59 protein-coding genes (2 of these 59 cut by a window edge) are annotated in these 56,659 nt (G+C 68.1%); 22 read left to right on the plus strand and 37 right to left on the minus strand.

The window, feature by feature from the left end; translation table 11 throughout:
• Positions 1-2,866, plus strand: the 3' portion of a protein-coding gene (locus GO592_RS19675) for a multifunctional oxoglutarate decarboxylase/oxoglutarate dehydrogenase thiamine pyrophosphate-binding subunit/dihydrolipoyllysine-residue succinyltransferase subunit (RefSeq protein ID WP_080606086.1). 911 nt of this gene lie to the left of the window's left edge; only the last 2,866 of its 3,777 coding nucleotides appear in the window; its start codon lies beyond the left edge, outside the window; its stop codon occupies positions 2,864-2,866.
• A 39-nt stretch (positions 2,867-2,905) separates the two neighbouring features.
• Positions 2,906-3,622 carry an AAA family ATPase gene (locus GO592_RS19680; RefSeq protein ID WP_039950361.1) on the plus strand — a complete coding sequence of 239 codons (717 nt, stop codon included), beginning with the start codon at positions 2,906-2,908 and terminating at the stop codon, positions 3,620-3,622.
• Here GO592_RS19680 and GO592_RS44550 read toward each other — a convergent pair.
• From GO592_RS44550 to GO592_RS19695, 5 genes are all read right to left on the minus strand, one after another.
• Positions 3,619-3,810, minus strand: coding sequence for a hypothetical protein (locus GO592_RS44550; protein WP_237720341.1), 192 nt, complete (start codon positions 3,808-3,810; stop codon positions 3,619-3,621). The two genes, GO592_RS19680 and GO592_RS44550, sit on opposite strands and share 4 nt — an antisense overlap.
• An 81-nt stretch (positions 3,811-3,891) precedes the next feature.
• Positions 3,892-4,161 (minus strand): hypothetical protein, encoded by a 270-nt coding sequence (locus tag GO592_RS44555; protein WP_237720340.1) that lies wholly within the window; start codon positions 4,159-4,161, stop codon positions 3,892-3,894.
• Positions 4,158-4,316 carry a hypothetical protein gene (locus GO592_RS44560; RefSeq protein WP_237720339.1) on the minus strand — a complete coding sequence of 53 codons (159 nt, stop codon included), beginning with the start codon at positions 4,314-4,316 and terminating at the stop codon, positions 4,158-4,160. Before GO592_RS44560 ends, GO592_RS44555 begins: the two co-directional genes overlap by 4 nt.
• Positions 4,317-4,351: 35 nt before the next feature.
• Positions 4,352-4,561 (minus strand): hypothetical protein, encoded by a 210-nt coding sequence (locus GO592_RS19690; RefSeq protein ID WP_039950360.1) that lies wholly within the window; start codon positions 4,559-4,561, stop codon positions 4,352-4,354.
• 94 nt (positions 4,562-4,655) lie between these two features.
• Positions 4,656-5,303 carry a TetR/AcrR family transcriptional regulator gene (locus GO592_RS19695; protein ID WP_005239342.1) on the minus strand — a complete coding sequence of 216 codons (648 nt, stop codon included), beginning with the start codon at positions 5,301-5,303 and terminating at the stop codon, positions 4,656-4,658.
• 70 nt (positions 5,304-5,373) lie between these two features.
• Between GO592_RS19695 and GO592_RS19700 the strand changes: the two genes are divergently transcribed.
• From GO592_RS19700 to GO592_RS19710, 3 genes are read left to right on the plus strand one after another with little or no spacing between them, the layout of a single operon-like run.
• On the plus strand, positions 5,374-6,975 hold the full coding sequence (locus GO592_RS19700) for a flavin-containing monooxygenase (RefSeq protein WP_005253734.1): 1,602 nt from the start codon (positions 5,374-5,376) through the stop codon (positions 6,973-6,975).
• Positions 6,972-7,802, plus strand: a complete 831-nt coding sequence (locus GO592_RS19705; protein WP_007295720.1) for an SDR family NAD(P)-dependent oxidoreductase — start codon at positions 6,972-6,974, stop codon at positions 7,800-7,802. Before GO592_RS19700 ends, GO592_RS19705 begins: the two co-directional genes overlap by 4 nt.
• A 7-nt stretch (positions 7,803-7,809) precedes the next feature.
• Positions 7,810-8,730 carry an alpha/beta hydrolase gene (locus GO592_RS19710; protein ID WP_007295719.1) on the plus strand — a complete coding sequence of 307 codons (921 nt, stop codon included), beginning with the start codon at positions 7,810-7,812 and terminating at the stop codon, positions 8,728-8,730.
• Here the strand turns inward: GO592_RS19710 and GO592_RS19715 are convergent.
• Entirely contained in the window at positions 8,689-9,630 is a 942-nt protein-coding gene (locus GO592_RS19715; RefSeq protein WP_007295718.1) for an ABC transporter substrate-binding protein, read from the minus strand. The genes GO592_RS19710 and GO592_RS19715 overlap by 42 nt on opposite strands.
• A 143-nt stretch (positions 9,631-9,773) precedes the next feature.
• On the opposite strand from GO592_RS19715, the gene GO592_RS19720 reads away from it, so the two are divergent.
• The 4 genes from GO592_RS19720 to GO592_RS19735 are packed head-to-tail and all read left to right on the plus strand — an operon-like array spanning position 9,774 to position 13,318.
• Positions 9,774-10,745, plus strand: a complete 972-nt coding sequence (locus GO592_RS19720) for an ABC transporter substrate-binding protein (RefSeq protein ID WP_007295717.1) — start codon at positions 9,774-9,776, stop codon at positions 10,743-10,745.
• Between the two features lie 11 nt (positions 10,746-10,756).
• Positions 10,757-11,914 carry an ABC transporter ATP-binding protein gene (locus GO592_RS19725; protein WP_007295716.1) on the plus strand — a complete coding sequence of 386 codons (1,158 nt, stop codon included), beginning with the start codon at positions 10,757-10,759 and terminating at the stop codon, positions 11,912-11,914.
• A 4-nt stretch (positions 11,915-11,918) separates the two neighbouring features.
• Positions 11,919-12,617, plus strand: a complete 699-nt coding sequence (locus tag GO592_RS19730; RefSeq protein ID WP_005239327.1) for an ABC transporter permease — start codon at positions 11,919-11,921, stop codon at positions 12,615-12,617.
• Entirely contained in the window at positions 12,614-13,318 is a 705-nt protein-coding gene (locus GO592_RS19735; protein ID WP_007295715.1) for an ABC transporter permease, read from the plus strand. Before GO592_RS19730 ends, GO592_RS19735 begins: the two co-directional genes overlap by 4 nt.
• Positions 13,319-13,399: 81 nt before the next feature.
• On the opposite strand, the gene GO592_RS19740 is transcribed toward GO592_RS19735, so the two are convergent.
• The 3 genes from GO592_RS19740 to GO592_RS19750 form a co-directional block, all read right to left on the minus strand.
• Complete coding sequence (locus GO592_RS19740) at positions 13,400-14,593, minus strand: NAD(P)-dependent malic enzyme (RefSeq protein ID WP_202714944.1); 1,194 nt, start codon at positions 14,591-14,593, stop codon at positions 13,400-13,402.
• A gap of 376 nt (positions 14,594-14,969) precedes the next feature.
• Complete coding sequence (locus GO592_RS19745; RefSeq protein ID WP_007298726.1) at positions 14,970-15,329, minus strand: hypothetical protein; 360 nt, start codon at positions 15,327-15,329, stop codon at positions 14,970-14,972.
• The gene (locus GO592_RS19750) at positions 15,326-16,180 is read right to left on the minus strand and encodes a PHP domain-containing protein (protein ID WP_007298727.1); all 855 of its coding nucleotides are present in this window, start codon (positions 16,178-16,180) and stop codon (positions 15,326-15,328) included. Before GO592_RS19750 ends, GO592_RS19745 begins: the two co-directional genes overlap by 4 nt.
• 146 nt (positions 16,181-16,326) lie before the next feature.
• On the opposite strand from GO592_RS19750, the gene corA reads away from it, so the two are divergent.
• A complete protein-coding gene (corA, locus tag GO592_RS19755; protein WP_007298728.1) occupies positions 16,327-17,418 on the plus strand; it encodes a magnesium/cobalt transporter CorA in 1,092 nt (363 codons plus the stop codon).
• On the opposite strand, the gene GO592_RS19760 is transcribed toward corA, so the two are convergent.
• Positions 17,415-18,002: a suppressor of fused domain protein gene (locus GO592_RS19760; protein ID WP_172650346.1), complete on the minus strand. Its 588-nt coding sequence runs from the start codon at positions 18,000-18,002 to the stop codon at positions 17,415-17,417. The genes corA and GO592_RS19760 overlap by 4 nt on opposite strands.
• Before the next feature lie 65 nt (positions 18,003-18,067).
• Between GO592_RS19760 and GO592_RS19765 the strand changes: the two genes are divergently transcribed.
• Entirely contained in the window at positions 18,068-18,763 is a 696-nt protein-coding gene (locus tag GO592_RS19765) for a metallophosphoesterase family protein (RefSeq protein WP_005264659.1), read from the plus strand.
• Entirely contained in the window at positions 18,753-19,619 is an 867-nt protein-coding gene (locus GO592_RS19770) for a hypothetical protein (protein ID WP_005264657.1), read from the plus strand. The genes GO592_RS19765 and GO592_RS19770 overlap by 11 nt, the downstream gene beginning before the upstream one ends.
• Here GO592_RS19770 and GO592_RS19775 read toward each other — a convergent pair.
• Complete coding sequence (locus GO592_RS19775; protein WP_039951974.1) at positions 19,609-20,700, minus strand: winged helix DNA-binding domain-containing protein; 1,092 nt, start codon at positions 20,698-20,700, stop codon at positions 19,609-19,611. The genes GO592_RS19770 and GO592_RS19775 overlap by 11 nt on opposite strands.
• Before the next feature lie 90 nt (positions 20,701-20,790).
• Here GO592_RS19775 and GO592_RS19780 point away from each other — a divergent pair, with 90 nt between their 5' ends.
• Positions 20,791-22,326, plus strand: coding sequence for an MFS transporter (locus GO592_RS19780; RefSeq protein ID WP_007298730.1), 1,536 nt, complete (start codon positions 20,791-20,793; stop codon positions 22,324-22,326).
• Here the strand turns inward: GO592_RS19780 and GO592_RS19785 are convergent.
• The 6 genes from GO592_RS19785 to GO592_RS19810 all read right to left on the minus strand — a co-directional run bounded on the left by GO592_RS19785 (position 22,296) and on the right by GO592_RS19810 (position 28,388).
• On the minus strand, positions 22,296-23,465 hold the full coding sequence (locus GO592_RS19785) for an ABC transporter ATP-binding protein (RefSeq protein WP_007298731.1): 1,170 nt from the start codon (positions 23,463-23,465) through the stop codon (positions 22,296-22,298). The genes GO592_RS19780 and GO592_RS19785 overlap by 31 nt on opposite strands.
• 4 nt (positions 23,466-23,469) lie before the next feature.
• Positions 23,470-24,306: a carbohydrate ABC transporter permease gene (locus GO592_RS19790; RefSeq protein ID WP_005239292.1), complete on the minus strand. Its 837-nt coding sequence runs from the start codon at positions 24,304-24,306 to the stop codon at positions 23,470-23,472.
• 2 nt (positions 24,307-24,308) lie between these two features.
• The gene (locus tag GO592_RS19795) at positions 24,309-25,256 is read right to left on the minus strand and encodes a carbohydrate ABC transporter permease (protein WP_005573473.1); all 948 of its coding nucleotides are present in this window, start codon (positions 25,254-25,256) and stop codon (positions 24,309-24,311) included.
• Complete coding sequence (locus tag GO592_RS19800) at positions 25,253-26,617, minus strand: ABC transporter substrate-binding protein (RefSeq protein WP_172650345.1); 1,365 nt, start codon at positions 26,615-26,617, stop codon at positions 25,253-25,255. The genes GO592_RS19795 and GO592_RS19800 overlap by 4 nt, the downstream gene beginning before the upstream one ends.
• Positions 26,618-26,866: 249 nt before the next feature.
• Entirely contained in the window at positions 26,867-27,358 is a 492-nt protein-coding gene (locus GO592_RS19805) for a general stress protein (RefSeq protein WP_005239275.1), read from the minus strand.
• Between the two features lie 67 nt (positions 27,359-27,425).
• A complete protein-coding gene (locus GO592_RS19810) occupies positions 27,426-28,388 on the minus strand; it encodes an HpcH/HpaI aldolase/citrate lyase family protein (protein WP_005573471.1) in 963 nt (320 codons plus the stop codon).
• Positions 28,389-28,459: 71 nt separating this feature from the next.
• Here GO592_RS19810 and GO592_RS19815 point away from each other — a divergent pair, with 71 nt between their 5' ends.
• From GO592_RS19815 to GO592_RS19835, 5 genes are all read left to right on the plus strand, one after another.
• On the plus strand, positions 28,460-29,731 hold the full coding sequence (locus GO592_RS19815) for a magnesium transporter MgtE N-terminal domain-containing protein (protein ID WP_005264648.1): 1,272 nt from the start codon (positions 28,460-28,462) through the stop codon (positions 29,729-29,731).
• Entirely contained in the window at positions 29,728-30,249 is a 522-nt protein-coding gene (locus GO592_RS19820; RefSeq protein ID WP_005264640.1) for a DUF1003 domain-containing protein, read from the plus strand. The genes GO592_RS19815 and GO592_RS19820 overlap by 4 nt, the downstream gene beginning before the upstream one ends.
• Before the next feature lie 116 nt (positions 30,250-30,365).
• Positions 30,366-31,532: a lytic transglycosylase domain-containing protein gene (locus GO592_RS19825; RefSeq protein WP_039951964.1), complete on the plus strand. Its 1,167-nt coding sequence runs from the start codon at positions 30,366-30,368 to the stop codon at positions 31,530-31,532.
• A 293-nt stretch (positions 31,533-31,825) separates the two neighbouring features.
• Positions 31,826-32,704, plus strand: a complete 879-nt coding sequence (locus GO592_RS19830; protein ID WP_007298734.1) for a lytic transglycosylase domain-containing protein — start codon at positions 31,826-31,828, stop codon at positions 32,702-32,704.
• 23 nt (positions 32,705-32,727) lie between these two features.
• Entirely contained in the window at positions 32,728-33,864 is a 1,137-nt protein-coding gene (locus GO592_RS19835; RefSeq protein WP_007298735.1) for an Mrp/NBP35 family ATP-binding protein, read from the plus strand.
• Positions 33,865-33,930: 66 nt separating this feature from the next.
• On the opposite strand, the gene tatB is transcribed toward GO592_RS19835, so the two are convergent.
• The 4 genes from tatB to sigE all read right to left on the minus strand — a co-directional run bounded on the left by tatB (position 33,931) and on the right by sigE (position 37,055).
• Positions 33,931-34,356 (minus strand): Sec-independent protein translocase protein TatB, encoded by a 426-nt coding sequence (gene tatB, locus GO592_RS19840; RefSeq protein ID WP_005264637.1) that lies wholly within the window; start codon positions 34,354-34,356, stop codon positions 33,931-33,933.
• A gap of 69 nt (positions 34,357-34,425) precedes the next feature.
• Entirely contained in the window at positions 34,426-35,949 is a 1,524-nt protein-coding gene (locus GO592_RS19845; protein WP_007298736.1) for a trypsin-like peptidase domain-containing protein, read from the minus strand.
• Positions 35,950-36,043: 94 nt separating this feature from the next.
• A complete protein-coding gene (locus tag GO592_RS19850; RefSeq protein ID WP_005264635.1) occupies positions 36,044-36,406 on the minus strand; it encodes a DNA-directed RNA polymerase sigma-70 factor in 363 nt (120 codons plus the stop codon).
• A 16-nt stretch (positions 36,407-36,422) separates the two neighbouring features.
• Entirely contained in the window at positions 36,423-37,055 is a 633-nt protein-coding gene (sigE, locus tag GO592_RS19855) for an RNA polymerase sigma factor SigE (RefSeq protein WP_007298737.1), read from the minus strand.
• A gap of 283 nt (positions 37,056-37,338) precedes the next feature.
• On the opposite strand from sigE, the gene GO592_RS19860 reads away from it, so the two are divergent.
• Complete coding sequence (locus GO592_RS19860; protein ID WP_005239255.1) at positions 37,339-37,977, plus strand: O-methyltransferase; 639 nt, start codon at positions 37,339-37,341, stop codon at positions 37,975-37,977.
• A gap of 24 nt (positions 37,978-38,001) precedes the next feature.
• Here GO592_RS19860 and glgC read toward each other — a convergent pair whose 3' ends face one another.
• On the minus strand, positions 38,002-39,216 hold the full coding sequence (gene glgC / locus GO592_RS19865; RefSeq protein ID WP_005239253.1) for a glucose-1-phosphate adenylyltransferase: 1,215 nt from the start codon (positions 39,214-39,216) through the stop codon (positions 38,002-38,004).
• A gap of 121 nt (positions 39,217-39,337) precedes the next feature.
• Here glgC and glgA point away from each other — a divergent pair, with 121 nt between their 5' ends.
• On the plus strand, positions 39,338-40,507 hold the full coding sequence (gene glgA / locus GO592_RS19870) for a glycogen synthase (protein WP_005264634.1): 1,170 nt from the start codon (positions 39,338-39,340) through the stop codon (positions 40,505-40,507).
• A gap of 9 nt (positions 40,508-40,516) precedes the next feature.
• Here the strand turns inward: glgA and GO592_RS19875 are convergent, their stop codons facing one another.
• The 11 genes from GO592_RS19875 to GO592_RS19925 all read right to left on the minus strand — a co-directional run bounded on the left by GO592_RS19875 (position 40,517) and on the right by GO592_RS19925 (position 49,979).
• A complete protein-coding gene (locus tag GO592_RS19875; protein WP_007298738.1) occupies positions 40,517-41,359 on the minus strand; it encodes a putative RNA methyltransferase in 843 nt (280 codons plus the stop codon).
• Positions 41,360-41,449: 90 nt separating this feature from the next.
• Positions 41,450-41,617, minus strand: a complete 168-nt coding sequence (locus tag GO592_RS19880; RefSeq protein WP_003936084.1) for a DUF3117 domain-containing protein — start codon at positions 41,615-41,617, stop codon at positions 41,450-41,452.
• A 150-nt stretch (positions 41,618-41,767) separates the two neighbouring features.
• Positions 41,768-42,343 (minus strand): DNA-3-methyladenine glycosylase I, encoded by a 576-nt coding sequence (locus GO592_RS19885; protein WP_005573402.1) that lies wholly within the window; start codon positions 42,341-42,343, stop codon positions 41,768-41,770.
• Entirely contained in the window at positions 42,340-42,651 is a 312-nt protein-coding gene (locus tag GO592_RS19890; protein WP_005239244.1) for a DivIVA domain-containing protein, read from the minus strand. The genes GO592_RS19885 and GO592_RS19890 overlap by 4 nt, the downstream gene beginning before the upstream one ends.
• 52 nt (positions 42,652-42,703) lie before the next feature.
• On the minus strand, positions 42,704-43,663 hold the full coding sequence (locus GO592_RS19895; protein WP_011598038.1) for a glucosyl-3-phosphoglycerate synthase: 960 nt from the start codon (positions 43,661-43,663) through the stop codon (positions 42,704-42,706).
• Positions 43,660-44,559, minus strand: a complete 900-nt coding sequence (gene folP, locus GO592_RS19900) for a dihydropteroate synthase (RefSeq protein ID WP_005264628.1) — start codon at positions 44,557-44,559, stop codon at positions 43,660-43,662. Before folP ends, GO592_RS19895 begins: the two co-directional genes overlap by 4 nt.
• A gap of 94 nt (positions 44,560-44,653) precedes the next feature.
• On the minus strand, positions 44,654-46,429 hold the full coding sequence (locus GO592_RS19905) for a long-chain-acyl-CoA synthetase (RefSeq protein WP_039951968.1): 1,776 nt from the start codon (positions 46,427-46,429) through the stop codon (positions 44,654-44,656).
• Positions 46,430-46,513: 84 nt separating this feature from the next.
• On the minus strand, positions 46,514-47,071 hold the full coding sequence (locus GO592_RS19910; RefSeq protein ID WP_007298741.1) for a TIGR00730 family Rossman fold protein: 558 nt from the start codon (positions 47,069-47,071) through the stop codon (positions 46,514-46,516).
• Positions 47,071-47,868, minus strand: coding sequence for a TIGR00730 family Rossman fold protein (locus GO592_RS19915; RefSeq protein ID WP_007298742.1), 798 nt, complete (start codon positions 47,866-47,868; stop codon positions 47,071-47,073). The genes GO592_RS19910 and GO592_RS19915 overlap by 1 nt, the downstream gene beginning before the upstream one ends.
• Before the next feature lie 42 nt (positions 47,869-47,910).
• Positions 47,911-48,984: a succinyl-diaminopimelate desuccinylase gene (gene dapE / locus GO592_RS19920; RefSeq protein ID WP_007298743.1), complete on the minus strand. Its 1,074-nt coding sequence runs from the start codon at positions 48,982-48,984 to the stop codon at positions 47,911-47,913.
• A gap of 41 nt (positions 48,985-49,025) precedes the next feature.
• Positions 49,026-49,979, minus strand: coding sequence for an SMP-30/gluconolactonase/LRE family protein (locus GO592_RS19925; protein ID WP_039951980.1), 954 nt, complete (start codon positions 49,977-49,979; stop codon positions 49,026-49,028).
• A gap of 139 nt (positions 49,980-50,118) precedes the next feature.
• Here GO592_RS19925 and dapD point away from each other — a divergent pair, with 139 nt between their 5' ends.
• Both dapD and GO592_RS19935 read left to right on the plus strand, forming a co-directional pair.
• On the plus strand, positions 50,119-51,072 hold the full coding sequence (gene dapD, locus GO592_RS19930) for a 2,3,4,5-tetrahydropyridine-2,6-dicarboxylate N-succinyltransferase (RefSeq protein ID WP_037206621.1): 954 nt from the start codon (positions 50,119-50,121) through the stop codon (positions 51,070-51,072).
• A 4-nt stretch (positions 51,073-51,076) separates the two neighbouring features.
• Positions 51,077-52,468: an amino acid permease gene (locus GO592_RS19935; RefSeq protein WP_007298745.1), complete on the plus strand. Its 1,392-nt coding sequence runs from the start codon at positions 51,077-51,079 to the stop codon at positions 52,466-52,468.
• An 18-nt stretch (positions 52,469-52,486) separates the two neighbouring features.
• Here GO592_RS19935 and GO592_RS19940 read toward each other — a convergent pair whose 3' ends face one another.
• The 4 genes from GO592_RS19940 to GO592_RS19955 all read right to left on the minus strand — a co-directional run.
• Positions 52,487-52,900: a DUF1622 domain-containing protein gene (locus GO592_RS19940; RefSeq protein ID WP_005263040.1), complete on the minus strand. Its 414-nt coding sequence runs from the start codon at positions 52,898-52,900 to the stop codon at positions 52,487-52,489.
• Between the two features lie 70 nt (positions 52,901-52,970).
• Positions 52,971-54,617: a substrate-binding and VWA domain-containing protein gene (locus GO592_RS19945; protein ID WP_007298746.1), complete on the minus strand. Its 1,647-nt coding sequence runs from the start codon at positions 54,615-54,617 to the stop codon at positions 52,971-52,973.
• 151 nt (positions 54,618-54,768) lie between these two features.
• Positions 54,769-56,007: a PucR family transcriptional regulator gene (locus GO592_RS19950; protein WP_005263037.1), complete on the minus strand. Its 1,239-nt coding sequence runs from the start codon at positions 56,005-56,007 to the stop codon at positions 54,769-54,771.
• Between the two features lie 259 nt (positions 56,008-56,266).
• Positions 56,267-56,659 carry the end of an NADP-dependent oxidoreductase gene (locus tag GO592_RS19955; protein ID WP_039951972.1) on the minus strand. The gene runs 648 nt beyond the window's last position, so only the last 393 of its 1,041 coding nucleotides appear in the window; the start codon falls outside the window, past its right edge; it ends in the stop codon at positions 56,267-56,269.

Here is a 56,659-nt window from a genome sequence, read left to right on the forward strand (position 1 = left end):
GCACTCCGTGCCGCGACTGATGAACGGCCAGGGCGCCATCATCGGTGCCGGCGCGATGGAGTACCCCGCCGAGTTCCAAGGCGCGAGCGACGAGCGCCTCGCCGAGATCGGCGTCGGCAAGCTCATGACGCTCACCTCGACGTACGACCACCGCATCATCCAGGGTGCCGAGTCCGGCGACTTCCTCCGGACCATCCACAACCTGCTGATCAGCGACGAGTTCTACGACGAGATCTTCCACGCGCTGCACATCCCGTACGAGCCGGTCCGCTGGCGCAAGGACGTGCCCGAAGGCGCCGTCGACAAGAACACCCGTGTTCTCGAACTGATCGCCGCGTACCGCAACCGCGGTCACCTGATGGCCGACACGGATCCGCTGCAGTTCGTCAAGGACAAGTTCCGCAGCCACCCGGACCTGGACGTCCGCACGCACGACCTGACCCTGTGGGACCTCGACCGCGAGTTCAAGGTCGGTGGCTTCCACGGCCAGGAGAAGATGAAGCTGCGCGACGTGCTCAGCGTGCTGCGCGACGCGTACTGCCGCCACGTCGGCGTGGAGTACACGCACATCCTGGAGCCGGAGCAGCAGCAGTGGCTGCAGGACCGGGTCGAGGCGCACCACGTCAAGCCCACGGTCGCTCAGCAGAAGTACATCCTGAGCAAGCTCAACGCCGCCGAGGCGTTCGAGACGTTCCTGCAGACCAAGTACGTCGGCCAGAAGCGGTTCTCCCTGGAGGGCGCCGAGTCCGTCATCCCGATGATGGACGCCGTCATCGACCAGGCCGCCGAGCACCAGCTCGACGAGGTCGTCATCGGCATGCCGCACCGCGGTCGCCTCAACGTTCTCGCGAACATCGTCGGCAAGCCGTACTCGAAGATCTTCACCGAGTTCGAGGGCAACATGAACCCGGCGGCCGCGCACGGCTCCGGCGACGTGAAGTACCACCTCGGCGCCGAGGGCACGTATATCCAGATGTTCGGCGACAACGACATCACCGTGTCGCTGACGGCCAACCCGTCGCACCTCGAGGCGGTCGACCCGGTCCTCGAGGGCCTGGTCCGCGCGAAGCAGGACATCCTCGACAAGGGTGAGGACGGCTTCACCGTCCTGCCACTCATGCTGCACGGCGACGCCGCGTTCGCCGGTCAGGGTGTCGTGGCCGAGACGTTGAACCTGGCACTGCTGCGCGGGTACCGCACCGGCGGCACCGTGCACATCGTGGTCAACAACCAGGTCGGTTTCACCACCGCCCCGGAGTACTCGCGTTCGTCCGAGTACTGCACCGATGTCGCGAAGATGATCGGCGCGCCGATCTTCCACGTGAACGGCGACGACCCCGAGGCCTGCGTCTGGGTCGCCCAGCTCGCTGTCGACTTCCGGGAGAAGTTCCAGAAGGACGTCGTCATCGACATGATCTGCTACCGCCGTCGCGGTCACAACGAGGGCGACGACCCGTCGATGACGCAGCCGGCGATGTACGACGTGATCGACACCAAGCGCAGCGTGCGTAAGAGCTACACCGAATCCCTGATCGGCCGCGGCGACATCTCGCTGAAGGAAGCCGAAGACGCACTCCGCGACTACCAGGGCCAGCTGGAACGGGTGTTCAACGAGGTTCGCGAACTCGAGAAGTACACGCCGGAGCCCAGTGAGTCGGTCGAGCTCGACCAAGTGCTGCCCACGAAGTTGAAGACGTCCGTCGACGAGTCGGTGCTCGAGCGGATCGGCGACGCGTTCGTCAATGTGCCCGAGGGCTTCACCGTGCACCCGCGCGTCAAGCCGGTCATCGAGAAGCGCCGCGAAATGTCCCGCGAGGGCAAGATCGACTGGGCGTTCGCCGAGCTGCTCGCATTCGGTTCGCTGGTCGACCAGGGCAAGATGGTTCGCCTGTCCGGCCAGGATTCCAAGCGCGGCACGTTCACGCAGCGTCACTCGGTGCTCATCGACCGCAAGACGGGCGCCGAGTACACCCCGCTGCAGAACCTGGGCAGCGAGAACCCCGGAAAGTTCCTGGTCTACGACTCCGCACTCAGCGAGTTCGCCGCCGTCGGCTTCGAGTACGGCTACTCCGTGGGCAACCCGGACGCGCTCGTGCTGTGGGAGGCGCAGTTCGGTGACTTCGTCAACGGCGCGCAGTCGATCATCGACGAGTTCATCTCGTCCGGTGAGGCCAAGTGGGGCCAGCTGTCCGACGTCGTGCTGCTGCTGCCGCACGGCCACGAGGGTCAGGGTCCCGACCACACGTCCGGTCGGATCGAGCGCTTCCTGCAGTTGTGCGCCGAGGGTTCGATGACCGTGGCCGTGCCGTCCACCCCGGCCAGCTACTTCCACCTGCTGCGTCGTCACTCGCTCGACGGAATCCGCCGCCCGCTGGTCGTCTTCACACCGAAGTCGATGCTGCGGAACAAGGCCGCGGTCTCCGACGTCGAGGACTTCACCACCGGCAAGTTCCGCTCGGTGTTCGAGGAGCCCACGTACGAGACGGGCGACGCCGAACGCGACAAGGTTCGTCGTGTCCTCCTCGTCAGCGGCAAGCTGTACTGGGAGCTGCTGGCGAAGAAGCAGAAGGACAACCGCGAGGACATCGCGATCGTCCGTATCGAGCAGCTGTACCCGGTTCCGAGCCGTCGTCTCCGCGAGACGCTGGACCGCTACCCGAACGCCACCGAGTTCCGGTGGGTTCAGGAGGAGCCGGCGAACCAGGGTGCGTGGCCGTTCTTCGGTCTCGCTCTGCCCGAGTTGCTGCCCGACAAGCTGTCCGGAATCAAGCGCATCTCGCGTCGTTCGATGTCGGCACCGTCCTCGGGTTCGAGCAAGGTGCACGCTGTGGAACAGCAGGAGATCATCGATGAAGCCTTCGGCTGAAGAGCGTGTAACGGATGAAGCGTTCAGCTGAGCGTTTGATTGACTGATCTGCCATTGAGCCGGGTCGAGTTCACTCCACGGAGCGGATTCGACCCGGCTTCGTGGTATCTGGACCTGCCCTCGGTGGCGGAACTGTGCGACAACGGGCTGGCATTCGAGCGGCCGCTCACGGTGATCGTGGGTGAGAACGGTGTCGGGAAGTCGACGTTGGTCGAGTCGATCGCCGCGGCCTGGCAGGGCGGGTTCCGCGGGGCGCAGGACCGGTTGTGGTCGGCGGGATCCAGCCCCGAGGACGCGGACCTCGGCACTCACCTCACGTGTGTCGGCGCCCGGCCGCAGCCGTACGGCGGGTGTTTCCTGCGTGCCGAGTCGATGCATTCGCTGTTCGGTGCGGCCGACGAGTCACGTCCCCGCGCGGACGATCCGTCGTTCAACCAGCTCTCGCACGGTCAGTCGTTCCTGCGGTACGTCGCCGACCGTCCGATCGGCGTGGGCCTGTGGATTCTGGACGAGCCGGAGGCCGCGCTGTCGTTCCAGTCCTGCCTGGCGCTGCTCGGCGTGATCGCGGATCTCGCAGAGGAGGGCTCGCAGGTGATCATGGCGACGCATTCTCCCCTCCTCGCTGCCGCGCCCGGCGCCGCGATCTGGGAACTCACCGACGAGGGCATCGACTACCCCGAGTGGAATCAGCTCGACCTCGTCCGCAACTGGCGGTCGTTCCTCGACGGACCCGACCGCTTCCTGCGGCATCTCTAGGCCGGCCCCGCCTGCTGCCCAGCCTCCGCCCGCGACCTCACGGACCGGACGGCGAGGGCGGTGGCGGCGAGGAGTCCGCCGAGGGCGGCGAGGGTGAGCGCGTCGGGGTGGATCAGCGGCTGGCCGCGGAACGCCTGCCACGTGAGCACGGCGAGCAGCCCGGCGTAGGCGAGCGCCAGCACGGCCATCAGGGAGGCTCGGGTTCCCTCGCTGCGGAGCCCACGGAATCCGCGACGCGAGGACGCTCAGGACGAGGGCGCCGATCAGCATCACCTGCAGGCCGTGCAGTCCGACGAAGTGCGGGATGTGGTGCTCCAGTTGGTGACCGGCAGTCCCGGATTCTCGTCGGTGACGCCGGCGCTGTGCCGCGCGGCGACTTCGGCGACGCGGCCGTTCGCGTCGGTAGTCGTCTGGCGACCCTGGAATCCCATGAGGTAGCCGAGTGCCATCCCGGCCACCGCCAGGAACAGGCCTGCATGGATGGCTCGGGTGAGGGGACGATCCCCCACGCGCTGGAACAGCAGAATCAGGGCGATCACGAGGTTCGCGACGAACAGTCCGGGGACACCACGTACTGGCCGATCGTGTTGACGGCGTCGTCGGACGTGTTGAAGTGGCTGAACGTTCCGCGCGCAGCCTGCACCGCGATGAATCCGACGTCGAGGATGCCGGTCACGGCGAACACCGTCGCCATGGCGCGCGTCCATCTGCTGCCTCGGTGCGGGAGGGTCAGCAACCACGCCAAAGTGGCCCCGTAGAGCGCAAGGAGACCGTGAACTTCAGCGGCTCGAGCCACACGGACACCCCGAGCACGGTCCGGTCGTCGCTGAGGAGGCCGACGGCGCACACCAGCGCGAGGGCGGACATCGCGGCGACCATCACCGCCAGCGGCACCTGGCGGGACGCGACGACGCGGGAGCGGAGATCGAGGGTGGTCATGACGAGAACGCTGGAAACGTCGCATGCGTCACCACGTCACGCCGGGGAACGAAACCGGTGTCACCCGGGGGGTACTACGGGTGTGCCCCGAGTACTAGGGGTGTCGGGTCGTGGTGGCCGACACCAGCGCGGCGGCGATCTCGGGTGCGGCGGCGACAGCGAGCGCGGGAAGGGCCTGAACGTTGAGTTCGATCAGTTCGTCGCGGGTCAGGTGCGGGTCGCGCAGCCAGGTGATCGTGACTTCCTCGACATAGGCGATCCAGCCCCGGACCGCGAGTTCGACCGCCCGGGTGGGCTCGATTCCGATCGCAGGCAGTTGTTCGAGGGTCCGTTCGGACATCACGGCGCGGGTCTCCTCGAAGACGGCGCGCATATCCGGGTCGCCACTCGCCGTTCCCCGCAGGAGCGACACGTACGTGCCCCGGTTCTCGCTGACGTAGTCGACGTACGACGCGAGCACCGAGCGCAGGATCTGCATCGGATCCCGTGCTTCCCCGACGTACGGGTCGGGGGCGGTGCGGGCGAGCATCTCGCTGCTGGTGTGCCGGACGATCTCGAGGTGGAAGTCGTGCTTGGACGCGAAGTAGTGGAACAGGAGGCCGCGGGAGACACCCGCCTGATCGGCGATGTCCTCGACGGAGATCTGCTCCAACGGGCGCTGCGCCAGCATCTTGGCACCGAGATCGATCAGTTGCGCGCGCCGTTGTTCGGGGCTGAGACGGGTCCGCTTCACGACGTCCATGAGACAAGACTACTGAATGAAGGTCAATAGGCTATTGACTGCCCCTCAATAGCGCCCTATTGTTTCTTACATGAGTCTCCCCGTCACAGATACTTCAGCCACCACCGCAGGTGTCCGGCACATCGACACGCTGATCATCGGCAGCGGGTTCGCCGGCCTCGGCGCGGCGATCAAGCTGACCCAGGCAGGCAAGACCGACTTCCTCGTGCTCGAACGCGGCACCGACGTCGGAGGTACCTGGCGAGACAACACGTACCCGGGCGCGGCGTGCGATGTTCCCTCACATCTGTACTCCTACTCGTTCGCACTGAACCCGGAGTGGACCCGGTCGTTCTCGACGCAGCCGGAGATCCAGAAGTACATCCAGTCGGTGGCCGACAAGTACAAGGTGCGCGACAAGCACCTGTTCGGCTGTGACGTGCAGTCCGCCCACTGGAACGAGTCGACCACCCGCTGGGAGGTCACCACCACGAAGGGGAACTTCGTCGCGAAGGTCCTCGTCTCCGCGGTCGGCGCGCTGTGCGAGCCGTCCCTCCCGGACATCAAAGGCATCGAAGGCTTCCAGGGCGAGATCTTCCACTCCGCCCGCTGGAACCACGACGCCGACCTGACGGGGAAGCGCGTCGCCGTCATCGGCACCGGCGCCTCGGCCATCCAGATCGTGCCCGCCATCGGCAAGAAGGTGTCGCACCTCGACGTGTACCAGCGCACGGCGCCGTGGATCCTGCCCCGTGCGGACCGCGAGTACACGAAGCTCGAGCACGCCGCGTTCAAATACCTCCCCGGCTTCCAGAAGCTGTGCCGCACCGGCATCTACTGGATGCGCGAGAGCCAGGTCGTCGGACTCGCGAAGGCCCCGGTCTTCATGAAGCCGCTGCAGCTCGCGGCCGAGCGCCACCTGCGCCGCCAGATCAAGGACAAGGATCTGCGCAAGAAGGTCACGCCGAACTTCCAGATCGGCTGCAAGCGCATGCTGATCTCGAACAACTACTACCCCACCCTCGCGCAGGACAACGTCGACCTGGTGACCGACGGCATCGCCGAGGTCACGGCCAACTCGGTGATCTCGAAGGACGGCACCGTCCGCGAAGTCGATGCCATCGTCGTCGCCACCGGCTTCCACGTCACCGACTCCCCCACGTTCGAGGGCATCTTCGGCAAGGACGGGCGCTCGCTCGCCGACGTCTTCGACGAGGGCGGCCAGCAGGGCTACAAGGGCGCGGCGATCGCGAACTTCCCCAACATGTTCTTCCTGGTGGGCCCGAACACGGGCCTGGGCCACACCTCGATGGTCTACATGATCGAGTCGCAGCTCAATTACCTCGTCGACGCCCTTCGGACGCTCGACAAGTACGGCATCGGCAAGATCGAGGTCCGTCAGGACGCCCAGGACCGGTACAACGCCGAACTCCAGGAGAAGCTGTCGCACAGCGTCTGGAACAACGGTGGGTGCGCCAGCTGGTACCTCGACAAGCACGGCAACAACACCACGCTGTGGCCGGGCTTCACGTTCCAGTTCCGGAACGAGACGAAGCGCTTCGACCTCACCGCATACGACAGCGTGGCCACCGCCGATCTGCCTGCACCCGTGCACGTGAACGGCAAGACCCCCGGCCCCGCCGCCATCCCGGCACAGATCGACCTCGACGACGACAAGGTGACAGCACAGTGAGCGAGTTCGCAGGCAAGGTAGTCGTGATCACCGGAGCCGGTTCCGGTATCGGCAGGGCGCTCGCCCTCAACCTGGCGGGCCGGGGTGCCAGGTTGGCGATCTCGGACATGGACACGGTCGGGCTCGCCGAGACGGCACGCCAGGCCGAGGCGTTGGGCGCCGAGGTCAAGGCCGATCACCTGGACGTCACCCAGCGCGAGGCCGTGCTCGCGTACGCCGACGAGGTGCGGGCGCACTTCGGCAAGATCAACCAGGTGTACAACAACGCCGGCATCGCCTACCACGGCGAGTTCGAGAAGTCCGAGTTCAAGGACATCGAGAAGATCATGGACGTGGATTTCTGGGGAGTCGTCAACGGCACCAAGGCTTTCCTGCCGCATCTCATCGCGTCGGGCGACGGCCACGTCGTGAACGTCTCGAGCCTCTTCGGGCTGCTGTCCATGCCGGGTCAGAGCGCGTACAACTCGGCGAAGTTCGCGGTGCGCGGTTTCACCGAGTCGCTGCGCCAGGAGATGCTGATCGCCAAACACCCCGTCAAGGTGACGTGTGTGCACCCCGGTGGCATCAAGACGGCCATCGCCCGCAACGCCACCGCGGGACCGGGCGAGGACCTCGACACGTTCGCGAAGTTCTTCGACCAGAAACTCGCACGCACCACTCCGGAAGCGGCGGCGGCGACCATCGTGAACGGTGTCCGCAAGGGCAAGCCGCGCGTCCTGATCGGCGCCGACGCCAAGTTCCTCGACGCCTGGGTGCGGCTCGTCGGACCGAGCTACCAGCGTGTGGTTGCCCTCGTCGCCGGACGAGTCCTCCCCAAGTCGAACTGAGGTACCGATGAGCTTCCACCTGCCGCTGCCGGTCGTCGCGACGGCACTCCGGCCGTTCTACCGCCTCAGCCTCAACGCCCGGCTTCCGCACACCGTCCAGAGGGCGTTCCTCGACCTCGGCGCTCCGCTTCAGCAGGTCCCTGCTGGTGCCGTCGTCCGCCCGACCTCGCTGGCCGGGCGGCCGGCGGAGCGAATCACGGTGGGAGCTACCGAACGCCGGACCGCCGTGCTCTACCTGCACGGTGGGGCGTACACCATCGGTTCGCTCGCCACGCACCGTTCGCTGGCCGCTCACATCGCCAGGGAATCCGGCAGTGTCGTCTACACCCTCGACTACCGGCTGGCCCCGGAGCATCCGTTCCCGGCGGGGCTCGAGGACGCGGTCGCGGCGTACCTGGAACTGAACACCGAGCACGGTTACGAGACAGAGCAACTCGCGATCGCGGGCGATTCGGCGGGCGGTGGCCTGACGGTTGCCACCGCGCGCCGCCTGATCGACCGGCACGGTGTCACTCCGGCCGCGTTGGCGCTGATCGCCCCGTGGGTCGATCCCGGCAGGCGTGACACGTCCCGGGACCGGGATCTCGTGGTCAACACGGCGTGGTCGTTCGACGCCGCCGAGAAGTACCTGGGCAACGGGGACGCACAAGATCCGGGTTACGCACCGCTGCACGGAAATCTGGCGGGACTACCGCCGACGCTGATCCACGTCGGGGTCGACGAGGTGCTCTACCCGCAGATCATGGAATTCGTCGACAAGCTGGACGAGTCGGACGTGGACGTCACGCTCACCGAGTACGCCCGGCTGTGGCACGTCGCCCACCTGCAGGCGTCCCTGGTCCGCGAGGCCGCGGATGCGGTCGCGGAACTCGGGGCGTTCCTGGGTTCACAGATGAGCGTCGAGCCACACCCGCGCCACGTCGGCTGAATCGGCACCACCGCGGACCTGGCCGATCATGTCGGCCAGGTCCGCGGTCGTCAGCTCACCCGCCACGACGTTCAACGCCTTCAGCTGGGCTTCGGTGAGAGTTCCGATCCGGAACAGCGGCACCACGTTCTGTGCGGTGAACACGTGATCGTCGTCCGCCAGCAGCACCAGATCGGCGTCCGAGACGTCCGGTGACGCGGTGGTCACCCCGGCCACCCGCACGGCTCCGTCCGCCGATACCGGGGCGGCGAGTTCGCCGACGGCCGCGGCGTCGTCGGCCACTGTCCGGGTCTGCGCGAACGTGCAGCCGGTGAGGTCGGGAAGCGCGTCGGCCTCGAACGCCGGGGCGAGCACGGCAGTGCTCCTGCTGCACGAGGGAACGAGTTCGTCGAGGGTGGTGAGATCCAGCTGCCCCGACGTCTGCGAGGTCACGGCCAGCGCCGACCTGTCCTCGGCAGCCGCGAAGTCGGAGATCGAAAGCCCCTGCGGCAGAGCCTTGCTCAACGCCTCGAACACATCGTCCTGTTCCGTCTCCGCCGATTCGGGGTCGTAGTAGCGCAGCAACCGGCCCGTGAACTCCGGCACCAGCGTGACGTTTCCGGCATCGAGCTGCCCGAGGTACGCGGTCCGGTCGCCGAGTCCCCCGTCGGTGACGACCGGCGCCCCGGTCGAACGCAGGGCACCCGCATAGATTTCGGCCAGGATCCGGCTCTCCGCGCCGTCACCCGCACCCACCACGATCTCGCCCTGCCCCTGCCCCGCGGAACCGTCGAGGGTCGTGTCACCACCTGCGCATCCCGACGCCACCCCCGCGACCAGTAGCAGCGCGGACCCGGCGATCAGGGCCCGGGACCATGCCGCCGGGCGCTCGGCCGATCCGTCTGTCCGTGTGTGTGCCACGTCGAGCCTTTCGTTTACCTCGAGCTGGTCGAAAACCGTGCTCTGTCCGCCCCTATCGTTACACTGGCCAACCGATGGCGCGGACACGCGTCCACCGGTTTCCGTCGGCAGGTCCGGCGCCGGTGACAACGGGAAGGACGCTCATGCGCACCTCACGAATTCTGTCGGGCTTCACCCGCCGCTCCGTTGGCACTATCGCTCTCGCGACGGTGGCCGTCGTGTCGCTCGCGGCGTGCGGTGGCGGATCCGACCCCCTGTCCGCCGGCGGCGAGGGATCGGGTGACGACCCGAACACGATCATCGTGGGATCCGCGAACTTCCCCGAATCGGAGACGGTCGCGAACATCTACACCGAGGTCCTCCGTGCCAACGGGTTCGACGTGACGACGAAGTTCAACATCGGCAGCCGTGAGGCCTACATTCCTGCGCTCAAGGACGGGTCGATCGACGTCATCCCCGACTACACGGGCAACCTGCTGCAGTATCTCGACCCGGATTCGACGGCCACGAGCGCCGCCGACGTGGACGCCGCGCTGCCGGCCGCGCTGGGTTCGGAACTGACGATCACCACGCCGGCCCCGGCCGAGGACAAGGACGCCGTCGTCGTCACGAAGGAGACGGCGCAGCGCTGGAACCTCACCTCCATCGCGGATCTCGCGGCGCACTCGAACGAGGTCAAGTTCGGTGCACCCGCCGAATTCCAGGAACGCCCCGGTGGCCTGCCCGGCCTGAAGGCCAAGTACGGCCTGGACATCACGGCCGACAACTTCGTCCCGATCGCCGACGGCGGCGGTCCGGCCACGGTGGACGCCCTCGCGTCGGGACAGATCACGGCCGCCGACATCTTCACGACGTCCCCGGCCATCGCGCAGAACGGTTTCGTGGTGCTGGCGGATCCGCAGAACAACTTCGCGGCGCAGAACGTCGTGCCGGTGGTGCGCGCCACCAAGTCCTCCGACAAGCTGACCCGGGCGCTCGACGCACTGTCGGCGAAGCTGACCACCGAAGAGCTTGTCGCGCTCAACGATTCCGTGTCGGGTGACGCGAAAACCGAGCCGACGGCGGCCGCGAAGCAGTGGGTGACGGACCAGGGGCTCGACAAGCCGGTCTCGTAGAGGAGCCTGCCGTGATCACATTCTCGGGAGTCACCAAGCGGTACCCGGACGGCACGACGGCGGTCGACAGCCTCGACCTGGAGATCGACGCCGAATCGTTCACGGTCTTCGTCGGGCCGTCGGGCTGCGGCAAGACCACGTCGATGCGGATGATCAACCGGATGATCACCCCGACCGCGGGAACGATCACGGTCGACGGCCGCGACATCGCCCAAACCGACGCGGTCAAGCTTCGACTCGGCATCGGCTACGTCATCCAGAGCGCCGGACTGCTGCCGCACCGCACGGTGGTCGACAACGTCGCGACCGTGCCTGTGCTGCGCGGCGACTCACGACGCAACGCCCGCAAGGCCGCGTTGGCGGTGCTCGAACGGGTCGGACTCGACCCGGCGCTGGCGTCCCGCTATCCCGGGCAGCTGTCCGGCGGGCAGCAACAACGCGTCGGGGTCGCGCGGGCGCTGGCCGCCGACCCGCCGATCCTGCTGATGGATGAGCCGTTCAGCGCCGTCGATCCCGTTGTCCGCGAAGATCTGCAGGCCGAGATGCAGCGCCTGCAGGCCGAGATGCGCAAGACGATCGTGTTCGTCACCCACGACATCGACGAGGCCGTCAAACTCGGCGACCGGGTGGCGGTCTTCGGGCCGGGTGGCCGGTTGCAGCAGTACGACGCGCCCGACACGGTGCTGTCCGCGCCGGCCACCGATTTCGTCGCCTCGTTCGTGGGACGCGACCGCGGGTACCGCGGACTGTCGTTCCGGACGGCAGATCAGGTTCCGCTGCACACCATCCGGACGGCGACCGAGAAGGAGTTGCCGGCGCTCCGGCTCGAGCGGGGTGAATGGGTCCTGGTCGTCACGGACGCGGGCGTACCGCGGGGGTGGATCGACGTCACCGGCGTCGAGGGGGCGCGGGCCGGACGGCCCGTCTCCGAATGCACTGCGGCGGGCGGATCCCTCTTCTCCCCCGGCTCCGACCTGCGGCAGGCTCTGGACGCGGCCATCTCGTCTCCGTCGGGTATCGGAGTGGCCGTCGACGCGGACGGCGCGGTCACCGGCGGCATCCTCGGCTCCGAGGTGATCGCGAAGCTGGCCGAGCAGCGGGCGGCCGAGGATCGCGCGAGGGGTGAGCACTTCTTCACTGCCCAACCGGCAACCCCGGACGGGCCGTGATCTGATGCGGTGGCTCATCGACAACTTCTCGGTCGTCGTCGACCTGACGAAGACCCATCTCTACCTCGCGCTGGTTCCGCTCCTGATCGGGTTGCTCATCGCGGTCCCGGTCGGGACCGCGATCCGGGGTGCGTCCTGGCTGCGGAAGATCACGCTGATCGTCGCGGGCATCGCGTTCACGATTCCGTCGCTGGCATTGTTCGTGACAATCCCCTCCGTCGTCGGACTGCAGATCCTGGATCCGCTCAATGTGGTGATCGCGCTGACGATCTACTCCACCGCCCTGCTCATCCGCGCCGTGCCCGAGGCCCTCGACTCCGTTCCCGCCGACGTCGTCGACTCGGCCACCGCGATGGGCTTCACCCGGCTCCGCCGGGCCCTGACCGTCGAATTGCCCCTCGCGCTGCCGGTTCTCGTCGCGAATGTGCGAGTGGTGGCCGTGACCAACATTTCGCTGGTGTCGGTGGGTTCGCTGATCGGGATCGGCGGTCTCGGCACCCTGTTCACCCAGGGCTACCAGCGTGACTACCCGGACCAGATCCTCGCCGGGATCATCGCGATCGTCGTTCTGGCCCTCGCATTCGACCTGCTGCTGTTCCTGGTCGGCCGGGCACTGACACCGTGGACCCGGCAGCAGAAGGTCCGGCGCACGCCGCTGGTCGCGGGACAGTCGGCGGCCCCGGCCGCAGGGGAGGCTTCGTGAACATCTTCGGCGGCGCATGGGAGTACATCGTCGATCCGGGTAACTGGTCGGGAAGCACCGGAATCGGCACCCGCATCCTCGAACACCTCTGGTACAGCTTCCTGGCGGTCGCACTGTCCGCGGTGGTCGCGGTGCCGATCGGTCTGATCATCGGACATCTGCGCAAGGGCGACGTGGTCGTGGTCGGTCTCGTCAACGCGCTCCGCTCGCTGCCGACGCTGGGTCTGCTGACGTTCCTGGTGCTGCTGCTCGGGCTGGGTCTGATCCCGCCGATCCTGGCCCTGGTGATCCTCGGAATCCCGCCGGTGCTCGCGGGCACGTACGCGGGTGTCGCGAACGTCGACCGGACGGTCGTGGACGCCGCCCGCGCGATGGGAATGACCGAGTGGCAGGTCCTCACACGTGTCGAGGCCCCGAATGCGCTGCCGCTCATGCTCAGCGGGCTACGCAACGCAACCCTGCAGATCATCGCGACCGCAACGGTCGCCGCGTACGTCAACCTCGGCGGCCTGGGACGCTACATCTTCGACGGACTGGCGCTGCGCCAGTACGACCGGGTGCTCGTCGGTGCACTGCTCGTGACGATCCTCGCCCTCGTCGTGGACGGCCTGCTCGCCCTGGCGGTGTGGGCGTCCGTTCCGGGGACCGGCCGCCTGCGCCGCAACCCGAGCGCCGAGCAGATCGCCGAGCGCGCGTCGTAGCGAAGAAGTCGCCCAAGGCAAACACCCCGACACCGGAACCGTGGGTGCGGGTTCCGGATCGGGGTGCTCGACGGATTCTCGCTAGTCGGTGACGCCTTCTGCGCGAGCAACGGCGGCGACTGCCTCCGCGACAGCGGGGGCGACGCGAGGATCGAGCGGGCTGGGAACGATCTTGTCTACAGCCAGCTCGTCACCGACGACCGAGAGGATTGCCTCGGCGGCGGCGAGCTTCATACCTTCGGTGATCCGGCGGGCACCGGCATCGAGCGCACCCCGGAACACACCGGGGAAGGCCAGCACATTGTTGATCTGGTTCGGGAAGTCACTGCGTCCGGTGGCCACGATCGCCGCATGCTTGCGGGCGATGTCCGGGTGGATCTCCGGGTCCGGGTTCGACAACGCGAACACGATGGAATCCTCGGCCATCGTCGCGATCAGCTCCTCCGGCACGGTGCCGGCGGACACCCCGAGGAACACGTCCGCCCCGTCGAGGGCTTCGACAATGCCGCCGCGGCGGCCGGCCGGGTTGGTGCGCGCGGCCAGGTCGACCTTGACCTCGTTCAGGTCCTTGCGGTCGGCGGAGACGATGCCCTTGGAATCGAGGACCGTCACATCGGCGATCCCCGCGGCGAGCAGGATGTTCGCGCAGGCGACACCGGCGGCGCCGGCACCGGAGATGACCACCCGCAACTGGTGGAGGTCGCGGTCCTGGACCTTGACCGCACCCTTGAGGGCGGCCAGGACGACGATGGCGGTGCCGTGCTGGTCGTCGTGCATGACCGGGCAGTCCAGGGCCTCGATGACGCGCTTTTCGATCTCGAAGCAGCGCGGTGCGGAGATGTCCTCCAAATTGACCGCCCCGAAGCTCGGGCGCAGCCGGATCAGGGTCTCGACGATCTCGTCGGGGTCCTTGGTGTCGAGGACCAGCGGGATCGAGTTCAGGCCCGCGAAGTTCTTGAACAGGGCCGACTTGCCCTCCATCACCGGCAGGGAGGCGCGGGGGCCGATGTCCCCGAGGCCAAGCACCGCGGAGCCGTCGGAGACGACGACCACGAGGCGGCTGGTCCAGGTGTACCGGTCGGCGAGGGTTTCGTCGGCGGCGATGGCGCGGGAGACCTGCGCGACACCGGGCGTGTAGGCGATGGACAGGGCGCGCTGCGTATCGAGGGCGGTCGTGGTCTCAACCGAGAGCTTCCCCCCGATGTGGCCGGCGAAGATCTCCTCGTCGGTCAGCTCGACCTTCTGCGGTGTGGTGGGTTCGGACACGATGGACACGATGACACTCCTGCTAAGTCCAGGCTCACTCGGGGCCGGGTTACTGAGAAGTAACCGTGAGGATCGGCGCTGATCTTCACAGTTACTCCACGAACGACAACTGAGGGTGAAGCTTCCGGGGTGCGCGATCACGATGGCCGCAGAACTTCCGAAGCGTCATGGCACGGGCGGGTGAGCCCTGGCAACACTGCCATAAACCCCCGCCGAAGGGCGGTGGCGCCGACGTCGGAGTGGTGCTAAGTCTGGCACGAATATCGATGCACAATCAAATTGCCACGAGAGTCAGATGTCTCACGTTTTCTGGCCTCTACCTGTGAGAACAAGTTACCCGTGGGTCACTGTGAGAGCCGGTTTCATATAACGCGCCGGGCGTCCGTCAACCCCACCACTGGGTAGCCAGCAGTAGCGCCGCCGCCGCGAGGACGGCGACGGATGCGACCACGGCGACGAGACCGTCGCGGCGGTCCGCAAACCTTTGCGCCACGATCACGAACACGGACGCGACCAGGTGTGCGGTGATGGAGATCGTCCCCGGGCCGGGGAAGCCCCGGCCGCCGCCCACGTAGGCGGAGCCGATCACGACGAGGCAGAGGATCACCACGCCGGCGGCGACGGCCCCGCTGAGGGCGCGCAGTGCGCGGACCACGAGAGGGCTGCGTCGCGGTCCGGTGGCCGTCACCGTCCGCGGGAGGATGGGAGCATAGGGGTCGTACCGCTCGGACTCGTGCGTGTTCATGCCGAGACCACCTGCACCCCGGATGCTTTCGATACGAGGGTGTCGAATTCGTCGGTGTCCGTCGAGAACTCGCCGAGCCGGATGGCCTTGTTCGTGCCGTGGTAGTCGGAGGAGCCGGTGACGACCAGACCGCACTCGTCGGCCAGTTCCTGCAGTACCCGCGCGTCGTCCGACGAGTGGTCGGGGTGATGTACCTCTAGCCCGTGGAGACCGGCTCCCGCCAGGTCACGGACGTGATCGAGTGACAGTAGTCGTCCCCTCGTGCGGGCCCGTCCGTGGGCGAGGACGCTCACGCCCCCGGCCTCCGCCACCAGTTGCACGGCGTCGTCGAGTGGGGTGTCCGACTTGTCGACGAAGTACCTGCCGCGTGGGGCCAGCAGATCCACGAACGCCTCACCGACGCTGCCCACCACACCGGCGCGCATCAGAGCCCTGGCCAGGTGCGGGCGCCCCGCTGCGGGTCCCGCCTCCGCGAGCACCTCGTCGGCGTCGATGGGCAGACCGTCCTCCATCATCAACTCGGCCATCGCGCGGATTCGCACGATCCGCTCGTTCCGCAACCGTTCCCGCTCGCGTGCGAACGCCGCGTGCGCGGGATCGAACAGGTAGGCGAGGAGATGCACCGCGACCGGGCGTCCGTCTTCACCGCGCCCCTCGCAGGACATCTCCATGCCGCGCACCAGCGCGAGCCCCGCAGGCAACGCCGAGACCGCTTCGGCCCACCCCGCGGTCGTGTCGTGATCGGTGATCGCCACGATGTCGAGTCCCGCCGCCCCCGCGGCGCGCACCAGGTCCGCCGGGCTGTCGGTTCCGTCGGAGGCCGTCGAATGAGTGTGGAGATCGATGAGCACCAGACCAGTCTGTCAGGTGTCGCGGCACGGGGTCCGAGCGTGCGGCCCGGAGGCCTGGCGTGTCGTGCGACGCCGCCGGCCCGGAGCGGGTGCTGACGTACGATTCACCAGCAGCGTTTCCGACTCGACGGTGAAGGGAGGGGCCCGTGCCGTCTGTGCCCTCGCTCCCCAAGCGCGGCAGCGACAAGAATCAGCGCAGCGGTGACAAGGACCCGGGCCCCAGGATCCGCATCCCGACCGCGCGCGCCATCGTCGACTGTGGTGTGTATGTCGACGGCACGAGGCTTCCCGGCAAGTACACGCACCAGGCCGCGATGGCCGAGGTCCGCACACGGGGTGAAGGATTCGTGTGGGTCGGGCTGCTCGCCCCCGACGAGGGGCAGATGGAGAGCGTGGCCGAGACGTTCGGGCTGCACGAATTGATGGTCGAGGACGCCGTCCACGCCCACCAGCGGCCGAAGCTGGAACGCTACGACGACGTGCTGTTCCTGGTGCTGCGGACCGTCAACTACGTGCCGCACGAGTCGGTGGCCACCGCCAGCGAGATCGTCGAGACCGGCGAGATCATGGTGTTCGTGGGCGCCGACTTCGTCATCACCGTGCGGCACGGTGACCACTCCCCGCTCGCGAACGTCCGCCACGCGCTGGAGGCGAACCAGGAGCGGCTCGCACTGGGCCCGTACGCGGTGCTGCACGCCGTCGCGGACCACGTGGTGGACACGTACCTCGAGGTCACCCAGGCCATCGAGGAGGACGTCGACGGCATGGAGGAGGCGGTGTTCAGTCCGCGCAGCAGCGTCGCGGTCGAACACATCTACCTTCTCAAGCGCGAGATCGTCGAACTCCGCAAGTCGGTGAACCCGCTGTCCAATCCGCTGCTCCGGCTGACGCGATCCCCGGGCAATCCGGTGCCGAAGGAGATCCGCCGCTACTTCCGCGACGTCCTCGACCACCACACGACCGTCGCCGAGCGGATCGCCGAATACGACGAGGTTCTCAGCTCACTCGTCGATGCCGCCCTCGCGAAGATCGCCGTGCAGCAGAACACCGACATGCGCAAGATCTCGGCGTGGGTGGCCATCGCGGCAGTGCCGACGATGATCGCGGGCATCTACGGCATGAACTTCGACAACATGCCCGAACTACATTGGCAGTACGGCTATCACGGCGTGGTGTTCGTGATCGCGTCGGTGACGGTGGGCCTGTTCGTCACGTTCCGCCGGAACCACTGGCTCTAGAGGGACGCGGCACCGCGGTGCGGATCGCGGACGTCGATGCCCGCCTCCGCCCAGGCGTCGCGCAGTGCGCCGGCGCCGCGCAGTCGGACCCACGCCGCCTCGGTGCCGGTGATCGGCACGACCGCGAGGAACCGCACGGCCTCCGCGGGTTCGGGCAGCGGGAGGTCGGGGACGGACGACTCACCGAGCAGCACGGCCGTGAACGGTGTGTCCTTCCACAGCGGCTCCCCCAGGTCGAGCAACGCGTCCTCGACGAGAACCACGCCTTCCACCGACGGCGCCGCCGCCAGGACCGCGAGTGTGCGCGCAACTCCCGACGCCACCCCGGCCCCGCCGCGCAGGGTGAGGATCAGTTCGGCGCGGGGGCCCCGGAGAGGGTCGGCCACCAGCTCGCCGGGGTCGCCCATCGGGTGCCGGGAGCACCCCAGGGTCACGTAGCGAACCAGATCCTCGTCGTCGGGTGCGAACCGCAGCACGTCCAGCGGCTCGACGCCCAGGAACGTCACCGATGCCGCAGTCGGCTCCGGTCCCCCGATCTGCCCCAGCAGGTGCGCGCGAACAGAGGCCACAACGCTGTCAGTCACCCCGCAATCAAACCACCGAAGCCGCTCACCCGTCCTCCGGCCTCGCGAGCCGGTAGTTTCGGAGCATGGTCTCGGTACTCGCAGTGTCCGACGAGACGATCGAGTCGCTGTGGAGTTCGCAGGTGCGTGCCATGGACGTCGACTTGATCCTCGGTGCGGGCGATCTCCCGTTCGACTACCTGGAGTACCTGATCGACGCGCTCGACGCGCCGTGCGTCTTCGTGCCGGGCAACCACGACGCCGATCTGTCCGGCTACTCCGCGGGACGTGTCGGATGGATGCGGGCGGGTCTGCCCTCGGCGTGGCCGGGGCCCTGCGGCGCGGTCAACGCGGACGGCCGGATCGTGCGGATCGCGGGCCTGCGCATCGCGGGCCTGGGTGGGTCGATCCGCTACAACGACGGCCCCAATCAGTGGACCGAGCGGCAGCAGCGGCGGCGGGCGCGCAACCTGGCGCTGACGAGTGCGTGGCACGCACGCCGCTCGGGTGTGTCCGGCGTCGACGTGCTGCTCACGCACAGCCCACCCCGCGGAGTGGGCGACCAGGAGGATCCACCGCACCGGGGTTTCGAATGCTTCGAGACCCTGGCGGGCAGGTTGCAGGCCCGCGTCATGATTCACGGGCACGTCCACCCGTACGGCCGGGCGGCCGAGGACCGCACGCTCGGCGCGACGACGGTGATCAACACCGTGGGATTCACCCTGATGGAGTTGGCCCCGGGTGCCGACCCCACCATCGTCAGGCGCAGGCATGGCACGTGACACCGGGTTCCCCGCCGCCGACGCGGAGAACGATTTCACCCGCCAGCGTCGTCGCGCCGAGTTGTCGCGGCTGGTCAGCTGGCTTCGCCGCGAACCGGACGACGTCAACGAGATCCTGCCGTTCGACGAGGTGGTCGCGGCAGTCGGACGGGTCGGGGAACGATCGCTCGGACTGCAGGTGATCCCGGTCAACTCCATCGTCGGGAGCGTCGACCGGACCCGCGACTTCGACCGGTTCTTCCGGCCCACGTCCACCCGCGTGCGCGAGCGCTGGCAACGGCTGGCGGCCGCGCAGCGCCGGGGCGAGTCGGTGCCGCCGATCCAGGTGTATCGGATCGGGTCCATGCACTTCGTCAGCGACGGCCACCACCGCGTCTCCATCGCGTACGCGATGCACTGGAGCACGATCGACGCCTACGTCACCGAGATCCAGACCAAGATCTCCCCCGACGGGATCGCGCAGCGGGGCGACCTGGTCATCAAGGATCACCGCCGCCTGTTCCTCACGCGGGTGCCGTTGAGCGGGCCGCAGCGGGCGGCCGTGGTCGTCACCGATCCCTGGGAGTACGCCGAGATCAGCCAGAGCGTCGAGGCGTGGGGCTTCCGGCTCATGCAGGAGGTGGGCGAATTCCTCAGCCGTGAGACCGTGGCCCGGCGCTGGTTCGGTGAGGAGTTCCTGCCGGTGGTCCGGATGCTGCGGGCCGCGGAGATGCTGCCCGACCACACCGACGCCGAGGCCTACCTGTGGGTGGCGCGCGAGCGGTACCGCCTTGTGCGCCAGCATGTCTGGAACGACGAGATCATCGCCGAGCTCAGTCATCTCGCACCGCGCAGGCACAAACCGGCTAGTCCGTGAACCGCACGACGCGCTCGGGCGCGTCGGGGTGCGCGAACTTCAACAGTCGCCTGCCCTCCGCCTCGATCGCGGTGCGGTGCGTCTTCGCGATCTTCGCCAACGGCTCCACGTCGAGTACCGCACGGGACTTCTCGACCACCGTCGTGGTGAACGCCGCGACCCTGCCGTTCACCAGGACGGCAGGTTTGATGATGCCGTTCTGGGTGAAGACCTTCTTCCGCACGTCGTCGTCGAGGAGGCGCCCGCGGTCCGCGTGCGAGAGCAGCACGTTGTCGAACGGCGCGAGGATGCGGACGGGGGCGGGGGCGCCCGGGTCGGGGCGGGGTGCGTCGGGAAGGTCGAAGAGTTCCGGACCCGATTCCCCCGCGAACACCCGGAGTTCCGGCCGCAGCCGGTCCAGGACCTCACCGAGCCGGGTCAGTCCCGACCAGGCCTGGGCGTCCCGCGCGCTCGCGGGGCCGAACGCGGCGAGGTAGCGCAACAGCATCGTGTCGATGGACGGCGCGGCGGACAGTGGACGACCCACCCACGACTCCAGCGTCGACAGCGCCGGCTGCCCCGACCTGCCCCACAGCCCGCGCGGCGGAACCTGGACCATCGGGACCAGTCCCCGCACCCCGTGGGCGAGCGCGGCGCCGTCGCGGCCGGGGAACCGCTCCTCGAGCAGGGGCCGCATCTGCGATTGCGTGCGGGGTTCGTCACGCACCAGTTCGCGTCCCGCGGCGGCGAGGGCGCCGAGGTCGATCCCGTCGAGACTCGACCGGTACTGCGTGTTGGTGTGGAGGTCGCGGTCGAGCAGCGGTTGCGTCAGCGGACGGAACGAGAGCGCGTCCGAGGACGACAGGGCGAACACCGTCCCGCGCATCGCGACGATCCGCACCACCGCGCGTTTCTCGATGAGGTCCGACAGCGACTCGGCGCGGAATCGTGTCAACCGCGCCCACAGTGCGAAGTACGGCGGGGCCGGAGCCTGGGCCTGCAGTCCGCAGAGGTGCTCGATCATGTCGAGGGCGGACGCGCCCGAACGGCTCAGCAGCGATTGCCGGGCCAGTGTCGCCCTGCCCAGCGCTCGATTCGACATGCGGTCGGACCCCACCGTGAACCCCTTCGTTAGTTAGCCCCAGTACCGTATTTGATTACGCCCGTTCACCGACCCCTCAAGGAGGACCCCATGGCCGCCGGATCGACCACCGCAGCCAGGGCTCTCCTGCCCGTCATGTGCTTCGTCGTGATGATTGTCGCCGTTCTGCAGACGTTGGTGGTGCCGATCGTCGGGACCATCGGTGCGCAACTCGACGTCGGCCCCACCGCCGTCGGCTGGCTCCTCACCGCGAACCTCCTCGCCGCCGCCACCGCGACACCCGTCCTCGGCCGCCTCGCCGATCTCCGCGGCAAACGACCCGTCCTGCTCGGTGTGCTCGTGGTCGTGCTGCTCGGCTCCCTGATCGGTGCGCTGTCGACGTCCGTGGGAGTGCTGATCTTCGCCCGCGTGCTCCAGGGCGTGTCGTTCGCGCTGTTTCCCATCGGCATCGCGGTCCTGCGTGACGAACTTCCCGCCGAGAAGCTGACCGGGGCGATGGGGATCTTCTCCGGCACCCTCGGATTCGGCGGATGCTTCGGCATCGTCCTCACCGGTGTGCTGGTCTCCGACGGCGCCGACTTCCACCGCATCTTCTGGCTGTCGTCGGCCATCACCGCCGCCGGACTCGTCCTCGCCTGGATCGCCATCCCCCGCCGCCCGCGCGTCGGCACGGGTTCCATCGACTGGATCGGCGCGGCCGGTCTCGCCGCCGGCCTGGTCCTGGTCCTGCTGCCGCTCGCCGAGGGCGGAACCTGGGGCTGGACGTCGCCCGTCACCATCGTCAGCGGAATCGCCGGAATCCTGGTCCTGATCGGCTGGTTCCTCTACGAACGCGGGATCACCGACCCACTCGTCGCGCCCCGGCTGCTGACCAACCCACCCGTCCTCGTCACCCACCTGTCCGCGCTCGTGGTCGGCATGTCGATGTTCGTGATGTTCCTGGGCAGCTCGTACTTCGTCCAGACCCCGCGCGCGGTGACCGGATACGGCTTCGGGGCCACCGTCCTCGAGGCCAGCACCGTCTACCTGCTGCCGGGCGCGATCAGCGGCGTCCTCGCCTCGATCCTCAGCGGAAAACTGATCCACCGCTTCGGTTCCCGTGCCGTCCTCATCGCCGCGAGCGTCGTCGGCGTCAGCGGTTTCGTCGTGTTCGTCCTCGCCCACGACCGCACCTGGGAAGTCATCGCGGCCATCCTGCTGGTCAACACGTACATCAGCCTCGCCTACGCGTCGCTGCCGTCGCTGCTCGTGGCCGAGGTCCGGCAGGACGAGACCGGCGTCGCGAACAGCATCAACTCCATCGCCCGGTCCGTGGGCAGTTCATTCGCCAGTGCGCTGCTCGCGACCCTGCTCGCCGGCATCACCATCGACGGAACGGACGTCCCGACCGAATCGGCGTACGTGATCGCGTTCGTCGTCGGCGCGACCGCGGCCGCCCTCGCCGGGCTGCTGCCGTTCTTCGGGATCACGCGCACCACCCGCACCCCGTCCGACGAGGAGGAGGACGAGGTCCACGCGACCGCCCTCGCGGCCGAATGGGGCACGGTCGGTGGCCTCGGCGGAGCGAACACCAGAGATTCGGGTGAGCGCTCCGGTCAGAGCGTGAGGTTGGCTCCGGAGTCCTGATCGAACAGGGCGATCTTCGCCCGGTCGAACCACAGTTCCACCGGTCTGCCGTGCGCCGCGGACGATTCGGTCGACAACCGGGCGACCAGCTGCCCGCCGCCTGCGACCGCGGTCCCCGAGTCGGCGGCGAGCTCCTCGAGTTCCCGGGAGGTCACCTGCGGTCCCTCGGCCGTGAAATAGGCGTACTTGTCCGAACCCATCGACTCGAGCACCTCGACGTTGGCCGTGAACGTGGCACCGGCCGCCCTCTGCCCCTCGTCCACGAGCCCCACGTCCTCGAAGTGCTCGGGCCGGATCCCGACGACGACGTCCTTCGCCGTGTTCGACGACCCGATCGTGGCGCGTGTCTCCGGAGGCAGTGTGAACTCGCCGAGCGGCGTCGACACCCCGTCGGCGGTGAGCTGCCCCGGGAAGAAGTTCATCGACGGCGAGCCGATGAACCCGGCGACGAACAGGTTGTTCGGGTGGTCGTACAGATCCTGCGGCGCCCCGATCTGCTGGACCACGCCGCCCCGCAGCACCACCACCCGATCGCCGAGGGTCATCGCCTCGGTCTGGTCGTGCGTGACGTACACCGTGGTGGTGCCGAGTCGCTGTTGCAGCCGGGCGATCTCGGTGCGCATCTGGACGCGGAGTTTGGCGTCGAGGTTCGACAGCGGCTCGTCCATCAGGAACGCCTTGGGGCTGCGGACGATCGCCCGGCCCATCGCGACCCGCTGCCGCTGTCCGCCCGACAGATTGGCCGGTTTGCGATCGAGGTGCTGGGTGAGGTCGAGGATCTTGGCGGCGTCGTCCACCTTCGCCGCGATGTCCGACTTCGACATCTTCGCCAGGGTGAGCGGGAACGCGATGTTCTGCCGCACCGTCATGTGCGGGTACAGCGCGTACGACTGGAACACCATCGCGATGTCGCGGTCCTTCGGCGCCTTCTCGTTGACCCGCTCCCCCGCGATGCGCAGTTCACCGGACGAGATGTCCTCCAGCCCGGCGATCATGTTGAGAGTGGTCGACTTTCCGCAACCGGACGGTCCGACCAGAATGATGAATTCGCCGTCGGCGATCGTGATATCGACGTCGCTCACCGCCTTGGCGCCGTCCGGGTACAGCTTCGTCACCTTGTCGAGCACGATTTCGGCCACAGAATTATCCCTTCACTGCGCCGGAGGTCAGACCGGCCACGATGCGTCGTTGGAAGAACAGCACGAAGATGATGATCGGGATCGTGATCACCATTGCGGCCGCGGCGATCGAGCCCGTCGGCTCCTCGAACTGGGAGGCGCCGGTGAAGTTCGCGATCGCGGCCGGCGCGGTGATGGACCGTTCCGTCGAGGTCAGCGAGATCGCGAACAACAGGTCGTTCCAGCAGAAGATGAAGACCAGGATCGCGGCGGTGACGATGCCCGGTGCCGCCAGCGGTGCCACGACCTTCCGGAACGCCTGCGCCGGAGTGGCGCCGTCCATTTTGGCCGCCTTCTCGAGCTCCCAGGGAATCTCCTTGAAGAAGGCCGACAACGTGTAGATGGCCAGCGGGAGGGCGAACGTGATGTACGGGAGGATCAGACCCGCCCAGGTGTCGAACAGCCCGAGTCTGCGCTCGATGTCGAACAGCGGGCTCACGAGGGAGATCTGGGGGAACATCGCGATCAGCAGGGCCACACCGACCAGCAGCTTCTTGCCCGGGAAGTCCAGCCGGGCAATGGCGTAGGCGGCCATGGTGCCGATGACGACGGCGATCACGGTGGAGATGAGGCCGATGCCGATGGAGTTGATCAGCGCACTGGTGAACGCGTTGGTCTGGAAGATCCCGCGATAATTGTCGAGTGTCCACTTCTGCGGAATGAACTTACCGTCCTTGATCGTTCCCGCGGGTTTGAACGACAGGCTGGCGATCCACAGCACCGGGACCAGTGCGTAGAGCAGGACGAGCAGGTTGACCACGGACCAGCTGATCTTGCGGCGAGGTGTGTCGACGACGGCCATGGCTATCGGTTTCCTTCCGTGTCGGACCCGGGAGCCGAGGCGCCGAACAGCTTGATGAACACGAACGCGAGCAGTGCGACGCAGAGGAAGATCAGGACACTGATCGCCGAGCCGATACCGAGGTTGAACGCCTTGAACAGGTTGTCGTAGCCGAGGATCGACAATGATCCGGTGTCGTTGGCGCCCTTGGTGAGGACGTAGATGTTGTCGAAGATCCGGAACGCGTCGAGGGTGCGGAACAACAGCGCCACGAGGATCGCGGGTTTCATCAGCGGCAGGATGATCCGCACCAGCCGCGTCCACGCCCCGGCGCCGTCGACCTGCGCGGCCTTGAGGAGGTCGTCGGGAACGAGGGCCAGTCCGGCGAGCAGCAGCAGCGCCATGAACGGCGTCGTCTTCCACACCTCGGCGAGCACGATGATCGCCAGCGACGGAATCTGCTGCGTCAGCGGGGCGCTGCCGTCGGGCAGCAGGTTGGCGAGATACCCGGTGCCCGGGGTCCACGCGTAGTACCAGCTGTATGCGGCGGCCACGGTGACGATGCCGTACGGGATCAGCACCACCGTCCGCACGATGCCCTTCCCGACCAGCGTCCGGTGCATCACGAGCGCCAGGATCAGGCCCAGGACGAACTCGATGACCACCGACACGACCGTGATGCCCACCGTCACCGCGAAGGCCTGCCACCAGTACGCGTCCGACAGCACCGACACGTAGTTCGCGAGGCCCACGAATTTGCGGTCGTCGGGGAAGCGGAGGTCGTAACGCTGCAGGCTCAGCCACACCGCGTAGACGACGGGGTAGGCCGTGACCGCGACCATGAGGATCGCGGCGGGAGCCACCAACCACAAACCCAGTCGGCGTTCGGCCTTCTTCCCTTCCGAGATCTGCTTCTTCGACGCGACTTTCGGCTCTTCGGCCCGGTCCGCCTGCACGGTTTCGGTCGTCACGGGATCAGCCCTTCCGAGTTGACAGCCTTGCGTACCTGTTCGGCGAGTTCGTCGACGGTGCGCGGCGGGTCGATGTCACCGACCGGATTCAGCGTGTCGGTGATCAGGGTCGAAATGCTCTGGTACGCCGGTGACACCGGGCGGACGGATGCCGTCTCGAGGCTCTCCCGCACCTCACGCCACGCGGGGTACGCCTCCTGGAACGCCGGGTCGTCGTACAGGCTCGCCAACGTCGGCGGCACACCACCGTTGACGGCGTTGTTGCGCTGGTTCTCCTCGTTCCGCAGGCACGACACCGCCTCGAACGCCAGGTCCGGGTGCTGGCTGGTCTTCGCGACCGCGATGTTGAACCCGCCGATCGTCACCTCGGCCGGTCGCCCGGGGATCACCGACGGGTACGGCGCCGGGAGGAAGTTCTGCTGACCGTCGACGGTGAGCACCGTGTTGCCCGTGTCCACAGACGTCGGGTTGCCCTTCTCGTCGATGAACGGCAGGTCCCCCTTCTCGGCGTTCTCGATCATGCCCGGCAGCACGAACGGCCAATTGACCTCGAACGCAGCCTTTCCGCTCTCCATCCCCAGCCGGGACGACGCCTCGTCGCCCTGGGACACCGACGGGTCGGCCCCCTCCGCGGTGGCCACCCGCTTCATGACCTCGAGCGCCTTCAGCGCGGCGTCGCCGTCGGCAACCGTCACGGTGGTCCCGTCCTCGGCGACGACGGACCCGCCCGCGCTCGCGAGCAGGGTGTTGAACCACACCATCAGGCCCTCGTACTGCTTGCCCTGCACCCCGATCCAGCTGGGTCGGCCCTCCGCCGCGAGGCCCTCCGCAATGTCGATCATCTGATCCCACGTCTGCGGCGGCTGCCCGTCCGGCATGAGGTCCTTGCGGTACCAGAGCAACTGGGTGTTGGTGTTCAGCGGCGCGGCGTACAGCTGGTCCTGCCACTTCGCGGATTCGAGGGGGCCTTCGAGCGTGCCCTCGCTGACCTCCGCCGCGATGCCGGGTGGGAGCGGCACCGCCCAGCCGGCCTCGGCGAACTCGGCGGTCCACACCACGTCGAGTGTCATGATGTCGAGCGACGTGTCGTTTCCGGTGAGCCGGCGAGCCAGCTGGAGCCGCTGATCGTCCGCGCCCTTCGGCAGCGTGCGCTGCTCCACGGTGTATCGGCCGCCGGCCGCGGCCGTGCAGTTGGCCGCGGCCTCCGCATATTGTTCGGCGCCGTCGGCAGCGGTGTAGAAGCTGAGGACGATGCCCTCTTCGGACGACCCGCACGCAGCCAGCAGGGGAACGGTGAGGACGGTGGCCGCACCGATCAGTCCCCACTTCAGCGAGCGTCCGGGCTTGGTGCGATGCAGCACAGCCGCCTCCTCGAGCGGCCCCTCACGGATCCAGTCGCGGTACGGCTGGGCACGCGGGCCGCACATTTGTTCCTGCCGGAACGCGCACTCCACCGGCAGGTCACGGTTTCGGCGCGGGCCTGGGCCCACGCATTGCGCCGTAAACCTATCCGACATCGTCGGCGAACTTGGTGAAATCGCCGCGAACGTCGCGAATAGGACGTAATCCGTGACCCGGCCGCAACCCGCAGGTCGAGGCGAGAGGGCCGATCAGAGCGCCAGCTTGGCCAGCATGTCCCTGGCCTTCTCCGCCGACTTCGGCTCGCACAGCACGTCGTACCGCCCGGCGACCAGTTGCATCGTCGACGCGAAGTCCCGGGTCCCCCGCGTCGCCGCGTACGGGATCGTCGTGGAGATCAGCCCGAAGATGATGCCGCCGACGATGCCGACCACGAGCGGCGCCAGGAAACCGCCCGTGACGATGCCCAGCAGCAAACCGAAGAACACGCCGAGCCAGGCGCCCGAAACAATGCCCCCGCCAATCACTTTCGCCCAGGTGAGGCGGCCCAGCACCCGCTCGACCTGCATGAGGTTGACACCCACGATGGTGACGTCCTCCACCGAGAATTCCTGGTCGGAGAGGTAGTCGACGGCGCGCTGCGCCTCCGCGTAGGTGGGATACGAACCGATGGGCCAGCCCGTGGGGGGTTCCGGCAGAGCCCCACGCCGCGCCCCATTGGACTGTCCGAGTGGATTCGTCATCGTCAGCTGGTCTCCTCGTGTGGTTCTCTCAGGATCGGTCCTGTGAGAACCATTCTGCCTGCTGAGGCTATTTCTCGTCGGGTCGCACAAACTCGGTGGTCCGTTTCATACCCGCGGCGCGCCCCTTGGCCGAGATCACGAGCGCCATCTTGCGACTCGCCTCGTCGATCATCTCGTCGCCGAGCATCACGGCACCGCGACCCCCGCCGGCCGCGGAGGTGTGGAACTCGTAGGCGTCCAGGATCAGTTCGGCCCGGTCGTAATCGTCCTGACGGGGGCTGAACACGTCGTTCGCCGCCTCGATCTGGGTGGGATGCAGAACCCACTTGCCGTCGAAGCCGAGCGCGGCCGTGCGCTGCGCCGACCGGCGGAACGCCTCCACGTCGCGGATCTGCAGGTAGGGACCGTCGATGGCCTGCACCCCGTGCGCGCGGGCGGCCATCAGGATGGTCATCAGGATGTGGTGGTAGGCGTCGCCGCGGTCGTAGCCGTCCGGCTGCTCCCCGACGACCAGCGTGCGCATGTTGATGCTCGCCATGAAGTCGGCGGGACCGAACACCAGGGTCTGCACGCGGGGGCTGGCCGTCGCGATGGCGTCGATGTTGGTGAGCCCGATCGCATTCTCGATCTGCGGCTCGATGCCGATCCGGCCGACCTCGAGCCCGTTGGCCTTCTCTATCTGGGTCAGCAGCAGGTCGAGGGCCTGAACATGGCTGGCGTCCGGCACTTTCGGCAGCAGGATCGCGTCGAGGTGGGCGCCCGCGCGTCCCACGACCTCGACGACGTCGGCGTACGTCCACTCGGTGGTCCAGTCGTTGACCCGCACCACCTTGATCTGGTCGCCCCACCCGTCCTCGGCGAGCGCCTCGGCGATGGTGCCGCGCGCTTCCTGCTTGGCGAGCGGTGCCACCGCGTCCTCGAGGTCGAGGAATATCTCGTCCGCGGGCAGCCCCTTCGCCTTGTCGATCATCTTGCGGCTGCTGCCCGGAACGGCGAGCACCGATCGCCGTGGCCTGTACACGGAACTCATGACGGACGATCCTCCACTTTCGCAGGTGTTCGATTCCCTGTATTTCTGTACAAGGATCTAGCCTGGCAATCATGGCAGCTGCGAACAAGGTTTTTGCAGCCAGGCTGGCCGGCCTGGTGGTGCTCGGCCCCGATGGGGAGTCGATCGGCCGCGTCCGGGACGTGGTGATCACCGCGCGCGTCGGCCGGCAGCAGCCGCGCGTCCTCGGACTGGTCATCGAATTGTTCACGCGCAAACGCATCTTCGTCCCGATGCTCCGCGTCACCGCCATCGAACCGAGCTCGGTGACACTCACCACCGGCAACGTCAGTCTGCGCCGATTCCAGCAGCGGCCCGGCGAGGTGCTCGCACTCGCCCAGGTGGCGGATTCCCACGTGCGCGTGGACGACCCGGAACTCGAGGAGCTGCGGGACGCCGACATCATCGTCGTCGATCTGGGCATCGAGCAGACCCGCACCCGGGACTGGGTGGTGTCGAAGGTCGCGGTGCGCGGGCACCGTGGCCGACTCGGTCGCCGCGCCGCCATGCACGTCGTCGAATGGCAGCACGTCCAGGGCCTCACGCAGACCGACCTGGCGATGCCCGGCCAGGGCGTCTCGGCGCTGCTCACGCAGTTCGAGGGCATGCGCGCGGCCGACGTCGCGAACGCGATGCGGCTCCTCCCGGAGAAACGCCGCCACGAACTCGCTCTCGCACTCGACGACGAACGCCTCGCCGACGTCGTCCAGGAACTGCCCTCCGACGACCAGACGGACCTGCTCATGCACCTCGAGGTCGAGCGCGCCGCGGACGTCCTCGAGGCCATGGACCCCGATGACGCCGCCGACCTCCTCGGCGAGCTTCCCGAGACCGAGGCCGAATCGCTGCTGCAGCTGATGGACCCGCAGGACTCCGAGCCCGTCCGCCGGCTGCTCGAGCACTCCCCCGACACCGCGGGTGGTCTGATGACTCCGGAGCCGGTGGTCCTCACCGCGTCGACGACGGTCGCCGAGGCCCTGGCCCGCGCCCGGATCTCGGACGTCACCCCCGCCCTCGCGAGCATGGTGTTCGTCGTCCGCCCACCGACCGCGACCCCGACCGGCCGCTACCTCGGCTGCGTGCACCTGCAGAAACTGCTGCGCGAGCCGCCCGCGAGCCTGGTCGGCGGACTGCTCGACACCGATATGCCACGGCTGGCACCCGAGGATTCCCTGACGTCGGTGACCCGCTACTTCGCCACCTACAACCTGGTGTGCGGGCCGGTGGTCGACGACGAGGACCACCTGATCGGTGCGGTCACCGTCGACGATGTCCTGGACCATCTCCTCCCCGAGGACTGGCGTGAAGAGGAGATCGACGGATGAGCGAGAAATCGGCCAGCGCAGCCGCCCGGAGCCTGTCCGACCGACAGCGCCTCGACACCCCGCGGGGCACCCGTCGCTTCCGGGTCACGTACGACGTGGAGGCCGTCGGCCGGGCCAGCGAGAACTTCGCCCGGTTCCTCGGCACGGGCCGCTACCTGATGATCCAGACGGTGGTCGTGATCGTCTGGATCATCATCAACGTCTTCGCCGTCCGATTGCAGTGGGACCCGTACCCGTTCATCCTGCTCAACCTGGCGTTCTCCACTCAGGCCGCCTACGCGGCGCCGCTGATCCTCTTGGCGCAGAACCGCCAGGAGAACCGCGACCGCGTCTCCCTCGAGGAGGACCGCTCGCGCGCCGAGCAGACGAAGGCGGACACCGAGTTCCTCGCACGGGAACTGGCGGCTCTGCGCATCGCGATCGGTGAGGTCGCCACCCGCGACTACCTGCGGCGCGAACTCGACGAGATCAAGTCGCTGCTGGGCGACGAGGAAGACACGCGTACCCGGCGCAAATGAGGCTCGGCGAATCCCCGCAAACTCCGGCAGGGTCGGTCACGTATATGTAACGTCAGTCACATCTTCTCGGATGTATGCGGTGTGCGAAAAGGAAGAGCACCGCAGGGGGTGATCGAGTGCGGATACGTGGACTGTTGACGGTGACTGCCCTGACAGTGGGCGCAGTTGCCACCCTCGGGTCCTCGACCGGCGGTTCTGCTGTCAGTGGCGCATCCGTCGGCACTAGTGCCGTCTCCACTGGCGGGGTGACGACGCTCGGAGCAGCTTCGGTCACGGCGGGAACCACGCCCCAGGCCGCGTACTTCCCGCCGTCGGGAATCGTGGCGCCGACACCCCGGATCGCGCGGTCCCAGAGGGCAGCTCCCCCGCCGCCCGCGCCCGCGCCGCTGCCCGCGGTGACAAATCCCACATCTCCGACGTCGCCGTCCGGCACCGGGCTCATCGCCGCACCGGTGATCCTGAGCGCTCTGGGCATCCCGGAGATCGTGCTCAACGCGTACCGGTCCGCAGAAATCGAGATGATGGCGGAGGCCCCGAAGTGCGGTCTGCCGTGGCATCTGCTGGCCGGTATCGGCCGCATCGAATCAGGGCATGCCGGCGGCGGCCGGACCGACTCGGTCGGCACCACGCTCACCCCGATCCTGGGCCCCGTTCTCGACGGCCGGCTGGCCGGCAACGAGGTCATCCGAGACACCGACCGCGGCGCCACGGACGGCGACCCCGGGCACGATCGCGCCGTCGGACCGATGCAGTTCATTCCGTCCACGTGGGCCAAGTACGCGTCCGACGGCAACGCGGACGGCGTGGCCGATCCGAACAACGTGTTCGACGCGACGCTGGCGGCCGCCCGCTACCTCTGCTCGGGTGGTCTCGACCTCCGCGATCCGCTCCAGGAAACTCGCGCGGTCCTGCGGTACAACAACTCTGCCGCGTACGCCGCCAACGTCATCACCTGGTCGAACGCCTACAGGAACGGTGGAACTCCGACGCCGAGCCAGCTGTCGGAATCGGCCTCGCCGTCGCCCGGGCGTCTCGCCGACGCCGCCGCGGCCGAATCGGACCTTCCACGCGATCTCGCGACCACCCCGCAGCCGTCCACGGACGGCGCGGCCACTCCCGCGGCGCCCGCTCCGGCCCCGCCGATTCCTGGACTCCCGCCGCTGCCGCAACTGCCCTGCCTGATCTTCTGCCCGCCCGCCGACCCCGGCGCCCCGGCATCCGTCACGCCCGGCCCGGTCGAGCCCGCCCCGGGCGCCCCTCCGGCCGACGCCGTTCCCCGATAGTCACCCCCGCCTCCGCCGCGCGCTCTGCTTGCAGGGCCGCGGCGGAGTGTTCGGGTGTCCGGGTTCCTGACGGCACGACCGCCCGCTCCGTCCGACAACCTTGAGGCCCCTCGACGTCCTGGCGTGACCTTGCCGTGTTCGTTACGCTCGCTCACGTGCCTTCGGAGTAACGGAACCGTGCGATACAAGTCCGTTTGATCACGGTTGGATAACGGAAGCGTATCGAATCAGGTAGCCTCGATCCGGTCAGTTGAACGGAACACCCCGAGACGGGGGTCGCAGGAGGCAATCGAGTGGGTCGGCACAACAAGAAGACGGACTCCCATATCCGCCGCAATTCGGTCATCGCGCTTACCGGACTCGTCCCCATCGGACTGATCACCGCAGCCAACACGGCCGGCGCCGCACCCAAGGTCCCTTTCCTTTCCACGAGCTCCTCGTCGGAGGTCGCCGACGTCGCCCAGGAGGCGACTGACACCGCACCCGAGGCCGCGGAAGCCGTCACCCCCGTGGCCGAGACTGCCGCCGAGGCCGCACCGGCAGCCGAAGCAGCGCCCCCTGCGCCGGCGCTCGCACCCGTCCAGGCCACCCCTCCCCTTCCGGCGAGCATCGCCCAGGGCGCGCTCGGCATCCCGGCCATCAGCGTCTCGGCGTACCAGAACGCCGAACGCATCCTCGCGGTCGAACAGCCGGGTTGCGGCATGTACTGGACGCTCATCGCCGGAATCGGCCGCGTCGAGTCCACCCACGCCTACGACGGCAAGGCGGACGACAAGGGCAATATGCTCAAGCCCGTCCTCGGCCCCGTCCTCGACGGCACCCTCGGCGGCAACGCCGTGATCCGCGACACCGACGGGGGCAAGTTGGACGGCGACGCCAATTACGACCGCGCCGTCGGACCCACCCAGTTCCTCCCCGAGACGTGGAATCGTTATGCGGGCGACGGCAACGGCGACGGCGTCGCCGATCCGCAGAACCTCTTCGACTCCGCGCTGACCACCGGAAAGTACCTGTGCGACGGCGGATTGAACGTCAAGGATCCGATTCAGGCCGCCAAGGCCGTGCACCGATACAACAACTCCGCCGCCTACGTGGCCAACGTGCTCGCATGGTCCGCCGGCTACTCCAGCGGAATCATCCCGGCGGCCGCGGACCTGCCGCGCATCCACTGAGCGCACATCCTTACCATTGAGTCATGCCAGTCCTGAGCGAGTCCGCTGTACGTAGCGCCCTGGCGCGCGTCCAGGATCCCGAGATCCGGAAACCGATCACCGACCTCGGGATGGTCAAGAGCGTCGACATCGCGGCCGACGACAGCGTCGACATCGCGATCTACCTGACCACCGCGGGCTGTCCGATGCGGACCGAGATCAGCGACCGGGTCACCAAGGCCGTGGCGGACGTCCCCGGTGTCGGTGCGATCCGCGTCGAACTCGACGTGATGAGCGACGAGCAGCGCACCGAACTCCGCAAGTCGCTGCGCGGAGACTCGGCCGAGCCCATCATCCCGTTCGCCCAGCCCGGCTCGCTGACCCGCGTCTACGCGGTCGCGTCCGGCAAGGGCGGTGTCGGCAAGTCCAGCGTCACCGTCAACCTTGCTGCCGCACTCGCGGCCCGCGGACTGTCGGTGGGCGTGCTCGACGCCGACATCTACGGACACTCCGTTCCCCGCATGCTCGGCACCGACGCCAAGCCCACGCAGGTGGAACGCATGATCATGCCGCCCGTCGCGCACGATGTGAAGATGATCTCGATCGCCCAGTTCACCCAGGGCAACACCCCGGTCGTGTGGCGTGGGCCGATGCTGCACCGCGCGCTGCAGCAGTTCCTCGCCGACGTCTTCTGGGGCGACCTGGACGTTCTGCTGCTCGATCTGCCGCCCGGCACCGGCGACGTCGCCATCTCCGTCGCACAGCTGATCCCCGGTGCGGAAATCCTCGTCGTCACGACCCCGCAGCAGGCGGCCGCCGAGGTGGCCGAGCGCGCAGGCGCCATCGCACTGCAGACCCGTCAGCGGATCGTCGGAGTCGTCGAGAACATGTCCTGGATGGACTTGCCCGACGGCAGCCGGATGGACATCTTCGGGTCCGGCGGCGGGCAGGCCGTCGCCGACCGACTGACGAAGGCCGTGGGCGCGAAGGTGCCGCTGCTGGGGCAGATCCCGCTCGAGCAGGCGGTCCGTGAAGGCGGCGACGGCGGTGTTCCCATCGTTCTCGGCCACCCGGATTCGCCGGCAGCGACGGCACTCCGCGACATCGCCGACAAGCTGGCCGTCCGCAAGCGTGGACTCGCCGGAATGTCGCTGGGCATCGACACCACCCGCCACCTCTAGGCGCTGCGCGCTCGTGCGCCTTTCTGGTTGCTGGAACAACCGGAAAGGCGCACGAGCCCGGAGGGCCTATGTTGCGTCGAGGTCGATCGGGGGGCGCTCGCCTGCCGCGAGCGGCTTGCTCTGCGGTGGAGTGGGCGCCGACGGATCGGCGCTGACGGCCTTCGTTCCCGGCTTGTCGAACGACACCGAACTCGGCTTGTCGAAGTTGCCGGTGAGAATCGAATCGTCACCGTCGAGCAGGTGTTTGGTGATGACCGCGCGCGGTGTCATGCCGCGCAGCTGATTGAGGTCCGACAGCGGCTTGCGCAGATCCTCGAACTCCGGACCGAGCTCGTCCTTGAGCTGCTGGCTGGCGCCGCTCGCATACTCACGGACCTGCCTCAGTGATTTCGTTACCCAGCTGACCGCACCCGGAAGCCGCTCGGGTCCCAAGATGACCAGAGCCGCGACGAGGAGGACCATGAACTCGCCCCAACCAATGTTGCCGAACACGTGGTCAGCCTACTGTGCGGTGAGGGTGTGTGCCCAGGTGACGGAGCGATCTCACAGCAACCTCTCGAGTCAGTCGGAGGCCGGGGTCACGTCGACATCGACGAGTCGGCCCTCGCGGATCAGCTGAACCCGGACGGGTTCGCCAATCTTCTGCAGGTTGACGGCGACGACCAGTTCGTCGGCGCTCGTGACCGTGCGGTCGCCGACCTTGACGATCACATCGTTCTCGACGATCCCGGCCCGCGCGGCCGGGCTGTCCGAGCGGACATTGGCCACCTGGGCACCGCTGGTGTTGTCGTTGACGACGGTGCGGGCGTTGACGCCGATGTCCGGGTGGTGCATCCGGCCGTCCCGGATGAGGGTCTGAGCGACCGTCGTGACGTCGTCGATGGGAATCGCGAAACCGAGACCCACCGAGCCGCCGGACTCACTGAGCATGGCGGTGTTGATGCCGATCACCCGGCCGGTGTCGTCGACGAGCGCGCCGCCCGAGTTGCCGTGGTTGATGGCGGCGTCGGTCTGGACGGCGTCGATGACGGCGTTCGTGTCGGAGCCCTCGCCGGACAGTCGCATCGGACGGTGCAGGGCGCTGACGATTCCGCGGGTGACGGTCTTGCTGAGCCCGAGGGGCGATCCGACCGCGACGACGTCCTCACCGACCTGCACGTCGCCGGACTTGCCGAGTTCCGCGACCGTCAGGTTGTCGGCGGAAACCTTGAGTACGGCCAGGTCGGTCTTGATGTCGCGACCGACGATCTGGGCCTCGGCCTTGGTCCCGTCCGAGAAGATCACCTGGATCTTGCCGCCGTCGGGGGCGGTGGCCGCGGCGGAGATGACGTGATTGTTGGTGACGATGTAGCCGGCGCCGTCGATGACGACACCGGAACCGGTGCTGCCCTGGTCGCCGACCGCCACCTGGATGGAGACGACGGCAGGCAGCACGGCGTCCGCGACTTGCGCGACGGGCGACTGGCCGAGGTCTTCCTCGCCGCCACCCTGGACGAGGGTGACGCTCTGGCTGGTGAGCGAGCTGCGATCGGCGGTGATCACGGCGGCGAGGAGGCCACCGACCAGACCGATCGCGAGCGCGATTCCGCCGAGCGCGACGAGGGCCTTCGGCGCCACCTTGCCGCCGAACAGGACCTCGCGGGCGCTGAGCGCGGGAGCGGGCGGGCGCGAATGTTCTTCGGCGTGCAGCGCCGGGGAGCCGAGCTCGACGCCCGCATCGGGATCTCGCCAGGGGTCGGCGGGCGGTGCCTCGCCCGCCGGGGTCGCGGGCTTCCGGTGGGGATCACGCTGAATGGTGTCGACCTCGCCGTCCGGCCGGCCGAACGCCTCCGCCAGCACGGGGTCGGGGGCACCGACCTTGACCGAGGGTTCGCTCTCACGCCGGGCATCCGACGGGGCGAAGGAACCGGTGACGCCACCCGGTCGGCCGAACGCGCGGCTGGACGCTGCGTCGATCTGCGGGCGGTAGACGGGCCTCGGATCGAGCCGTGGGGCGTCCGCCGGGCGGAGCGTGCCCGCCTCGTCCGCCGCGGGACCGTCGGGTGCCGTCGTATCGGAACCCGGAGTCTTGTAATCCGCCGTCACGCTGTCGTGTCCCCCTCGTGTGCGTCAGTCACGCGCCCCAGTATCACCGATGCCTCGCTGAGCGCGGACACCGCCGTCGTCGGTCCGGATGCGCTCAACGGCGCCGGCGCCGGGACCAGATCCGGCTCGTGATCGAGTACGCGCTCGTGACCGGCGAATCCGGGGAGTGGGAGTCGAACGGGGACTTGTCGGCGGGATCGCCCTGGTTGCAACTGGGGATCTGGCTCAGCAGACCCAGGAGACCGGAGGGCATCGCGACGTCGCCGCTGCGACGCAGGGCACGCCGTGCCTGCTGCTGGGAGTCCACCTCGAACGCGCACTCGGGGCAGATCGACAGGTGATGGGCGGCGCGCAGATAAGCGGACATGCGGAGTTCACCGTCGACGTAGGCGGCGATCGCCTCACTCGCCAGGTGTTCGGTGGAGCCAAACTGGCGAGGTACACGCCCCTGCGTCATTCGTCCCTCCTGGTAGCTACCCGACGCCGATCTGATCGGAGTCAACCTTTCCGTTCACAGCCAGATGCTCACGCAGAGCCTGCCTGCCGCGGTGGATGCGGCTACGCACGGTTCCGAGCTTGACACCCAGTGTGGCACCGATCTCCTCGTAGGACAGTCCTTCGATGTCACACAGCACGACCGCGGCGCGAAACTCCGGGGCCAACGAATCGAGCGCTGCCTGCAGATCCGCGTCCAGGCGGGCGTCGTGGTAGATCTCCTCGGGGTTCGGCCCGTCGGCCGGGACACGATCGTAGTCCTCCGGGAGCGCTTCCATGCGGATGCGGTTACGACGGCGGACCATGTCGAGGAAGAGGTTGGTGGTGATGCGGTGCAGCCAGCCCTCGAACGTGCCGGGCTGGTAGTCGGACAGGGACCGGAACACGCGGATGAACGTGTCCTGAGTGAGGTCCTCGGCGTCCTGCGCGTCGCCCGACAGCCGGTAGGCCAGTCGGTAGACTCGGTCGCCGTGCTCGCGGACGAGTTCGTCCCACGACGGCATGGCGGACTTCTCGCCTGTGGCATCGAACACAGCGGTGCCCGTCAGCTGGGCGTCCGACAGCTGCTCGTCGGTGTTTCTCTCGTCTGGAGCCATCGTGTGGTTGCTCATCGAGTTAAGTGGATCCTCCTACTCAGGACCGCAGATCACTGAACGTGGTATACGCGTCAACTCCCGAGAGCCGGGATTTGTTCCCGGATTCTCGGACCTTCCTCCGTCGTCGTGATCTCCCCGCCGGGCGGTCTTCGGATCTGGCGTTGGACATACTCTTTCCCACCGCGATATGTGTGTGGTGTGAGCAAGCTGAGGTATTCCTGAGAATCGCGGCCGGGCAGGTCGCGGCATCGTTGTCGAGCGCGCCTCGCAGCGGCGATGACGAGACCCCGATAGCCTCATGTGCGTGCAGACAAACGCCGAACGGATACTCACCCACGCAGAAGGGGCTGTCCGTGAAGACGAGGCCCTCGGTGCGGCCAGGGAGCGGGCGGACGACCTCGGTGCCGGACCGGTACCTCCCGCGGTCGGTGCTGCTCTAGCCCTGTTTGCCCGCATGCTGGACGCCAAGACGGTCGTCGAGGTCGGAACCGGCGCGGGTGTGAGCAGTTTGTGGCTGCTCCGGGGCATGCGCGAGGACGGCGTCCTCACCACCATCGACAGTGAACCCGAGCACCAGCGGGCCGCCAAGCTGTCGTTCCGGACCAACGACATCGCACCGGCCCGGACACGGCTGATCAACGGCCGGGCACTCGACGTCCTGCCGCGGCTCGCCGACGGGGCGTACGACCTGGTGTTCGTCGACAGCGCACCGGTCGATCACCCGCACTACGTCCGCGAAGGGGTCCGCCTGCTGCGTCCGGGCGGCGCCATCGTGCTGCACAACGCCCTGCACGGGGGGCGGGTCGTCGACCCGAGCCAGCGTGACGCGGCGACCGTCGCCGTCCGCGAGGCCGCGAAGGCCCTCGCCGAGGACGACCAGTTGATCCGCGTGTTCCTGCCGATCGGCGACGGACTGCTCTGCGCGTCCAAGCTCTGAGAGCCCCGTTCCGAGGCCCTCCCGCTAGATCCAGACGCCCTTGCCGATGGCGACGACGCCGCCGTTGCTGACGGCGAAGCGTTGCTTGTCGCGCTCGAGGTCGACGCCGATGATTTCGCCGTCGCCGACGACCACGTTCTTGTCGAGGATGGCGCGGCGCACCACGGCGCCCTTGCCGATGCGCACACCCGGCATGAGGACGCTGCCCTCGACCGTCGCGCCGCTGTCGACCATCACGTTGGAGCTGAGCACGGAGTTGCGCACCGTGGCCGCCGACAGGATGCACCCGGCCCCGACCACGGACTCCTGCGCGAGGCCGCCCTGCACGAACTTGGCGGGCGCCAGGTTCTCCGTCTCACCGCGGATCGGCCACCGGCGGTTGTAGAGGTTGAAGATCGGGTGGACCGACACGAGATCCATGTGGGCGTCGTAGAACGCGTCGAGCGTTCCCACGTCGCGCCAGTAGCCCCGGTCGCGGTCGGTGGCGCCGGGAACGATGTTGTCCTTGAAGTCGTACACGGACGCCTCGCCCGCCTCGACGAGCGCGGGGATGATGTCGCCGCCCATGTCGTGGTCGGAGTCGGAGTTCTCGGAGTCCGCCCGGATCGCGTCGACCAGCACCTTGGTGGTGAACACGTAGTTACCCATCGACGCGAACGTCATGTTGGGGTCGTCCGGGGTTCCCGGCGGATGTGCCGGCTTCTCGAGGAACTGGACGATGCGGCCCGACTCGTCGCTGTCGATACAACCGAACGCGAACGCCTCGCTGCGCGGCACCCGGATCCCGGCCACCGTCACGCCGGCACCCGACTCGATGTGGTGCTGCACCATCTGCTCCGGATCCATCCGGTACACGTGGTCGGCACCGAACACGACGATGTACTCGGGATCCTCGTCGTAGACGAGGTTCAGCGACTGCAGGATCGCGTCCGCACTACCGGTGTACCAGCGCGGGCCCAGACGTTGCTGCGCGGGAACGGGAGTGATGTATTCACCCGCGAACCCGGACAGTCGCCACGTCTGAGAGATGTGGCGGTCCAACGAGTGCGACTTGTACTGCGTCAGAACACACAGGCGGAGGTATCCCGCATTGACCAAATTGCTGAGCACGAAATCGATCAACCGGTAGGCGCCTCCGAAAGGCACAGCGGGCTTCGCCCGATCCGCGGTGAGCGGATAGAGACGTTTGCCCTCGCCGCCGGCGAGCACGATTCCAAGCACATGTGGCTGGCTCCTCACCCTGTCAACCTATCGGGCGGCCACTCCCCCCGCCAGCGAAGCGCCGAGTCACCGTTTCTCCGATACCTGAATGTGTCCAAGAGCGGTGGCCCGAAGCGTCCCGGACGGTTACGTTAGGCCGGTGCGGGTGGCGATGATGACCAAGGAATACCCACCGGAGATCTATGGCGGTGCGGGTGTACACGTCACCGAACTGGTTGCTCAGTTGAAGCAGCTGTGTGAGGTGGACGTGCACTGTATGGGCGCTCCTCGCGTCGGAGCGGTCGTGCACACCCCCGATCCCGCGTTGGCCGGGGCCAATCCGGCACTCGCGACGCTGTCCGCCGAATTGCGCATGGCCGACGCCGCGACCGGTGCCGACGTCGTGCACTCCCACACCTGGTACACCGGCCTGGCGGGCCATCTGGCGTCCGCGTTGTACGACGTTCCCCACATCCTCACCGCCCACTCCCTCGAGCCACGGAGGCCGTGGAAGGCGGAGCAGCTGGGCGGCGGCTACCGCATCTCCTCGTGGTCGGAGCGCAACGCCGTCGAGCACGCCGACGCGGTGATCGCCGTGAGCGCCGGGATGCGACTCGACGTCCTCGACGCGTACCCGTTCGTCGACCCGCACCGGGTCCACGTGGTGCGCAACGGGATCGACACGTCGGTCTGGCATGCGGGGCCCGCAGGTCCGAGGGACTCCGCCCTCGCGAAGATCGGCGTCGACCCGGACCAGCCGATGGTGGCGTTCGTCGGCCGCATCACCCGGCAGAAGGGTGTCGGTCATCTGATCGCCGCAGCCCACCACTTCGCGCCCGAGATCCAGTTGGTGCTGTGCGCGGGCGCACCCGACACCCCGGAGATCGCCGCCGAGACCGAGCAGGCCGTGGCCGCGCTCGCCGCGCACCGGGGCAACGTGTTCTGGGTGCGGGAAATGCTGCCCACCGACCAGGTGCGGGAGATCCTGTCGGCCGCAACCGTCTTCGTGTGCCCGTCCGTGTACGAGCCGCTGGGGATCGTGAACCTCGAGGCCATGGCCTGCGAGACCGCGGTCGTCGCCTCCGACGTCGGCGGTATCCCCGAGGTGGTGGAGGACGGGGTCACCGGCCGTCTGGTGCACTACAACTCGTACGAGCCCGAGGCGTTCGAACAGGCGCTGGCCGAGTCGGTCAACGCAATCGCCGCCGACGTCGGCACCGCCCAGGCGATGGGCAAGGCCGGGCGGGCGCGGGCGATCGCCGAGTTCTCCTGGGCGGCCATCGCACAGCAGACCCTCGACGTCTACCAGGACGCGCTGTCGAGGCGCTGACCGAGGTGTTCAGAGCCGGGCGTAGGTGGACACCGTCACCGACGCCGTCACCGGATAGTCCTGCGGCAGCGCGGCGATCGAGGATGCGAGCCGGTCGGGGGTGAGGTGCCGCGCCGACGGCCCCATCCCGACGAGCCGGGCCACGTCGAGGTGCGACAACGACATCGGGTACTCCACGGCCGCGTGGTCGGTGCGCTCGAACCGCCCGGACATCGCGGCCCCGAGCCGCTCGACCTTCCGGTTGTCCACCCGGACCATGCCGAGCAGGTCCACGAGCTCCCCCAGGTGCCGCTCGGTGGGGGTGAGGACCACCAGGGAGCCGCGCTCGCCGAGCACCCGGTGTGCCTCGTCGGCGTTGCGCGGCGCGAACACGCACAGGACGTGGCTGAGCACGTGGTCCCGCACCGGAAGGTGTTGCCACACGTCGGCAACCACTGCGCCGGCGCGTGGGTGGGCCTTGGCGATGCGCCGCGCCGCGTACTTGGACACGTCGAGTCCGATTCCCCGGCCGGTCGGGACGGCGTCGAGGACGCGCGCCAGGTAGTGGCCTGTGCCCGCGCCGATCTCGAGGATCCGGGGATCGTCGCCGGGCCCGGTGCCCGCCACCACCGCGTCGGCGACAGCGTCCATCAGCGGATCGAAGCTGCCGCCGCCGAGGAAGTCCGCACGTGCGGCGATCATTTCGGGGCTGTCGCCGTCGAACTTGCCACCGGCCCCGGTCATCAGACTCACGTAACCCTGACGCGCCACATCGAAGGCATGCCCCTGGTCGCACAGGATCGCGCCGTCGTCGAGTTCCACGCGAGACCGGCACTGCGGGCACGCCAGCAGGTCGGTCACATCGGCCAGCACGAACGTTCGCCTCCCGGTTCCGGACACGGAACAGGCCCCGCACCGAGAACGGCGACGGGGCCTGCCCTGTGAGGTTCTCTCCGCACTCGACTAACTGGTGACGCCCTTGAGCTCTTCACCGAGTGCGGCAGCTTCCTCCGGGGTGAGCTCGACAACCAGACGTCCACCACCCTCGAGCGGAACCCGCATGACGATTCCTCGTCCCTCTTTGGTTGCTTCGAGGGGACCGTCCCCGGTCCGGGGCTTCATGGCCGCCATCCTCTGCTCCCTCCAGATCTGCGCTGCCTGCTTGCGCCTCGACAAATTTTGGCACCCCGCCAACACTCGGCGAGGCTTGTGACATCCATTCTTCCCTATGGACACGAGTACCGGGAACCTGAGTCACGAATAGGCAGGTCCACCGGCACTTCAGGCAGTGATCGGGACCCAGCAGGCGGCCACGTGGTCGTCCACCATCCCGGTGGCCTGCATGAGTGCATAAGCCGTGGTAGGGCCCACAAACTTGAACCCTCGGCGCTTCAATTCCTTCGCCATCGCGGTGGACTCCGGTGTGACGGCCGGGACGTCGTTCACCGTGGCGAGGCGGCTCGGGCGCGGCGGCGGGGCGAACGACCACAGCAGGGTGTCGAGGTCGGTGTCCGACAACTCCAGGAGGGCCCGCGCATTGCTCACCGACGCCTCGATCTTGGCCCGGTTCCGCACGATCGACGCGTCCTCGAGCAGGCGCGCCACGTCCCGTTCCGTGTACCGGGCCACCGCCTCCGGATCGAACCCGGCGAACGCGGCCCGGAAGGCCTCGCGCTTGCGGAGAATCGTGATCCACGACAGTCCCGACTGGAACGCTTCGAGGCACAGCCTTTCGTACAACTCGTCGCGGCCGTGCAGCGGACGACCCCACTCGAGGTCGTGGTAGTCCCGGTACAGCCGGGACCCGTCCGTGTCGACCGCCCACGCGCACCGCACCCGGTCCTCGGGGGCTGTCACGAGGCATCCCCCGGCCGTTCGGACGCGGCTTCGACCGCCGCCAACTGCTCACGCAGCGAATCGATTTCACGGCCCAGCCGGGACAGCGCCCAGTCGACCTCGCTGGCCTTGTACCCCCGCAGCGTCTGCTGGAATCGCAACGCCTCCACGTCGGCGCCCGTCACGCCCTCGGCAGGCAGGGCCGTGAGTGTGGTGCCGGGCGGCAGGGGCGCGAGTTCCTCGGAACGGCCGAACACCGCACTGGCGGCGAGGAACAGCATCGCGCCGACGAACGCCATGACGAGCAGATAGAGCAGGGCTGTCACCATGCCCCGATCCTGTCACGGACGTCCGACAGCAACCTCCCTCAGGTGCGCGCGGTCAGGGGCACACCGTGTTCATCGGTGGGCGATCGGCCAGCGCGACGTCCGTCGTCGTCGGAACGAAGGAGTCGCCGTCCACCAGGAACTGGGTCAGGCCCGCCCCGGAGTCGGGCACCCCGCAGCGCCGCATCATCGTGCCGATGATCTGCCTGCTCATCACCCCGAGTTCGGACAGCGGGCGGTTGCGGTGCTTGCGCACCCCCAGATTGACCTGGCCGATCGCTCCGAGCCCGAGACGGTCGTACGTGTCGAGCAGCAGGCCGATCTCGACGCCGTAGCCGGGGGCGAACGGAACCGCCGACAGCAACTCCCGGGTGCCCGCATACTCGCCGCCCAGCGGCTGCAGCACGCACGTCAGCTCCGGCCGGAGCGAGGCCAGCATGGGACGCGCCACGAGCTCCGTGACCCGGCCACCTCCGTTGGCGTCCTCCGTGCCGCTGAGGCGGAGCGGACGGCGGTAGTAGCCCTTCACGAGATGGATGCCGTCGGCCGTCAGCAGCGGTCCCAGCAGCTTCGGGACGAAGGCCGGATCCGGGTTGATGAGATCCGAGTCGACGAAGGCGATGAGGTCACCGGTGCTCGCGGCGACGGAACGCCACAGCACCTCACCCTTGCCCGCCACCGGCGGGAACGCCGGCACCGCCTCCTCCCGGCTGATGACGGTGGCGCCCGCCGCGCGTGCGCGTTCCGCCGTCAGGTCCGTCGATCCGGAATCGAGCACGATCAACTCGTCCACCAGACCACCGAGCAACGGGTGGATCGTGTCCACCACCGCGGCGACGGTCTCCTCCTCGTTGAGCGCCGGCAAGACCACCGACACGGTGCGCCCGGCCTTGGCCCGTTCGAGTTCGGCGATGCTCCACGACGGCTGGTCCCAGCTGTTCGCCTCGGCCCAGCTGCGAGGGGTTCGCTCCTCCGCCACCATCGTGCGGGCCGCCCGGGCCCCCACGGCACTCATGCCAGCCCCCGCACGGTGCGGGACGGTGCGCGCCGGCCTTGAATCGCGGCCACCATGTCCACCACTCGACGCGTGGGGGCAACTTCGTGGACACGGAAGACACGGGCGCCTCCTGCGGCGGCCATCGCTGTCGCTGCCAATGTTCCCTCCAACCGCTCGACGAGATCTACCCCTAGAGTCTCCCCGACGAAGTCCTTGTTGCTCAGCGCCATGAGCACTGGCCATCCGGTATTTACAAGATCTTCCATTCGCCGCAACAACTCGAGCCCGTGATAGGTGTTTTTCCCGAAATCGTGGGTCGGATCGATGAGGATCGAATCGGCGGGCACACCCAGCCGGGCCGCGTTCTCGGCGGCCGACACCACTTCCCGGAGGACGTCCGCGACGACGTCGGTGTAGCGGACACGGAACGGCCGGGTCCGCGGAACCGCTCCCCCAGTGTGTGAGCAGACGATGCCGGCGCCCGTCTCCGCGGCGACCTCGACGAGCGCAGGGTCGGCGCCGGCCCACGTGTCGTTGATGAGATCGGCGCCCTCGGCGACGGCGAGCCGGGCCACGTCGCTGCGCCAGGTGTCGACGCTGATGAGCAATTCCGGGTAGCGCTCGCGGATCGCGGCCACGAACGGCACCACCCGCCGGGTCTCCTCCGCGGAGTCGACGACGTCACCCGGGCCGGCCTTCACACCCCCGATGTCGACGAGGTCGGCACCCTCGTCCACAGCCCGTTCGACCGCCGACATGGCGGCGGAATCGGTGAATGTGGCACCGCGGTCGTAGAACGAATCGGGTGTCCGGTTCACGATGGCCATCACCAGCGCACGATCGACCGCCACGGGGCGCCCGCACAGCGTGGGCGACGGGTGGTCGGGCGCGGGCGGTACGTCGGTCTCGGCCATGTCACCAATATTGGCACGCAGCGAAATCGAAACCACCCGTGAGTACTTGTTAACGGCGGGCGGTTAACAAGTACTCACGGGCGGCGTAGCCGCATCACCCCTTGGGCAGCGAACCCTTCGCCACTTCGTCGACGTACCCGTCGTATGAGGGCTTGTAGCCGTCGCTGCGCCCGGACAGCACGTGCAACGTGTCGGTGTCCTCGACGTCGTAACCCTCCTTGCGGAGTTCCACCTTGCGGCTCTTGAACGTCGACGTCTGCTCGAGGGAATCGACGATGCGGACGAACAGCGGCACCGCGTACGACGGCAGCCGCTGGAACAGCAACTCCGCGACGTCGGCGCCGTCGAACTTCTCGTTCTCGTGCAACGTCACCGCGGCCATCCCCGCGCGACCGTCGGTCCCGGGGATCTCGACGCCGTAGACGACGGCGTGCTCGACCGCCGGATGCGCGAGGAGTGCGCCCTCGACCTCGGTGGTGGCGACGTTCTCCCCCTTCCAGCGGAACGTGTCGCCGAGCCGGTCGACGAACGCCACGTGTGACCAGCCCTGGCGGCGCACCAGGTCGCCGGTGTCGAACCAGCAGTCGCCGTCGTCGAAGCCGTCGCGGACGAGTTTCTTGTCGGTGGCCTCCTCGTCGGTGTATCCGTCGAACGGCGCACGGTCCGTCACCTTCGACAGCAGCAGTCCGACGTCGCCGGTGCGTACCTTCCGCAGCTTGCCGTCGGAGTGCCGCCGGGGCGATCCGCTGTCCTCGTCGTACTCGACCACCGCGTGCGGCAGGGGGCAGATGCCTGCCGTCCGGTCGACGTTGAGGGCGTTGACGAACGCGATGTTGCACTCGCTGGCGCCGTAGAACTCGGCGACCCGGGAGATCCCGAACCGGGTGGTGAACTCGGACCAGATCTCCGGACGGAGACCGTTCCCGACCATCAGCCGGATGGAGTTGTCGCGGTCGCCGGGCTTCTCGGGCTGGTTCAGCAGGTACCGGCACAGCTCGCCGATGTAGGTGAACCCGGTGGCCCGGTTCAGTTCGACGTCGGCCCAGAACTTGGACGCCGAGAACTGCTTGCCCAGTGCGAGCGTCGCACCCGACCCGAGCACCGAGGACAGCGACACCGTCAGCGCGTTGTTGTGATAGAGCGGCAGGCAGCAGTACAGGACGTCGCTGCCGCGCAGCCGGACGCCCATGTTGCCGAGTCCGGACATGCTCTTGAGCCAGCGGAAGTGGCTCATCAGGCTGGCCTTCGGCAGTCCCGTGGTGCCGGAGGTAAAGATGTAGAAGGCCTTCTCCCGGGCCTGGATCTGCTCGCACACCTCGGGGTTGTCGTCCCCGGCCTTCTCGGCGAGACGGTCGAGGTCGTCGAAGTACAGCACCGAGGGCACGGCGGGTGGTTCGTCGAGCGAGTCCATGGCCTCGCTCGACGCCTCGGACACCACCAGGACCCGGCTGTCGAGCAGCGAGATGCTGTGGGCGAGCACGTCTCCGCGCTGGTTGTGATTCAGCATCCCGGCGGCGGCGCCGAGCTTGACCGCGGCGAGTGCGATGAGCAGCGTCTCGGGTGAGTTCTTACCGAGGATCCCGACGACGTCCCCGCGTGCCACGCCGAGGTCGGCGAGCACGTGGGCGTAGCGGTTCACGCGGATATTGGCGTTCCGGTAGCTCAGCGATTCGCCCTCGAACCGCAGGAACGTGCGGCGCGGGTGCGCCGCTGCGGCGCGCTGGAAGACGAGGCCGATCGATTCCCTCGCGTCGGGGGTCCGGATCAGGCCGAGGACCCCTCTCGCCATGATCGGCAGCTCCGGAATCATGGCCGGCAGCCGCCTCGCGAGGTCGACCACCCCGATCGTCGAACGAGCTTCAGAACGCATGACATCCCCTCAGGCCTGCAGTATGAGTCAGGTCACCTTACTGCACGGTAACAACGTGCGCCACGACGCGGACCGGGCAGCGCCTCAGGAGACGCAGGCGTCCAGCGCCTCCCCGACATCGGCCCGGACGAGCAGCCTGTCGAGGGCGCGCTGCGCCACGAAACCGCCGCCCCGCAGCCCGTCCAGCCAGTCGAGCAGCCCGGTGTAGTGACCGTGCGGATCCAGCAGGACCACCGGCTTCTCGTGCATGCCGAGATAGCCCGCGGTCCACGTTTCGAACAGCTCCTCGAGCGTGCCGATACCGCCGGGCAGCGTCACGAACGCGTCGGCCCGGTCCTCCATGATCTGCTTGCGCTGACGCATGGTGTCGGTGACCACCAGCTCGTCGGCGTCGACGTCGGCGACTTCCCTGTGCACCAGAGCTTTCGGGATGACACCGACGGTTGTCGCCCCTGCCGCGCGGGCGGCCTCGGCCACCGCGCCCATCATCGAGACGTTGCCACCGCCGGACACGAGTTGCCAACCGCGCTTTCCGATTTCGGCACCCACCCGGGACGCGAGCTCCAGGAAGTGGTCGTCCACGGGGCCGGACGCACAGTAGACGCACACCGAGAACGGCTGCGGTGGAACAGTTTCCGACATCACCACTGGTCCTCCGTCCCGAGCAGGGCAGCTTCGTCGACACCCTGCTGCGACCGTATGACGATCTGCACTGCTTCCTCCACGTCGTCCGTGACGTGCAAGAGATTGACGTCACCTTCCGAGATCTTGCCGCTGCGTTGGAGAGTTCCCCGCAACCAGTCCACCAGCCCGGACCAGTACTCGGTGCCGAACAGGACGATCGGGAATCTCGTGACCTTGCGCGTCTGCACCAGAGTCAGCGCCTCGAACAGCTCGTCGAGCGTCCCGAACCCGCCGGGCAGGCAGATGAACGCCTGCGAGTACTTCACGAACATCGTCTTGCGCGCGAAGAAATAGCGGAAGTTGATGCCGAGGTCGACCCACTCGTTGAGGCCCTCCTCGAACGGCAGCTCGATGCCGAGGCCGATGGAGTAACCACCCGATTCGCTGGCGCCGCGGTTGGCCGCCTCCATGACGCCGGGGCCGCCGCCGGTCATGACGGCGTAGCCGGCCTCGGCCAGGCGGGCACCCAGCGCCCGTCCCGCCTCGTATTCGGGGTGGCCCTCCGGTGTGCGAGCGGAACCGAAGACGGTGACCGCGCGCGGCGCCTCGGCCAGGGCACCGAACCCCTCGATGAACTCGCTCTGGATCCGCAGTACCCGCCAGGGGTCGGTGTGCACCCAGTCGGTCGAGCCCCGCTCGTCGAGCAACCGCTCGTCGGTGGTGGTGTCGTCCTTGCGGGCGCGCCTCAACTGCACCGGACCCCGGTGCTTCACGGACGAGGACTTCCGGCCGTGAGTGTTCTTCTCGGGTGCCATGCGCCCCAGGCTAGCGGGTGGCCCGTTCGGGGCACCGGGCAGTCACGGAGCGCTCAGGTAGGCGCGCAGCACCGTCGTCACGTCGGTGATCTGCTGCACGGGCACGTGCTCGTCCCGCTTGTGGGCGAAGTTCGGGTCACCGGGACCGTAGTTCACGGCCGGGATGCCGAGCGCGGAGAAACACGAGACGTCGGTCCACCCGTACTTGGCGCGGAACTCGCCACCCGCTGCCTCGATCAGGGCCGCGGCCGCCGGGTCGCTCAATCCGGGCAGGGCTCCCGGCGACAGATCGGTGACCTCGAAACCCAGCTCGATCCCGTCGAAGACCTCCCGCACGTGGTCGATCGCCTGCTCGGCGCTGCGGTCGGGGGCGAAGCGGAAGTTCACGTCCATCTCCGCCGCGTCGGGAACCACGTTGCCTGCGACCCCACCTGCGATCCGCACGGCGGACAACCCCTCCCGGTACACGCAGCCGTCGATGTCCACCGACCGCGCGGTGTAGTCCGACAGCCGCTGCAGAACCGGGGCGAAGCGGTGGATCGCGTTGTCGCCCAGCCACGATCTCGCGGAGTGCGCGCGGGTGCCGCGGGTGGTCAGCGTCACCCGCAACGTGCCCTGACATCCCGCCTCGATGAGGCCTCCCGTGGGCTCGCCGAGAATCGCGACGTTCGCGCGCAGCCACTCGGGGATCTCGCGTTCGATCCGTCCGAGCCCGTTGTGGACGGCCGCGATCTCCTCGCAGTCGTAGAACACCAGGGTCAGATCGTGCGCGAGGTTCTCGATGGTTGCGGCGAGGTGCAGGAACACCGCGTCACCCGACTTCATGTCGACCGTTCCGCATCCGTGCAGCAGATCGCCCTCACGCCGCGAGGGCACGTTGTCCGCGATCGGCACCGTGTCGAGGTGACCGGCGAGCATCACCCGGCTCGGCAGTCCCCGATCGGTCCGGGCGAGCACGGCGTTGCCGTTTCGGATGATCTCGAAACCGGTGGTCTGCTCCCGCAGCGCCGACTCGACGGCGGCGGCGATCGCCGACTCGTCGTGCGAGACGCTCGGGATGTCCACCAGGGCGGCGGTGAGGTCGATGGGATCGGCGTGGAGGTCGAGTGGGCTCACCCGTCCACCCTAAGCCGACCCGTCCGCCCGCTCGGGCGTTGCTACCCGTCGAACCCGCCCGGGATCTCGTAGATCGCACCGTCGAAACCGATGCGGAACAGCCGTCCCGCCGAGAAGCCGCCGGACCCCTGCCCGTAGACGACCATGCTCGACGTCGGCAGACCGGACGCCAGCACGCAGTACCGCCCCGGCGAGTCGAGGCGCCAGATCTCGCCGCGCACGTTGGCCGGGACCACCGGACGGCCTCTCGAGTCCAGGGTCAGACCGTCGGGTGCGGCGAAGGTGTCGAGACCGGACAGGTCGAGGATGCTCTCGGGCGCTCCGGGGTTCGAGAGCGGGATCCGGCTCACGCCCGGATTCACGAACGTCCGCGACACGTAGAGGTACCGATCGTCCGCGCCGAGCACCGCGCCGTTGGCGCTGGGCAGCGTCGCCCAGTGGGGCTCCACCCGCCCGTCGGGGAACACCCGTCCGATCTGGGTTCCGAAGTCGTTGGTGGCGTATGCGGTTCCGTCGGCTGCGACATCGAGTCCGTTCGCCGCGCTCAGGCCCGATACGAACGGGGTGAGCACGTTGGTCGCCGTGTTCAGCTTCGCGATCGCACCCGGACGCAGGATGTCGCCGAGGAACACGCGGGCGTCCGCGCCGTACCCCACCAGCAGTGAACCGTCCGACGCCCAGGCCAGCGCCCCGGCCCCGCCGTCCGGCACCGTCGCGACCGGGACCGCGGGGGCTCCCGGGGCGTCGAGGCGGAACACCCGCCCGCTCAGAAGGTCCGTCGTGTAAAGGCGGCCGCCGCCGTCCACGGCGACTCCCTCGAGCGCCGCTCCCGGCACCCGCCCGACGAGGACCGGTGCCTGGCCGGCGCCCGGGCACACCGGAGCGGCGGACGCGGTCTGCGGCGCCACCACCGACACGGCCCCGACGAGCAGCGCACCCGCGGCCACGGCCCGGACGCCTCCTCCGATGAATCGACCCCAGTGCGACATGCGCATTCCCACGACCTTTCCCGGTGTGTCCCACGTGCCCCGTGCATGGTCCCCCACATCGCGGAACCCGCTCGGTTTCGATTCGATCACGCCCGATAACGACCGCTGGGAATGCCCGAGTAATGAGGCAGTAACCTCTACTGCCGTGAGCACACAGGGAGCATCAGCAGTAGGCATCGCCAACGTGACCGTCGGCGGCACGGTCCTCGACACCTGGTTCCCGGCGCCCGAGCTGGGAAACTTCGACGACGCGGGCACCGTGCGGATCGAGGGTGGCGACATCCCCTCCGATCTGGCACTTCTCGCCGGACCCGACGAGGCGCGTGAGGTCGACCAGGTCGTGGTGCGCACCACCATCGCCGACCTGTCGGCGCCGCCGGTCGACGCCCACGACGCCTACCTGCGCCTTCACCTCCTCTCGCATCGCCTCGTGACCCCGCACGGCGTCAACCTCGACGGTCTGTTCGGATTGCTGTCCAACGTGGTGTGGACCAACTTCGGTCCCTGTGCGGTCGAGGGCTTCGAGAAGGTGCGGTCGCGTCTGCGCATCCGCGGCGTGGTCACCGTGTTCGGTGTCGACAAGTTCCCGCGCATGGTCGACTACGTCGTGCCGTCCGGCGTCCGCATCGCCGACGCCGACCGCGTCCGCCTCGGCGCCCACCTGGCAAGCGGCACCACCGTGATGCACGAGGGCTTCGTCAACTTCAACGCCGGCACGCTCGGCAACTCCATGGTCGAAGGCCGTATCTCCGCGGGCGTCGTCGTCGACGACGGATCCGACGTGGGCGGCGGTGCGTCGATCATGGGCACCCTGTCCGGTGGCGGCAAGGAGACCATCTCCGTCGGCAAGCGCTGCCTGCTCGGCGCCAACGCCGGTCTCGGCATCTCGCTCGGCGACGACTGCGTCCTCGAGGCCGGCCTGTACGTGACCGCGGGCACCAAGGTCACCGGGCCGGACGGCACCGTCGTGAAGGCCAAGGAACTCAACGGCCAGTCCAACCTGCTGTTCCGTCGCAACTCCGTGTCGGGAGCCGTCGAGGTCGTGCCGTGGAAGGGCACCGGCGTGGAACTGAACGCCGCTCTGCACGCAAACGACTGACCCGGTGAGCGGTACGCGAACACCCGGCACCGTGAGCGATTCGACCAGCACCCTGGGCCGGGGCCTGAAGGTCCGTCACCTCACGATGATGGGCCTCGGTTCCGCGATCGGTGCCGGACTGTTCCTCGGCACCGGTGTCGGCATCGCGACCGCCGGTCCCGCCGTCCTCGTCTCCTACCTTCTCGCCGGCATCATCGTCGTCTTCGTGATGCGGATGCTCGGCGAGATGGGAGCGGCGATCCCCGCCAGCGGATCCTTCTCGCACTACGCGCGGATCGGCATCGGCGAGTGGGCCGGATTCGTGATGGGCTGGCTCTACTGGTTCATGCTGATCATGGTGCTCGGCGCCGAGATCACCGGCGCCTCCGGCATCGTGAGCGGCTGGCTGCCCGGCGTGCCGCAGTGGGTCGTCGCCCTCGTATTCGTGATCTTCTTCGCGGCCGTCAACCTCGCGAAGGTCAGCAACTTCGGCGAGTTCGAGTTCTGGTTCGCCGCCATCAAGGTCACCGTCATCATCGCGTTCCTGGTGATCGGCGTGCTGCTGGTGTCCGGCCTGCTGCCGGACACCGAACCGGTGGGCACCACCAACCTCTTCGGCCACGGCGGCTTCATGCCGGAAGGCTTCGCCGGTGTCGCCGCGGGACTGCTGGTGGTGGCGTTCGCCTTCGGCGGCATCGAGATCGTGACCATCGCCGCCGCCGAATCCGAGGATCCCGAGCGGTCGATCGCCGTGGCGGTGCGCAGCGTCGTCTGGCGTATCAGCGTCTTCTACCTCGGTTCGATCTCGATCATGGTCCTCGTCCTTCCCTGGGATTCCTCGGACCTCGAGAGCGGACCGTTCGTGGCCGTCCTCAACCAGGCGCACATCCCGTACGTGGCGGGGTTCATGGAACTGGTGGTCGTGGTCGCGTTGTTGTCGGCGTTCAACGCCAACATCTACGGCACGTCGCGGATGGCGTACTCGCTGTCCCGGCGCGGCGACGGTCCCGCGTTCATGGCCCGGATCTCGAATTCCGGGGTACCCCTCAATGCGGTGTTGCTGTCGGTGTTCTTCGGTTTCGTCAGCGTCCTGCTCAACTGGTGGCTGCCGGACGACCTCCTGGGACTTCTCCTGAACGCCGTCGGTTCGGCGCTCCTGGTCATCTGGATTTTCATCGTCGTCTCGCATCTGAGACTGCGCCCGCGGCTCGAACGCGAGGGCAAGCTGACCGTGCGGATGTGGCTGTTCCCGTGGCTCAGCTACGTCACGCTCGCAATGCTCGCCGGTTTCGTCGTGCTCATGCTCTTCGACACCGACGCCCGCACCCAGCTGATCTCGACGTGCGTCCTGTTCCTCGTGATCGCGGCGCTCGGTGTGCTCAACACCCGGCTGCGCAAGCGGTCGCAGACGGTGTGACCGGTTCGGGCCGGCGACTCACCGGCCCGAACTCGACTCCTGCCCCGCGGACGAGCGCGCCGCATGGGCGAGCACCTGCGGTCCGGTCACGAACGCCTTCCGCCACGGTGCGACACCGTCGATTTCGATCTCGATGGACAGGCTCAGCACGGTGCGGATCAGCACGATCACTCCCAGGACGGCGGCATCGGTCAGTGACGGTGTCGACGTGACCGTCTTGACGATGTCTGCCGCGACGAGCAATTCCAGGCCGAGCAGGATCGCGCCCCCGAGCGACTCCCTCAGGGTCTTGAACGCCTGAGTGCCGTCTCCGGTCCGCTTCCACGCGCGCACCGCGAGGAAGAAGGCGAAGAGGAACCCGACAATCATCGCGAGGACACCGAGCACTTCGAACACTTCGGTTGCGAGTTCGAAGAACCTGACAGTGTCCATGGTGTGAGTGTTCCTGTTCGGGACGGTGTTCGCAGTCGAGCCCGGTCGTTCCAAGCATCACGCCAGGCGTCTAGCTCCGACCGCGGGCGGCCAACGCGTTGACGAACACGTTGGCGATGTCGGCGGGATCCTTCGCGACGTAGCTCGATCCTCCGGTCACCCGCGAGATCTCGGCGAGCGTGGCCGCGTCCGCGTCGTCGGTGATGCCGATCGTCACGATGATGACGGGCCGGGCCGGATCCGTCTCACGCTGCAGGATGCTCAGGAGCTGTTCCTTCGTGATGGAGTCCGGATCCTCGTTGGCGCCGTCGGTCAGGATGATCACACTGTTCACGGCGCGCGGGTCGTACGTCTCCTGCACCGTCCGGAACGCGGCGAGCGTCGTGTCGTACAGACCGGTGCCGCCGCCGATCAGCGCGTCGACCTTCCCCGCCTGCTGCGCCATCAGCTGGCGCTGCGTGAGACCGTCGACCACCGTGTCGTAGCGGCGGATCGGGACCATCTCCTTGTAGTCCTGCGGTCCCCCACCGAGGCCCTGCGAGAACGCCCACAACCCCGCCGACACGCTGTCCGGGAACATCGCATTGCCGGCGAGTGCGGCATCGACCGTGAGATCCATGCGCGACCGGCTGCCTGCGGGGGTCTCCATCGACCCCGACACGTCGATCGCGACGAGCGTGCGAATGGGTAATGCCATCAACGCCCACCCGCCGAGGGCGTCCTGTAGTGCCGACTCGTCCTCGAGCGCGAGCTTGGTGACCCTGCCGACACCGCGGCCGTCGGCCAGTGGACTCCCGTCGGGTCCGCGGAATCCGTGCTCCGCGAGTACCGCGCGGGCCTCCTCGCCACCGAGAACCGCGGCGACGGCACGTGCCACCTGGGTGGCCTTGTAGTGCCGGTCGGGGGCCGGCGACGTGACGACGAGCGGGAAGTTCATGAAGTTGCTGCCCGTCGGGGGCACCGTCGCGGTGAGCGTGCGCGCGCCGTCACCGTCGGAAAAGTCGAGCACGGACTGTTCGGTGGCCACGGCAACTCCGCCGTTGTCGACGACGCCCTGCAGCATCTCCTCGCCAACGGGCTCGTCCGCGGTGCGTGCACTCTCCTCCTGCGCGAGCGGGACCAGCGCCGCCCGCACCGTCCCCGCGGACACGGGATCGGCCTGGCCCTCGGCGAGTGCCGCGTTGATCGGAGCCTGCGCCACCCCGGTCACGAGGGGGTTGCCCAGCTGGATGTCCTTGATCTGGAGGGCCGCGAGCCACGTCGGCGCCGTGGGGGCGTCCGCCTCGCGGGACGCCAGGACAACGGGCGACGATGCGATCGAACCCGACATCACCTCGACCGGACCGGCTGCGGTGAGTGCCGCCTTGCCCACCCAGGCGCCGGTGTCGGGGATCCAGAGATCCGGGGCGTCGGTTCCCTTGCCGAGCCGTCCCGCGATGTCGCCGGACGTCGCGCCGCTGACAGCGACGTTCGCGCAGCCCAGGTCGGTGTCCTTCGCCTCGCCGAGAATGCGGTTCAGAGCGGGCACGATGCTCGGGTCGGCGGCGAGCGTGTAGTCGGTGACCTGATCGCAGTCGTCGGCCCAGGAGCGCACCGCCTGAACGACGACGACCACGGAGGCCACGAGCCCGATCACGACAGCGGCGCACACCGCGTAGAACCCGGGCGAGCGACCACCGCGCTCCTGCCCCGCGCTCGAATGACGCCCTCCGGTCATCGTCTGCCTCCCTAACATTTCGGTCACGAGACGACCACCGACACACCCGGACCGAATATGATCCGCCCCACATCGTAGCGAACGGTGCAGCGTACGATGCTGCGCTAGTGACGGGGCGGTGCCCTCTTCCGCCTCGGGGGCGACCAGCGAGTCAGCGCTCGGGTTGTGCGACCTCGAGCCGGCGGGCGACGAGCGCGGCCTGGATCTGCCGCAGCCCGGACGGGCGGGTCGGATCGCAGCCCGTCAGCTGCGCCACCCGCTTGAGCCGGTAGTCCACCGTATTGGTGTGAAGGTGCATCTGCTTCGCGGTGCGCTGCCGATTGAGATCGTGGCCGATGTGCACCTCGAGCGTTTCGATCAGTTCGGGTGAGCCCTGCAACGGCTCGAGGAGCCGCGCCAGGTGGCTTCTGCCCGGTCCGGGCCGGGTGAGCTGGTATTCGAGCGCCAGATCGTCCATCTCGTAGAGACCCGGTTCCAGCGCCAGCTGATGGGCGAGGTCGAGGAGTTCGTGGACCTGGTCGGCAGCCGCGGGGATACCGGCGGTGCGAACCCGGGTTGCCGTGGCGGTGAGCGGAACTCCGGCGGCCGCTCCGATGCGGTCGAGCAGGGACACCATCCAGGCCCGCTCGGGTGAGCCGGGCAGCAACAGCGTTCCACCGTCCGGGCTCAGCGAACAGAGGGCGGCACCACCCGCGGCGTCCGCGAGCTCGATCTGCAACCGGCGGAGCTTCTGCCGGGCGACGACGGTTTTGCGCCGGTGTGTCACGGCCTCCGTGGGATGCGACGGAATCGACAGTCCCAGCACCACGTACTCGTCGGCCAGCTCCACGCCCGCGTGCCGCGCGGCGGTCGCCGCCTTTCTGCCGCTGAGCAGCGCCGTGACGAGATTGACCGCGGCACCGTCACGTTCGCTGTTGACGGCTTCGAGTTCCTCCACGTAGCTGGTCGTGGCGGCGACGGTCACGCATTCGAGGAGGCTGAACATCACCTTCTGGATGACCAGGAGTTCGGGCAGGTCTTCCTCGCGGGCGTTCGAGGCGACGAGGTCGCCGGCCTCCTGGATACCTTCGTGCAGGATGCGGAGTACGAGCTTCAACGGGAATCCCTCGCGGGCCCAGCGCGCGGAACTGTTGCGCACCTCTGCGAGGTCCTCGTCCGTCGGGCTGATGCCCTCGTCGAGCATCTGGATACCGAGGCCGAGGCAGACGATCGTGAAATCCATGACGTCGCTCTGCAGCTGTTCGCCGGGAAGCGAACCGCACGGGGTCACGTTGTCGGCGAAATGCCGGACCAGTTTCTGCGCGACCGTCAGTGTGTCGCGCAGCGGGGCGGAGGCGGGCCTGCCGTCGACGAGGATCTGCGAACCCGGCCCCGAACTATGATTCGTCATAGATCTGATCACTCCCATATGTGGATGACACCGAACTCCCGCACCATCGACATCACGAAAACATAACGAGGGTTCGCTTCTGTCACCGTTGTATCACGACAGAGCCCTGTCCAGGGCGAATACGGGCGATCCGACGTGGACGGCCGTCGTCCGGTCCCGTGTCCGGCGGCGAATCGACCGCCGGTCGAGTCTCGGCTCCGGGCCGAGCGGGGCCCTCCCGGCATCCCCGCGGGTGTGAGGTGCCACAGACCGGGGTGTGTCAGTTCTCCTCGGCGACCCGGACCACCAGCTTGCCGAAGTTGCTGCCCCGGAGGAGGCCGATGAACGCCGCAGGCGCATTCTCGAGCCCGTCGACGATGTCCTCGCGGTAGGCGAATCGGCCCTCTCGGATCCACCCGGACACATCACGCTGGAAGTCCGCGTACATCTCGGAGACGAACTCGCGCTGGATGAATCCGCGGATCGTGAGGCTCTTGACCAGCACCCGGGTGAAGAATCCCGGCAGCCGATCCGGCCCCTCGGGGACCCCCGTGTCGTTGTACTGCGCGATCAAGCCGCACACGGGAACTCGCGCATACAGGTTGAGCAGCGGCAGCACTGCCGCGGCCACCGCACCGCCGACGTTCTCGAAGTACACGTCGATGCCGTCGGG

It is taken from the genome of Rhodococcus sp. 21391 (genome assembly GCF_016772255.1).
GTDB classification, from domain to species: domain Bacteria; phylum Actinomycetota; class Actinomycetes; order Mycobacteriales; family Mycobacteriaceae; genus Rhodococcus_F; species Rhodococcus_F opacus.

Bases quoted from the DNA above. Each gene is read 5' to 3' on its own strand.
- GO592_RS44550 (WP_237720341.1), bottom strand. From the start codon at position 3,810: ATGGCCGTGCTGGCGCTCGCCTACGCCGGGCTGCTCGCCGTGCTCACG.
- GO592_RS44560 (WP_237720339.1), bottom strand. From the start codon at position 4,316: ATGGCGACGGTGTTCGCCGTGACCGGCATCCTCGACGTCGGATTCATC.
- GO592_RS19690 (WP_039950360.1), bottom strand. From the start codon at position 4,561: ATGACCACCCTCGATCTCCGCTCCCGCGTCGTCGCGTCCCGCCAGGTG.
- GO592_RS19695 (WP_005239342.1), bottom strand. From the start codon at position 5,303: ATGGACGTCGTGAAGCGGACCCGTCTCAGCCCCGAACAACGGCGCGCG.
- GO592_RS19700 (WP_005253734.1), top strand. From the start codon at position 5,374: ATGAGTCTCCCCGTCACAGATACTTCAGCCACCACCGCAGGTGTCCGG.
- GO592_RS19710 (WP_007295719.1), top strand. From the start codon at position 7,810: ATGAGCTTCCACCTGCCGCTGCCGGTCGTCGCGACGGCACTCCGGCCG.
- GO592_RS19720 (WP_007295717.1), top strand. From the start codon at position 9,774: ATGCGCACCTCACGAATTCTGTCGGGCTTCACCCGCCGCTCCGTTGGC.
- GO592_RS19730 (WP_005239327.1), top strand. From the start codon at position 11,919: ATGCGGTGGCTCATCGACAACTTCTCGGTCGTCGTCGACCTGACGAAG.
- GO592_RS19745 (WP_007298726.1), bottom strand. From the start codon at position 15,329: ATGAACACGCACGAGTCCGAGCGGTACGACCCCTATGCTCCCATCCTC.
- GO592_RS19765 (WP_005264659.1), top strand. From the start codon at position 18,068: ATGGTCTCGGTACTCGCAGTGTCCGACGAGACGATCGAGTCGCTGTGG.
- GO592_RS19770 (WP_005264657.1), top strand. From the start codon at position 18,753: ATGGCACGTGACACCGGGTTCCCCGCCGCCGACGCGGAGAACGATTTC.
- GO592_RS19775 (WP_039951974.1), bottom strand. From the start codon at position 20,700: ATGTCGAATCGAGCGCTGGGCAGGGCGACACTGGCCCGGCAATCGCTG.
- GO592_RS19780 (WP_007298730.1), top strand. From the start codon at position 20,791: ATGGCCGCCGGATCGACCACCGCAGCCAGGGCTCTCCTGCCCGTCATG.
- GO592_RS19790 (WP_005239292.1), bottom strand. From the start codon at position 24,306: ATGGCCGTCGTCGACACACCTCGCCGCAAGATCAGCTGGTCCGTGGTC.
- GO592_RS19805 (WP_005239275.1), bottom strand. From the start codon at position 27,358: ATGACGAATCCACTCGGACAGTCCAATGGGGCGCGGCGTGGGGCTCTG.
- GO592_RS19810 (WP_005573471.1), bottom strand. From the start codon at position 28,388: ATGAGTTCCGTGTACAGGCCACGGCGATCGGTGCTCGCCGTTCCGGGC.
- GO592_RS19815 (WP_005264648.1), top strand. From the start codon at position 28,460: ATGGCAGCTGCGAACAAGGTTTTTGCAGCCAGGCTGGCCGGCCTGGTG.
- GO592_RS19820 (WP_005264640.1), top strand. From the start codon at position 29,728: ATGAGCGAGAAATCGGCCAGCGCAGCCGCCCGGAGCCTGTCCGACCGA.
- GO592_RS19835 (WP_007298735.1), top strand. From the start codon at position 32,728: ATGCCAGTCCTGAGCGAGTCCGCTGTACGTAGCGCCCTGGCGCGCGTC.
- GO592_RS19850 (WP_005264635.1), bottom strand. From the start codon at position 36,406: ATGACGCAGGGGCGTGTACCTCGCCAGTTTGGCTCCACCGAACACCTG.
- sigE (WP_007298737.1), bottom strand. From the start codon at position 37,055: ATGAGCAACCACACGATGGCTCCAGACGAGAGAAACACCGACGAGCAG.
- GO592_RS19860 (WP_005239255.1), top strand. From the start codon at position 37,339: ATGTGCGTGCAGACAAACGCCGAACGGATACTCACCCACGCAGAAGGG.
- GO592_RS19880 (WP_003936084.1), bottom strand. From the start codon at position 41,617: ATGGCGGCCATGAAGCCCCGGACCGGGGACGGTCCCCTCGAAGCAACC.
- GO592_RS19890 (WP_005239244.1), bottom strand. From the start codon at position 42,651: ATGGTGACAGCCCTGCTCTATCTGCTCGTCATGGCGTTCGTCGGCGCG.
- GO592_RS19895 (WP_011598038.1), bottom strand. From the start codon at position 43,663: ATGAGTGCCGTGGGGGCCCGGGCGGCCCGCACGATGGTGGCGGAGGAG.
- folP (WP_005264628.1), bottom strand. From the start codon at position 44,559: ATGGCCGAGACCGACGTACCGCCCGCGCCCGACCACCCGTCGCCCACG.
- GO592_RS19905 (WP_039951968.1), bottom strand. From the start codon at position 46,429: ATGCGTTCTGAAGCTCGTTCGACGATCGGGGTGGTCGACCTCGCGAGG.
- GO592_RS19910 (WP_007298741.1), bottom strand. From the start codon at position 47,071: ATGTCGGAAACTGTTCCACCGCAGCCGTTCTCGGTGTGCGTCTACTGT.
- GO592_RS19915 (WP_007298742.1), bottom strand. From the start codon at position 47,868: ATGGCACCCGAGAAGAACACTCACGGCCGGAAGTCCTCGTCCGTGAAG.
- GO592_RS19925 (WP_039951980.1), bottom strand. From the start codon at position 49,979: ATGCGCATGTCGCACTGGGGTCGATTCATCGGAGGAGGCGTCCGGGCC.
- GO592_RS19940 (WP_005263040.1), bottom strand. From the start codon at position 52,900: ATGGACACTGTCAGGTTCTTCGAACTCGCAACCGAAGTGTTCGAAGTG.
- GO592_RS19945 (WP_007298746.1), bottom strand. From the start codon at position 54,617: ATGACCGGAGGGCGTCATTCGAGCGCGGGGCAGGAGCGCGGTGGTCGC.
- GO592_RS19950 (WP_005263037.1), bottom strand. From the start codon at position 56,007: ATGACGAATCATAGTTCGGGGCCGGGTTCGCAGATCCTCGTCGACGGC.